Raw genomic sequence first — 56,819 nt, 5'->3', positions numbered from 1 at the left:
AATCCAGCTCTCTAACACAGATTTACTCGAAATATGGTACTTTTTCACCACCGTTCGTACAGAGTATTCACCAGAGCTTACATCTTGAATGGCAGATAGTTTTAGCTCATTGGAGTAAGATTTCCATCCCCTGGATTCTCTTAATCCATCTTCTCCATCTACCTTGTATTTTCTTATCCAATCGGTAACCGTGTTTTTATGGACCCCCAGTTGTTTTGCCTCATGGTTGGGATTGGATTCATGTTGCAGGCAACGCCTTACAACCTGAATCTTGATTTCATATGAAATCGGGCTTCTTTTGGACATTACAAAAACTCCCATCATGGTAGAAGTAGNCTATGATGGGATCATAATAGCAGCTGCCTTTTCTCTTTTATACGGGAGAAAAAAAGGTTTGGTTCTATGGTTGATACGGAGGATCGATAGATGATCTTGCCCTTTACAACAATTCTGCCGAAACGCAGATCCGGGTTGCTGATTTTGCCGAAGAAGGTACAAACGGCATTAAGCAAACTACGAAGAAAGCAGGAAGTTATTACTTTTGCTAAACCCCGATATGGTGGTCTGGATAAATTGTTAATTCCACCCTTATAGTCACTAAAATCGATTATAATTAATTTTATGTTCAAGTCGATTACCTATCCTAAGTTAATAGGATAATCATACGCAAAAGGCATAGTGATGAATTGCCTATGCTATAAGGATTTTAGAGTTTTCGAATACATACTTATGTATAAGAGGAGGCGAATGATTTGACGATAATGCCTGTTATAATCATGATCTTTGTATTTGTACCTACCATTGTACTCATGGTAAGCATGCCTTATTTAACAAGGGAGACGATTAGTTTTGGGGTCACCGTCAGCGCTGCGCAATTCCACAGTGAGCCTCTGCGCCAGATGCGGAAGTCATATGCTAGGATTAGTGCTACCTTGCATTCCATCCTATTCATTGTTTGTATCATCTGCCTGATATATGGTGGTGAACTTTCCAAGCAACAAAGCTGGATCGTTGTCACTTATTCACTCGCCATGGTCGTAATCTCCCTAGTGATAAACATCAGCTATCATTACAAAATGAAAAGTTTACTACCTATGCTGCCTATTGCTCCGGAACCATCGATCATGGCAGTGGACACTGGATTTCGGAGAAGAAACATTGGCTTGTCCAGTTATTGGTTCCTCCTTCATGCTTTAATTATTGTTGTTAGTATTGTAACTGTGCTACGCAACTACGATTTGATTCCTGGTCAGATTCCGATCCATTACAACAGCAGTTGGAACGTAGACCGCTATGCAGCTAAATCTTATAGTTCTGTGTTTATGCCTACGATAATCCAAGTGTTCATAACACTTGTGTTTATATTTGAGAATTGGAGTATTCGCAGAGTGAAGCAGCAGGCTCAACACACTGATCCTAACCGTTCCATCAGACAAGACGTAACTTTCCGGCGTACTTGGTCATGTTTTATGATTACAGCAAGCTTCTTAATAGTTATCCTGATTTCCGTCGTGCAACTAAACATGATATCTCTGCTTAACATCAATTTCGCTATCCCCATTATCCTAATCATAATAGCCTTTATCATGCTATACGCCTTCGCCTTATCGTTCTGGGCTGGTCAGGGCGGAAGCCGATTGGAGCGATCTGCCGATCGCTCCAATGTCAGACCTGTCCATGATGATGATAAATGGCTATTAGGTATGATTTATTTCAATCGCAAGGATCGAAACCTAATCGTCGAGAAAAGGTTCGGAGTCGGCTGGGGATTAAATTTCGGTCACCCAATAAGCTGGCTGATTGGGCTCGGAATTATTGTATTGTTAGTTGTGGTGCGGTAACAAGGCAAACTCTTATCGAGCAATTGAGGACTTCGTAAAGGACTCTTGTTTCATGAATAGGTAGTTTAGTTTAGTCCTAAAATCTATTGAATACAGCTATGTATTGACCCACACGTACCTCTCATTGATGGGATGTACGTGTGAATCAATTGTTACTTTTAATTATTTTCTGTGATCTTCAATCAATATTTAACTGTTGAATGTATTCTAGAATTAATTCCTTAGCAACACCTTGCAAATAATCAACTTGTTCGTCTTTTATAATAGTTGATGTACTACCATGTGCAGCCACAGAACTTCTTAAATCCACCATTTTTTTCATCCGAGGTACATGTTTAGAAAGCTTGAATTTGTTAAGTGTATTTTCTACCTTTAGTTTTATATGAATTAATTCTGTTTTATAGATTGATTTTACGTGTTCTTTTATATTTTCTTTATCACTATTATTATCAATAATTAGTATCTTTAACTCTTCAATTAATTTATCTGTGTTACTTCTATTCTTGATTTCGTTCTTCACGATATATTCCTGAAGGAATTTGTCTGCGATCAATTCTATGCATTTGAAATAATTAATGAAAGCTTCAATATTCCATTCATGGATCTCAACACCACGTGTGTAAAAAAATATGGCAGAGGTTGCTGTCTTATCAAACTTTTCGATCTGAGCTAGCAATTTTCTAATATTATCGGCTTTTTCTAAAGTCAATACTTCTCGTATATTTAATGTAAGTGGGAGAAAGGACGCTCCTTGTTTTGCTGTAGAACTTGATGAAAGTTCATGAACTTCAATTAATTCAAAATCTAATGATTGTTTTAAAGAAAAGATAATCGCAGTACGGACTACTTTAAGTTCGTTAATTCCTTTGACCACAGCTTCATCTATGTTATCTGCTTGTACGCATAATTCGCAAAAGATTGTATTTTCTTTCAAATAAAATTTTACCCCAGCAAAGTGTTCTACTTCCACAACTTTAAATAAGGAATCGACCTTATATTTTAAATTCCACTCAGTCATTTTACTGTAATCCTTTCATTTTATCATTCAGTTAGTTTAGGTACTCTAAGCAAAAGAGTTCAAATAGGTTTTCAACTTCTCCCATCCCTCTGTTTCATCGTTGGAGGCTATACGAAATAGTTGGAATTCCGTATATCTGCACAGCCTGTCTTTCTTTGCGTCATTCTCAATCGTCTTTGCATCTCGTCTATGAAAATCCCCATCATATTCAATAGAACAGAGTGGTTGAAGTGATTCTCTTTCATAGATGACAAAGTCCATATGGCTGGTGAAATAATATAATTTTAGTGTATTGTCAAGCTCGAAGTTGATGGATAATACATCTTTGATGGGCACTTTCGGAAAGACAATCAACGGCATGCCGCCAAGGAAAATTTGCAGCTTGTTAAAAATCATTCGTTCTCCCTGATGCATAAGTGCTTTACGACTCTCTTGCTGAATAATTTGGTTAAATTCAATTGACAATTCGATTGCAGGGCGGTGGAAGTTGCTTGCTTCTATGGTATAAATATAATGGCTTAGCTTGGTCAAATAGCCTTGACCGTTGTCGATCTTAGATAAATCGCCTACAAGAATAAAGTAATCCAATGCTCGAGTCAGGGCAACATTGATTAAACGGTAACTATTTTGCACAAAATCAATTTGAAAAGGAGTCGAGCCATTTGAAATAACCGTACTGAATATAATGGCTTGACATTCCCCGCCTTGAAACGTATGGACCGTCCCCACCTTAATATTAGAATTATTGCGAAAGGCTTGAATCAGTTTTTTTTTCTGAGCAGCAAACGGCGTTACAATGCCGATTTGGGTAACACCATTACTTTCCAGTTCGGCTACAATTGATTTGATTTCGTTTAATTCCTGCGGGTTATATGTTCCATAAACGGTTCCGTACACATTTTTCGAGAAAATTCCAGTATGATAAGGTCTTCTCTCTGGTTCTTGACGTATCATTCGTAAACGTCCACGGTAAAAATTGTTATTGCTAAACGAAGCAATGGATGGGATACAGCGATAGTGGTAGTTTAGTAAATATTTTCCGTATTCGCTGTGTTGACATGCTTGCTCTGCTCTTTCAAATGCTGAGACGTTGCGAAAGCAGTAAGGCGTTAATTCAATGCCAGAAGCATAATTATTGAATAAAGTTTTGCTGAGTCGATCTTCCAACGAAACGATGTGACTCAATTGATGGATATCACCGAAAAAGCAAGCTCTCCTAGCAGATTGCAATAGAGAAAATACACTTGGGATTGAACATTGTGACGATTCATCTATAATGACTAGGTCTAATGAGGTTCCATATGGAATACAACTCCGAGCTGATAAACTACTCACTAAAAGAACAGGAAACAACTTAACAAAGGAAGAGAAAGCAGACGCAGTTTGGCGAATTCTACCGTCTTGATTGAGCTCTTTGAGGAGGTTTTCAATGTTTCTCATTTCTTTTGCATCCTCTAAAATCGTTTTTGCTTTGCGAAGCCACTGTGAACGAATGATTATTAGATCAATTCCGTTCTTCTCTTTATACAGTGTCTGTAAGTTGTAAGGTTGCTCTTTCTTTTGATGTTGCAATTGCAAAAGTTCAACCTTGTATTGTTTAAGTCGATGCTCCAAGTTAATGACTTTAACAATCTCTTCGCAAAGGGCAAGCGAATGTGTCGGACTTGTGATATCGATGTACTCCCACAAATGGGGGGCATCGATTGAGCGTAAATATTTTTTAACACGTCTTTTCATGTAGGCATCAATTTTCCCTGCGACAAAGGAGCGGAACTTACGAAAAATATCACTGCCAAATAGATGTGAAGGCTCGTCTACAAGTTCACGTAATCGCTGTTCAATTTTTTCGTTGGAGATGGAGAGTTCTTCAAAGTCCTTTTTCATGGTCGTCAAGTGGTGTAGGCGTAGACGGTCATTCAAAACACCAATCAACTGTTGAAGGTGATTGATTGTATTTGTCATATCAATCATCTGTTGCTCAGTGCCTTCGGCTTGATTGATTCGCTCCAGTAACGTCTGACTTTTCATTGTATACGCAATATAGGTTTCATCAGGCAATAAGGCTTGGATTTCTTCCTTCATACGTTCAATTGTATTTCGTATTTTAAAAGATTCTTTTTTGTTGTGAGAAAGATTACCCAAGCGAACAAAACCAAAAAAATGTCGATTAATTCCTGCTCCTTCCAACTTTTCGGCAATATTGTCTACCGCTTGATTATTTGTACTGGCCACGGCACATGTTTCTTGCCGGTCGACTTGATTTGCTATTAAATTTATAATAGTTTGAGTTTTTCCCGTACCAGGCGGTCCTTTGATAATGCTCACTGTATTTTGAATATCTGAAATTGCAACGTTTTGAGGATAATTACTTGGAACGATATGTAGTGGAGCTCTCTGGATGTATGGATGTGGCAATGCAAAGCTATGTGTAAGGAAACTGTTAAGTACAGTACTTGGTTGAAACTTACCTTCTAGTATTGCTTGTATTTCATTAACAATAAGGTAGTTGCTTGCACTTTTATTAGCAGCTTGGACAATTACGTAATTTGGAACAATTTTGTTCATATCGTATTCAGTATAGTCCAACAGCTTTTGCAGATTCTGCTTATCTTCCAAAAAGGATTTAGGGGATGCAGCAAATTGTTCCTTTAGCTTATGTATGGTATCAATAGAACTTTTATCAGTGATAGGTTTAATTAATTCTTGATGAAATCCGAGATGATCTACTTTAAATAAATTACAATCCGATAAAAAGGTCGAATTACTCCATAAAAACAATGGCAAATATGTAGTTTTTTCACCTTGTCCTTTTCGCAATAATGGGTAGCCGAACATTAGGGTATGATCATCTTTTAAATGCTTGCTGATCTTTTCATAGTATTCAAGTGCTTTATCTAATTCCTCTGGATTAATCTGAGAAAGAGATAGCTCATTCTGTTTAAGCTCAATTGAAAAATAACTCTCATACTTTAGGCATTCTAAATAATAGTGCAGCAGATTTTTAGTTAGCAAGGTGCCCTCCATTTTAAGTGATAATTAGGATAATGGATGTCAATTAGAAAAATTCAAAACTTAGGAATGCAATTTTTAAAATAGATAAATGACTCAACAACTCATAAGTTGACATGCTAATTACACAGGGAAATAATCACATGACTTAATTTCGTTCATTAATTCTCTAAGTATAGTTTGTTTATTTTTAGCGCATCCAAAATATTTTAAAATGGACTTTCTAACACAATTACGAAGGTAAATTATATCTTTCTCATGTACGTTTATTTTCCCTTCATGAACGAAATCCGATCTTTTTTTGTACAGATTTTTAAGTTCGGAAAATATTATTAATTGTTCTTGTTGATCTTGACTAATGAAGATAGCACAGCGTTTAGATAATTCTACTTTTTTTGAATCGCCTTTTTTCAAGAATAACATTTCTAAGCATGTTATTAATAACAAGAGAGCATTTGAATAAGTAAGCTGATGAAATGACAAGTCATAAAGTAAGTGACAGTGATTTAAATGCTGATCTCTAAATGGCAATTTAATTGTGGCTAAAGTTTCATTAATATACTCTTTATCTTCATTTGTTAGAGAAGAGTTAATTGAACGGGAATAAGCCTCTTGAATTGGTGTTTTTCCTTGCAAATATAATGTTATAGTATTGTCTGATGTCTTTGAATAGATATTATAGACAAATTCTTTAAATCGAATGGCGTACTCTGTTAATAGTCGTATTCCTCTAATTTGATTATCCAAAATAATTAACTCATTTGCAATTAATTGATGAAGCGCTTCAATAGTGTCATTAGGATGTTGGGGTGAAAGATCAACTTGGAGCTTTTTGGTTACACAAGCAACATTAAGAAAATCATCTATAGCAGCAGAATTATAATTTCTTCTCAGCTCTATTGCATTCACATTAAAAAATTTATCTAAATGGGATATGTTTGGGACCAAAGACATTCGTTCTATTTGATAGTCGTTTATAAGAATAATATCAAATATTTTGTCATCAACTCCAAACAAAATAGCATGTATCTCAACTACGAAACAACGACTTAGATTTTCTTTCATTTTATTTTCCTTCCTGTGAGAAATTCAATAGACAATAATTCAAATACAAATCCCGAATCTCCTTCAGAACTACTCATTCTCCGGATGAAATGAATCGCACATTCCATGCCCAAGCAAACCCTCATGAACTGGCTAAGCGTAAAAAAGTCTGTTTTCCTATTTATCATGTAATCCCAATACCCAATAATCTGACAGTGTTCTATGTGAGTTGTAAGGCATATGCTGTTTAGTTTCTTCTCATCATCAAATCATAAGATTAATCGTTATTACATCTTATAACAGGTTTAAAGGAAAATACATACAGAGTCATGACTATAGGACTATCTTTTAGTGTAGCGATAGCGTAACGCTACATTTTGTAAGCAAAACAATTAAACACGTAGCCGTTTATTTAAGAAAATCACGGGGACGATGGTGAGTTTGAAGACGTTCTCTCGAAGCTTAGGGATACTCTTCTGGCCTTGGTAGAGAATCGGAATTGGACCTATAGGCTATACGAAGAAGTGGCCTCTGGGGAAAAGATTGAGTCTCGGGAAAGAAATGCAGAAGTTACATAGAAATGTTGAAGACCAGCTCTATGATGGAGTAGTTGTCATGGACATTGACCGTTTGGGTCGGAGAGAAAACAAGGATTGGGCACTCATAAAAGATACGTTTTTGAACTCAGAGACGGTAATAATTACACCGAACAAGATATACGATCTGGAAATAGACAATGACGATGTATCCTTTGATTTCATGTCCATTTTTGCTCGAATAGAGTACAAAACGATTAAGCGAAGAATGAAGCAGGGCAAAGAGGCTGGAGCGAAGAAAGGCATGTGTACAAACGGAAAGCCACCGTTTCCATACTATTATGATAAGAACACAAGGTCGGTACTGGTCGATGAAACGAAGCGTCCGATTTATCGAGCGATTGTAGAGAAATATCTTAATGGAACAAACCTTGGTCATATTGCCATTTGGTTGACGGATAACAAGATACCCACGCCATACTACATTAAGCCTGATGGAAAGAAACAAGGGCTGGTCAAATATTACGGTTCAACGGTTGCTTGCAAGGCGAGATCCATTTGGGTTACATCACTTATGGTTAAAGCCGTTCCAAACGTGGTCAGTTGGAAAAGGTTCCCGAAGAAGAGCGGATTAAAGTCATGGAAACTCATGAAAAGCTGAAAACACCGGAAGAACATGAAGCGATTATGGAGCGGCTGCTTAAGAATCGCATGTTGAATCCCAATTCAAGACGTAAACATTTTTCTTTTGTCAAGTTTGCTTTATTGTAAAAAATGCGGTCCATGGATGAGGTTCCGGGTGGGAGAGAATAAGAAGCAGGGATAGCACTGGAGTGCATTGTGCTATGACCAGTACAAAAATGGCAGCAAATGTGAACAGCGTGGCAAAGTAATGGATGCCGATTTTTTTAATGCTCTGTATGATCGGATTATTCATGTAGATCCGAACATTCTGCGGGAAATGAGTTGCATCGGAGCCGTTACAATGATACTCAGGTGATAATCGAGGTCAAAGAGCAGGAATTGAAAAAGCAGAAGCGGGCGCTGGACAAGCTGCATGAATCTTATGAAGAGGAGATGATAACGAAGCAAGTGTTTTTAGAGCGAAAGGCTGTTCGATCAAGGCAGATACAGAAGCTGGAGGAAGAGTTGAAGGATTTGCGGAAGGTAGTAGTAGATGAAGGTAATTACCCTACTGTGGAGCAGATCGTTAAGCGGATTGGGCAGTTTAGGAAGTTGTGGAGTGAAGCAGTGAGTAGTGAAGAGAAGAAACGGGCGTTGAAGAAGCTGGTGGAGCGGATTGTGTATAATCGGGAAGGACATCAGGTGGAATTGACGGTTTGTTATAGGTGATTTCAAGACAAATGAAGGGGGGAGCCTCCTGATTTCTTGGGGGCTCATAATTTGAAAAACAAGATTAGTATTAAATAGTAGCAGGAATAAATAGGGATTTTGTCGAATTGAAAAATGTAAAGGATCATTTCTGAATTATTAAGGTGAAGGTGAACTGTAAAAAATGTTAGATGAACTCATAAATTACTACAAGGAAAATCTTACGGTGTATTCTTTAGTCTTTAAATACATGAAATTAACATATTCTTTAAATACATATTTATTAATTGTGTTATTGTCATCAGGATATTTAATGATTTTTACTCTACCGTTACTTATTATTGGTATTGAAGTTGCTAAATACTTTACTATTGTATTTGTAGTAGCGCTTTTTTTATCAATATTAATTGTTGCAAATATTAGTAGGAGAGCGAAGGTTGTTTTACGCAAGCATTATGGTATTGATGTGAAAAAAGGAATATGGCGAACAGCGGATTTTGATACCATGCAGACCCAGATGCTAATAACCTATCTTGAATCAAAGAATGTCTATTCAAAAGAGAAGCTTGAAAAAATGATTATTTTTTTGGAAAAAGAGATCCAGCGTAGCAAAACGCCTTCTTTTTTAGCACCAAGTATATTTATTGCGTTATTTATTCCTGCATGGTCTCAATCTATTATATTCCTATTCAAAGGAATAAAAAATGATGATATTAATCAGGTAATCTTACTTATTGCAGCTTTAATGGGTGTAAGCTTTTTTATTGCGCTAGCAGTGGGTACTTATAAAAAAATTATTCATATGGGTCAAGATTTTTTCATGATTGAAAGTAATATAAAGAAGAAATTCCTTTTGGAAATTGAAGATTTGATATTAAAATTACCCGATGTGGAAGCAAACATGGATGTGAAATCAAATGTAGTATTAATTAGAAGTAGAAGATAGCTCAAGAAGCTGAGAGGCTTATTTATTGATAGGGAAGGTAATAGAACAAGATAAAATTGATGGTTTAATAGTAAAAGCTAATATGGTTGTTGTCCTTTCCACCGACTGAACACATGCAGAGTGATGGATGTTGTGAGTGAGGGATTGGTACCTGAGCTACATTTACTTAATTACTCTTATTAATCAGGCATCTATTGTTTCTATTTCTAAGAACAAATAGGTGCCTTTTACTATTTAGAATGGGGATCATTTAACATTGACTTGTTCCAAAAGCAGGAAATATGTCGTTTAAATTCGAATTGAAATTTGCTGTCTACATAAATATGTAACAGCATTGATCTTTTCTAGAGGGGGTATTAGTTTGTATCAAAACGTTAGCATTAATTGGGATGTTTTTAATTATAAATTTTCAGGAAATACTCGAAACGCATTTGAACAATTGGCATATATTTTGTTTTGTCATGAATTTGATAGACCATTCGGTATTTTTAGATATTTTAATCAAACTGGTATTGAAACAGAAATGATTCAAGTGGATAAAGATATTATTGGGTTTCAAGCAAAATACTATGATGCCAATATAACTTTATCTAATAGAAAAGCTGACCTTATAGCTGCGATAGATAAATCAAGACAGAGTTATCCTAATATTAACCGAATGCTTTTCTATGTTAACAAGGAACTAGCTTCAAGTAAAAAAAAAGGACAGCACAGACCTCAGTATCAAACTGAAATCGAAAATCACGGAAAGCAATTTGGTATAAACATTGAGTGGCGAGTTAAAAGCAACTTCGAAGTAAGTCTTTTCAGTCCTGAAATGACCCATGTAAGGGATTTTTTCTTTAATCCAAATGAAGGTATAAAAGGATACTTAGATCATATACAATTGCATACTAAAACTATTGTAGGTAATATAAATTCCACAATTCAAAATAATGGTGCGTTTACTAAAATTGAACACGATGATTTTGACTTAGACTCATTTATCGGAGATGAATACAGTAAGTACCTAATAATTTTTGGAAATGGTGGATCTGGAAAATCTGGATTAATTAAAGACAGTTTTACTAATGTTCCAAATGAAATTCCGTTTTTTGTATTTAAAGCTACAGATTTTGAAGCTGTAAATATTTCAGAATTCTCCAGGAAGTTTGGAGACTATACTTTTGAAGACTTTCTCAGCATGTTTAACAATGACGACAAGAAAATATTTGTTATTGACTCAGTGGAGAAAGTTTTTACAATGAACAACAAGGATGTTTTAAAAGATATCATATGGTTGCTTGTGAACCATGGGTGGAAAATCATTTTTACTATTAGAACGGTCTATAAAGATAATTTCATAAATTACGTTTTACGTTTATCAGAGTATCAAGAATATGAAGTAAAAGACATTACAATCGGCCAATTGGAACATATCTTTAGTCGACATACTATTTCGTTGCCCATTGATAATAAAATAAAAATACTGTTGTGTAATCTATTCTATTTGCAGGTATATATGAATACCACGCATTCTCAAGGTGAACTTAATGAAACAATTGAAGATTTTAAAGAACGGATATGGAATGAAAAAATCAAAAATATTGTGAATGCAAAAAACAATATTCATTTAAGACGTGAAACTGCTATTTGTAAAATGGTCTTTGTTAATGCGAACAATGGAACGTCATATTATATTCTTTCGAAAGACGATGACCATGAAGCGATTAGTGCACTTGAAAATGATGAGATCATTGCCTTCGACAGTATCTTTGACGGATACTATTTAACTCATGATGTTTATGAAGAATGGGTATTAAAACGTGTAATCCAGAGTGCTTTCACCAAAAATCACAGACTAATAGATTTCTTTTGTAGTATTGGAAACAGCTTGATAATGCGAAAAATGTTTCGGTTATGGATACATGACCAGATCGATATGGATGTTGTGAGGCTATCTACTTTTTTAAACGAGGCATTAGATAACGATAACTTGGATTCAATCTGGAAGGATGAGATATTGATCTCATTAATGAACGATGAAAGACAATTGAATTCTTTGTATTTGGTGGAAAGAATGTTCAATAACGATCAATTTTCTTTGTTAATGCGCGCAGTTTTCTTACTAAATACAACATGTAAAGTTATAAATGTACAGTTTTTAAATGCGTTACTCACTCAAGAGGAGCAAAAAACTTTTAATGTTTATAGATATACAAAACCATCTGGAACAGGCTGGGCTTTTATATTTAAATTTATTAACGATAACTTTGATCGCATTACATGGGATGCGAAAAACATTATGACCGTAACAGATTCTTTATCAACATGGGTAAGTAACCATAAAACTGGTATTGAAACAAAACATGCTGGTCTTATTGCATTGAATTTTTACGATATCATTAAGTCGTCTAACCATCTGGGCTATACTCTTCGAGATAGAAAATTGAAGTCTATTATAAGTGTTATACTTGGAAGTGCACTGGAAACCCACGTAGAGCTAACACATATTCTTCAAGAAGTCATAGACAACCAAGAAAATGATCATAGATCGAAATATTATGACTTGAGTACACAATTATTGGAAGGTGTTGTGGATAGTTACGCGTTATGCGAAGCGAATCCAGATATAGTTATAGGACTGGCGAAATGTTTTTGGAAAAGAAACGATAAGAAGTCTGAATTTCCAAGGTATAATCGCCGTGATAGTATAGAAGATGCTTTTGATGTGAATTCCGATACAGAAAATGATTTTTATCCTACAAGTGCTCACCACACTCCGATATTTCAGTTACTAAGGGTGTCACCTCAAAAAGCAATCGAATTTATAATAGATTTTTTTAATCATGTTACAAAAAGTTATTCCAATTCGTTTCTTGGAAAAGAGTACAACGAATGCAGCACCATATACATCAATTTGCCCAATGGGAAAGTTATTGAGCAGACTGCAAGTAGCAGGCTTTGGCTTATGCACCGAGGTACATCAACGGCCCCTAATTTACTTGAGTCTATGCTTATGGCGTTAGAGAGATGGCTTCTATTTTTCGTGAAACAAGTAGACAGAAATCAAGCTGAAGGTGCATGTTACGAATTATTGTCAAAATCACATACAGCCGCGATTACGTCTGTCGTAGTCAGTGCAGTAATATCATATCCCGAAAAATTATTTGAGATTGCCTGCATACTGCTGAAAACTAAAGAAGTATTTGATTTCGATGTTGAAAGATTCGTACAGGAAAATCATGCAAATCTTTTTCGAGGACTGCCATCTAATAAACTATATGACGACGAAAGGATAGCTTCAAACAATCTAGACTTTAGAAAGAAAAAGTTCGAAGATATCATTTTGGAGTACCAGTTTCAGAAGCACGATCTTGCTGAATTAGAGTTCTCTGAAAGAGTAAAGACCCTTTATCAAAATATCGATATTGCTTTCTCTGATATAACTGATGAAGATACTTTATCTCGTTTTGTTTTGCATCGGATCGATTTAAGAAGAATGAATTTTGATACAGATGCAGCTATCGAGAAGAATGGCGCGACGTACATTCCTCTGGTTTCTGATTTGCCAGATGATCTTAAGGAGATTAGCAGGATAACAAAAGAGCAATCGGATACTTTATATAAGCATACACCATTGGCAATTTGGGCAAAAGCAAGGTTTGAAAATGATGTTCAAAGTTACTATAAATATAGTAACTTTGAAGAGAATCCCTTGATAGCGCTTGAAGAAATGAAAGAGATTCTATCTGAGAAAAATACATCAGATTACAATTATCTCACTAGAAGCGCTCCCATATATGTGTCTGCTGTATTAGTAAGAGACTTTCCTTATGTTCTTACAGTAGATCAACGAGAAAATTGTGAACAACTTTTAACTTTATATTCAAAATCAACAATACAGCAACAACGGAATTATCAAATTGGTGATGGATCTGAAGCCGCGATTGCATCACTTCCCATAATAATTAACGGTTATAAACAATCAGTTCAAGGGACATTGGATGAACCAGCAGTTATTTTGCTCGCTCTTCTTATGGATGTGGGTGATTTAAACAAAGTGGCGGTAAAAAGCTTTTCATCTAAAGCCTGGGAAATATGTCGATCTCATACTGAGCAATTGTTTGCGGCATATATTAGACTAAAACCTGAGTATGATTTAAATGTACTAGTATATAACGGTATTTCACCAATCAAATTTTTAAAGAAGAAGAGGAAAATTATCAAAAATATCTTAAATTCTACACCAAGTATAAATGATCTAGATTTCTCTAAATTGAATGAAAATGCACTCCTTACCGCGTGCATGTTGTTATCTCCTTCAAAAGAATCAACATATGCTATTTTAAAACAGGTGGGGCCAGTAACATGGCAATATCTTTTTCAAGAGGATCATTTAAGGGATCGTAATGTTCATCGATCTTATAAACTGGAAAGTGCCTATATAGACTGGTTGGCAAAATATATCTTTAATGTACCTAATGCTCATATACGTCTGAGTTTAATCAAAGATTTTATCCCCTATATAACATCTTCTGATTATATGGAACAACTTCTTTGTGAAATAACGGTTCTACAAGACAACGTTAAACAGGACGAAGTTTTTTGGGATATATGGGATAAACTATATGAACCGATAGTGAACCTATGCGAAAAACAAATGGAAAATGATAAAAGTACTACTCGAGAACGTTATTATGGACGAGGTTTAGATGAAATTGTTACTACGTATGCTCTTGCATTTCCTTGGTGGAATAAAGATATGAGATCTTGGCATACATTAAAACCACACAATACTATTTTTTTCAAGCGTTTGGCAACAGATATAGGATATAATCCAGTTATCTTATATGCTGTTTCGAGAGTTCTCAATACCATTGGATATAATTATATTGAGGAGGGCCTGAATTGGCTGTTTATAACCATAAAAAATAATCCTCATCTAAAGAAAATAGTTCTACAAGTAAACACCGAATATTATATTGAAGAGTTTATGCGTAGATATACCATGCAATATGAAGCTGATATTAAAAAATACCCTGAAGTACGGGAGAAAGTAATATGTATCCTTAGTTTTCTAGTCGATAGAGGATCAACAAGTGGTTTTATGTTGAGGGAGAGTATTGCATAAAAGTATCTACTTGTTTGCAGTTTCATGTTATCGTAAAGGGTTTCAAAGATATTCGTGAAGAATTTAAAAAGGTGTTAAGTTGGTTTCAGAGAAGCAAAAGTGAAATGCTGAAAATTCTTTGAGTGATCTTGAAACAAGAAATGCAAGTTGATATTAATGATATACGACCATATTGAGACCTCTGGAATTTTTCCCGGAGGTCTGTTCTACTTTATGGAGAAATTTAGTTCTTTTTGGAAGGGAGGGAGAGAACTATGTCGAATATTTGATAAAAGAGTCTCGTTTTATCATATTTTCTAACATAGTGAATTGTTTTCTTGGGATTTTATTGGAGGTAATTATGAAATTTGAAAAAGCCTACTGTGAAGAGATAAATCGATGTATAGATCCATATGAAGCCAGAGATTTATATTTTAGCAATGATTCTAATTACTATATGAGAAAGCTTACTTTTCTTTGTCCTAGCGAACATTGTAGAGTACCATTACTTCAAGTTGCAATTTATAGAAAAGAAAAGACCAAAGCCAAAATTCATTTTAGAACTAAAAGTCTTACTAATCATATTTTTTCGCCAAAAAAGTGTGATTATTATTATGATGTAGACCAAGATTTTACCAATGAAGTAAATGCTAAAAAGTCAAATCATAAGAAAAAAAGCGTGTTACCTTCTGAGTTTTTGCTCATAAAACCAACTCAACTCATGAAAAGTCTTCGAAGTGTTGAGAATACGATGAATACTAATAATAACACTATAAATAAAGTTACACGATCTAAAAGTATTGGTTCAACTACTAAAGGAGTTTCAAATGTAAAAACTCATTATTTTGAACATATAATTGATTGTTATGAAAACAATGATCCAAATACGTTAAAAACTCAGACTCTTACTATAAATGGGAAAGAGAAATCGTATTATTCATTTTTTAAAAAGTGTGAATATTTCTCAGATGAAGAAGGACTTATTTATTGGGGAGAGGTTACGAAATTAAAGAAATACGGAAAAAATTATAGGATTAGATTCAAGAAGAAAGCTTGGATTAATGAAAAGGGCTTAGAGATAACCATATATCTTAACTCTGATTTGATTCAATCATACAACAAGAAAAATCAACTACTTGAAGTGCTCGAAAAACTCACAACATTTAATGGAGAAATAAGATGTTATTTTGTGGGGGTATATCCTAATATTAAAAAAATATCTGACAAAGGTAATGATTTTGAAGCTGTTAGTGTAAAAATTGAAAATTTGGATCATTTAGTTTTTAGGTTTGATAGCGTAGTGGAAGAGTAATTGATTTATAAGTTTTATTATACAAGGAGGTTATTTTATGAGTATTACAATTTTTGATGATGTTATCGATGTTGCAGTTATTGGACTAACTAACTCCGGTAAATCTACATTCATTGCATCAATGATTGATCGAAATAAGTTCGGAGATTTGATTGGGAAATTACATCAGAATGATGGAGGATTAACTAAGGTAACGACATTTTACGAACTTTCGGATTGTAAACAGACTGTAGTAAGTGAGGTGGTCTTTGATTTGGGGCAGATCACTCATGGTATTATCAACAATGATATAGAAGGTATGAACCAAAAATTGAACAGTAATGATTATAAATATTTCAAAATTGAACCAGTTATTGCTTCTGAGGATGGATACTTCAATAAATCTTTAGAAGAAAATTTGAATAAGATTGCTGATAAAATTAAGAATGATATTAAATTTGCTATCTCCATTATAAATCACTCAAAGGCTGATAAATTAGTGAGATATATTAAGCTACGCGTACCTGCATCTGAAAAGGTTCTTGATAGTATGCACAAACATGGTTTTAAATCTGTTGTTTTACGTGATACTCGCGGGTTTTTAGATGCTAAGTTAGATGAAATTGAAAAGAAAACTCCTAGTTTAGCGGAGACAGGTTTAGATGGTATTCAAGCCTGTATTTTGATGAATGGACAGGATTCACCTATGCCTAATTTGGGTAGGGATATTTATGGGGAATTTGTTAAATCGATTTTTGAGGCAGTTCCTACATTTATTATTGAACGAAGCGGAAAACTTGCAGGCAAGTTGGAAGACTGCGAAGATAACGGTATCAATGTTAGTACAGAAGTTTACAATGGTCTTGTTAAGAATAAGAAAGTTTCAAGTCTAAATTTCAATGAGGTACATAAGTTCCTTTATTCACTGGATATTATTAATGAGGAAGGGAATGCTTCGAACCAGCTTATCAAGGCCCATAAAAGAGAACTGCTCCTTCCAGAAGTAAGTGTTTTAAAAGAAAAAGAAGTTGATTATGATAAAGCTGAATATCATATTTATGAGTTTTGTTCTATGGAGGTATTCGACAGATTGTTGAGTAGTCTTTCTGATTTCAGAACTCTCCTCAATAAAATTGTATTGTTTTTCGATGACAAAATTAAGCTGAATGATATTCATGATAAATTTTTTAATTCGTTTTATGAAAGTCTGTTCTCACGTATAATTATGGAATATTATGATTATCATTTAAACCTAGATCGTATTGTACGTCCAGTAACTAAGGGCTTTTCAAAAGATAATCTCTTGAATAATTTAGTACATGGACAACTACTTGGTGCAAAAGATGGCATTACCTCTCGTTCAGAAGATGGGTCATATACTTACGGTGCAACTGGTGTATTTGCAGTTACAGCTTGGAAAACAATTAATACGCTTATAGTTGATCTTTGTGAATCTCAAGACATTATAAATTCAATTAAAAAATATGCTGAAATGCCAGATGATATAGACATACTGAACACATATACACTTGAGATTCAGCAATGTTTAAAGTATGTACTACAGAATTCTTTTACAGATGTATGGGCTAATTTTGGTGGGTATTCAATCATTAATCGTTACTTAGCAGTGAAAGCTATTGAAAATTCAAATGCTAAATGGAAGAACGAATATTCTGTAAAATATGGAGAAGATACTTTAAATAATGTTTATTTAACCAAAGTAAGGGATTATATGAATAAAAAAATATCAAATTATAGATTTGATAATTGGGATTATGTTAGGTTTTCTCAACTTTATCAAATTTTTTATAATACAATTGATGAATTTTTTGGCTGTGTTTCAAATAATCATGATTATGTTGATAAAAATAGCCCAACTGAAATATACAGTTAATGTTCTTAAATTAATTAACTTTTAAAAGGTAACTCCGAGTCAATGGAGTTGCCTTTTTTCTACCTCTGCTACTTTTCCTCTCATTTGAGTAAACTAAGTATCTCATTGATGAAATGATTGAGAGGGAAGCTTTTAGCATGTATAAAGCGTACATCAAGAATTGAACAGTTAAGGAAGTAGCATATTTGAATTTTTTTGATAATAGAACTTTCCAAAAATAATTCCTACTTGACAGGTGGTATTAATTGGTTTAATCTAGCCACAAGCCATCATTCAGTCATTCATTTAATGAACTTTCATTATCTTAACTTTAAACTATAAGTCAGCCGATTGGTCCACCAAAGGCTCCTGTTTACTCCAATTTCGTTGTGACAACGGAAGGGTAGACGGGGGCCTTTTACGTTTATTCGTGGGTTGCCATGAATGGAAATGGACTGACAGACAAGGACGAAGACCATGAGAGAGGAGCGACATGGAAGAGAGGAACTGGGCTTTACTGGAGGAAGCGGATTGGCTTTTCCGCAGAGTAGTACGCAGATTTGTTAGAGAGCGTGACAAAATTTCGGTAGAAGGCATTTCACTGCCCGGCTTACTGATCTTAAACACGATTCATCGCACAGGAGCGCAAAGACTTGGCGAACTTGCGAACCAGCTCGATTTCACATCCGGGGCGGTAACAGCAGTATGTGACAAACTGGAGGCTGCCGGATTTGCGGTCAGAAGGCGAAGCAAGATTGACCGGAGAGCGATCGTTCTGGACATTACGGATACGGGAAGAGAGATGTTGGAGCGCAACGAACACATCGGCGGATACATGATCGATACGTTATTTGGTTCTTTTTCACAGGAGGAGCTTAGAGAATTAATCTGTTTATTTGAACGGCTGAATGAACATCTGGATGGGTTCGCGGAAGCTGTACTTGACCAATCCCAATCCTCTTTAGGGACAGGGGACACAAATGTTCAGACAGCTAATAAAGACAGAACCAAACGCTCGAATAAATATATTTCTTACTAAAAAATCAAATGGGAGAGGGAGTAGGGAAATATGGGACATCCAACGATTTATCCAACCGGTACGACGGTTTACAATCCGCAGAAGGCTTGGAACGGCTACACGATTTATCAGGCTGCAGAAACAGGGGCGCTCTTGATTGATATGAATGGCCGAGAGGTTCGCTTATGGAAAGGTTTGCGAGGATTCCCGAACAAGCTGTTTCCTGGAGGTTATGTTCTTGGCAGTACATCCGAACGCGATCCGAAATACGGATTCCAGGATGAGACTAATCTGGTGCAAGTGGATTGGGACGGCAACATTGTCTGGAAATTTGATCGGTATGAGTACATAGAGGATCCGGGTCACCCGGCTCAATGGATGGCTCGTCAGCATCATGATTATCAGCGGGAAGGCAACCCCGTTGGCTATTATGTTCCAGGGCAAGACCCAAAAGTGGATTCCGGCAATACCTTGATCCTCGCTCACAAAAATGTGAACCGTCCCGAGATATCCGATATTGAACTGCTGGATGACACGATTATCGAAGTCGATTGGGAGGGCAACGTCATCTGGGAATGGGCTGTTAGTGATCATTTTGAGGAGCTGGGCTTCGATGAAGATGCCAAGCTGGCGATATCTCGCGACCCGAACACTCGGGGCTTCGGTGCGCATGCCGGCGACTGGATGCACATCAATTCGGCATCGGTACTCGGACCTAATAAGTTCTATGATGTGGGGGATGAACGCTTCCACCCTGATAATATTATCTGGGATGCACGAGAAAGCAACATTATAGCCATAACCGACAAGAGAACGGACAAAATCGTCTGGAAGCTGGGACCCGACTACTCTACAGAAGAAACGAAGCATATCGGCTGGATTATTGGACAGCATCATGCTCATCTGATTCCGCAGGGTCTGCCGGGTGAAGGCAATATTCTGATCTTTGACAATGGAGGCTGGGGCGGTTATGGACGGCCAAACCCGGAATCGGTGGATGGGCTAAAAATAGCGCGACGTGACCATTCCCGTATCCTGGAGATTAATCCTGTTACGTTGGAGATTGAATGGCAGTACACTCCAACGGAAGCTGGTTTCCAGGCTCCGCTTGATTCCTACCGATTTTACAGCCCCTATATCAGCTCGGCTCAGCGTCTGCCCAATGGAAATACCTTGATCACGGAAGGGGCTGACGGCAGGATCTTCGAGGTCACGCGAGAATTCGAGCTGGTATGGGAATATATCTCACCGTACAAGAACAGTCGCAATTCTAACATGGTTTATCGTGCTTATCGGGTTCCCTATGAATGGGTGCCTCAGCTTGAATTGCCTGTGGAAACGGAAATAACTCCAATCGATGTTGCTGACTTCCGTCTTCCTGGTGCTGCCCCTAGGGGTGCCATAACCACCGTGGAAGTGGAGGGTACGATCTCTTATGGCGAGGGAGCTCTATGCGTAGCCAGAAGTGATGAAACTGCCCAGAAAGAGGGTAGATCACAATGAGCAAACAGCGGAAGACGCAATGGATAGCCATTATACTAAGTTCTATTCTTGCAATCAGCGTTATCAGCGGATGCGGTACTGCTACTGGTAAGGATAAAGAGGGCAAACTTAAGCTGAAAATAGCCGATATTTCTACGAATACCGTTTTTCGCGTAGCGAAGAGTAAAGGGTTCTTCAACAAGCATGGGATTGATGCCGAGCTTGTAAATTTTGCTACGCCGGCTGAAGGCGTTAATTCATTGTTTATCAAGCAGGTGGACGTTGCCTTTGGTGCGGACTTTCCGCTTCTGAATGCTGTCAGTAAAGGCGACTATACCATCTTCGCTTCATCTGGAACAGCCACGGATCTAAGTGCCAGCGAATGGAAGCTGTTCGTCCGTAAAGAAATCGGAAGTGCCGCGGATCTTAAAGGCAAGAAGCTGAGTTTCTCCAGAGGGACTTTCATTCCTTATTTATGGGATGTTTATCTAGCCGAGAATGGGGTTGCACTGTCGGATGTGGAGCTCATCGGACAGGGGGGGTTCGATGAGGCTTACGTGGCGCTCAAGAAAGGTGAAATCGATGCAGCATGGGTATACGGTGCTGTGCTGAACGAGAAGTTTGGCGCGCTATCCGAAGCCAAAGAGTTATCGGATATGTCCAAGACGCCTGTTCGTCTTGGCACAGGATTGATTGCATCGAATGATATCATCAGCAGCAATCAGAAAGGCTTTGTAAACCTTTTGAAAGCACTGGATGAAGCGTCTGCTTATGCACAGACCCATCCCGAGGAGACGGCTGACTTGATGTATGAAGAAGTGAAGCAGCCAAGAGAGGCGACTTTGAAGGATTTGCCGAAGAATCCATGGAACCTCGGTTTTACGGAGCAAGCATACGCTGGCTTGCAAGGGCAGAAGGAGTATATGGTCGCAAACGGCATTATCGAGAAAGACTTCGAATTGAACGACAAATTGAACCTCGATTTGGTACGGGAGGCTTTTCCTGATCGCGTAATAAACCTGAAGTAAGGAGATGATCGTCATGAGAGCAGCATCAAGACAGAATGAAATCCATATCGAACGGTTGGATAAAAGCTATGCACAGCACGCTGCAGCGGGTGATTTGCATTATATTATTCAGGACGTCAACCTGGTTGTGAAAGGCGGGGAGTTCTTTGTTCTGCTGGGCCCAAGCGGTTGCGGGAAGTCGACGCTGCTTAGTATGATTGCTGGCTTCGTCTCCAAAACATCGGGTCAGGTTAAAGTGGGAGAGAAGGAGGTGGAACGGCCGGGTCAAGACCGCGCTGTCGTTTTTCAGCAGGCTGACTCCTCCTTGTTTCCTTGGCTCACCGTTAGGGAGAACGTGGAGTTTGGTCTCCGCATGAAACGCGTACCCGCCGCACAGAGAAAGGAAATCTCCGACCAATATATTGCGCTTGTAAGTCTGGCGGGACATGAAAGCAAATATCCTCGCGAGCTGTCAGGCGGCATGAAACAACGGGTGCAGCTGGCACGGGTATTATCTAATGATCCGGCAATTTTGCTCATGGATGAACCGTTTGGCGCACTAGATGCTATGACGAGAAGGACAATGCAGCGGGAGTTAGTGCGCATATGGCAGAATACAGACAAGACGATCATCTTCGTCACGCACGATATTCAAGAGGCGCTTCTGCTCGGAGGACGCATTGGCATTATGTCAGCGGGACCTTCCTCGAAGATTACGGATATTTACGAAGTGCCGCTGGCTTACCCTCGGGATCTAGCCGATCCAAGCTTTCATGCGCTGTATAATGTAATCCAATCCCATTTTGGTGAGTAGAAAGGAGGGAGGCCCATTGAACATTCCACTTAAAAAATGGTCGCTTCACTTGCTGTTATGGATCGCAGGGTTTGGCCTCTGGCAAGTTTTATCGCTTGCCTATGGCCCCGAAATCCTTCCAGGACCCATCTATACCGCAAGGGGCGGTTACGAATTGTTGATGGACGGTACCCTGCTCCAATACATAGGGATCAGTTCGTACCGGGTGCTGCTCGGCTGGACGCTTGGCAGCTTGATCGCGATCCCCGTTGGAATCGTTATCGGAAAGGTAGGGCCCATCCGTTCCTTTGCAGAACCGTTCCTAAATTTCATTAGATTCATTCCCCCCATTGCGTTCATCACCCTGTTTCTGGTTTGGTTTGGCATCGGAGAAACGTCAAAGATTATGCTGATTCTTTATGCAACCTTCTTCATCGTGGTGCTGAATACATTGACTGGCATCATGTCCGTGGAAGAGGATAAAATCCGTTCCGCTCGCAGCATGGGTGCATCGGAGTGGCAGATCGTCATCCATGTCATGATCCCTGCAACCGTGCCCTACATCTTTACCGGCATCCGGCTTGCTATGGGAACCTCGTTCATGGCGATTATTGGAGCAGAGATGATTGCATCCAATGAAGGCGTAGGGTACCTGATCTGGAATTCTCGTCTGTTCTTCCGCACTGATTGGATTTTTATCGGATTAATCTGCCTCGGGTTAATGGGATTCCTAACGGACCGTGCGGTTGGACTGCTCGGACGCAAGCTGTTGTCCCGGTATGGTGTGGTCAGCACGAATTCACTGCGTCGTTGAGTATGTTACATGTGAATACGAAGCAGCACCCTTCCTAATAGGGTGCTGCTTCTCATATTTACATGCCTCACTCGTTAATTGGAATAATGAATCACCATACTTAACCGATTCATGGATTTACCCATATTGCGATAACTGTGAGGCTTATCCGCCTTAAACCGAATGGATTTACCCTCATTTACCAAATATTCCTCGCTATCAATACAAATGGTGATCTCTCCTTCAAAGACGGTAATAAACTCCTCCGTCCCCTCGATATGCGACTCTGCACTGATATAACCATCATGGTCCATCTCTAATGTGTACATCTCGAAACGTCGCCCGTCCTCGAATGGGAAATAAGGATAGATTCTTACCTTTCCATTATCCTCAATCAAGGCTTGTACCTCTTCACGAGAAACAACGATGGTATCAGAATGAGGTTCTTGGATCAATGAAGTAAATGAAAGCTTCAACCCATTCGCGATTTTCCATACGGTCGTTATGGAAGGACTTGATTCTCCGCGTTCAATCTGCCCCAGCATCGTCTTGCTGATGCCAGTCATTTCCGCCAATTTATCCAAGCTCAGTTTTCTTTGCTCCCGCAGCTTCTTCAGATTATCTGCTAATATTTCATTAATGGACTTCATAAGAATTCACTTCCTATTTTTATATTGTGCGTTATAACGCACATGATGTATAATTAAAATGTACAGACGCTATAGCGTACATTTATATTCACTATAACATACATTAATGAAGGGAGTCATATCGTGTTTATCATTCCGTTGTTGACCTATGCAATCGTCTCTTCCTTTACGCCGGGTCCCAACAATATAATTTCAATGACCAATGCACGAAGCCAAGGTGTAAGAAAAACGATGCGCTTTATTGGAGGTGTGGCAGCCGGCTGTATGGTCATCATGTTGCTGTGGAGTTATTTCAATCTGGTACTTAAACCTTTCATCCCCAAGATCAACTTTATGATGAATATCCTCGGATGCCTGTATATGATCTATCTTGCCATAAAAATAATGCGAAGCAAGCCGCAAGACGCAGAGAGAAGAGATGTTGCGCTATGTACTTTTACCTTCGGATTTATCTTTCAGTTCATGAATCCGAAGGTGATATTATACGGGATTACGGCGATCTCATCCTTTGTCATGCCGATTTCCACATCCCCTATACAGTTGCTGTTTTACTCGCTGGGGCTCACGATCATTGGTATTTGCGCCAATATGACCTGGGCGTTATTCGGTTCATTATTCAAAAATTGGTTATCTCGGTATGAGCGCCCGTTTAATCTGGTCATGGGTTTACTTCTGATCTACAGTGCAGTTTCTATTTTTACCGCGAACTGATATTCTCGCTTTATCATCGTCATTATGAAGCTTCGCTTAATAAACAAGGCTTCCCAGGGTGTTTGCCCGGAAAGCCTTGTTTGTGTTACTCAAATATGCTTGCGATTTGCTCTTTGAGCTTATTGGCCGATGCGTGGAAACGCGTCAATTCCTCATCATTCAGCTCCAAGTTAAGAACTTCCCTCACCCCTGTACGATCAACCACACAAGGCACGCCCAAGTATACGTCGGACACACCATGGTAGTCAGTTAACAGCGTAGATACGTTCAGTACAGAGCTTTCATTCAGCAGGATGGAAGCGATGATCCGGTCAAGGGCTAACGCAATGGCATAGGAAGTTGCACCTTTGGCGTTAATAATCTCATAGGCTGCATTCTTTGTGCGGTCAAAAATATCCGTTCGCTCGTCATCTGTAAGATCGATTCCGATTCCCGCGATGTTGGCAACACTCCACAACGGCAGCTCGGAATCGCCGTGCTCCCCAATGATATGGGCGTGGATGCTGCGAGGGTTAATGCCTTTGTTCTGACCGATCAAATATCGGAAACGAGCGCTGTCCAGCAGTGTGCCTGATCCGATAACCCGATTTACAGGGAAGCCGCTTTTCTTCAAAGTGACATAGGATAAAATATCCACCGGGTTCGTTGCCACCAGAATAATGCCATGATCGTTATACTTTACGATGTTTTGAATAATGTCTTCAAAAATAGCTGTATTCCGTTTCAATAAATCAATTCGCGTTTCACCGGGTCTTTGGTTGGAGCCTGCGGCAATGACAATGATATCGGCATCTTTGCAATCGCTGTAATCTCCAGCCCACAGCTTGACACCTCCAGCAAAGGGAAGTCCATGATTCATATCCAGAGCTTCGCCCAGAGCTTTATCATGGTTGGTGTCGATTAATACGAGTTCTGATACTCTCTCACGCAAAAATAAGGTATAGGCTGTTGTTGTTCCGACTGCTCCAGCTCCGATGATGACTGCACGGGTCGGCCGCTGCGTTTCATTCTTGATCATACAATGATTCTCTCCCTTGTCGATATGTATTAAAGCTTCTAAATGACTTGCATACCTTATAGAGAAGCTGTCTTTACAGCGTCTTTTGTAAGGTTACATTCATAGCAATGATAACATATCAGGAATATTTAGGCAGTAGATGTGTGAGGATTATCACGGTTTAAATATTTCAGTATAAAACGGACTAAGCCATTTTGACTCTTGCTCACACGTCGACTCGGTTGATATGATGAATCATAAACTTGGTTCGTTGTTCGAATTTTAAGTTTATCGTGATGACCTACTTGAAAAGGAGATATACAATGGCAACCATCGAAGACTTTAGCAAACTGGATATTCGGATCGGGACAGTAGTGGAAGCAGAACCATTTCCGGAAGCACGCGTACCCGCTATCAAGATGAAGATAGATTTTGGACCCCTTGGAATCAAGCGGACGAGCGCTCAGATCACAAAACGTTATGATGCCAAATCCCTTGTGGGAAGCCAAGTAACGGCCATCGTCAACTTTCCTCCCAGACGAATTGCCGGCTATGTATCCGAAGTTCTCGTGCTCGGCGGAGTTCCGGAACAGGGGGATGTTGTACTACTGAAACCGGAGTTCGACCTGCCTGATGGAACACCTATCGCATAATCTGTTCCCTTGAACTGATAGCCACATGCCTATTACATTTACTATTAATTTTTATAATAGATAAACTTCTATGTTGTGCTTGAAAGGTTCTTGTTATGTGAACTGAATGGTTGTAATATGAAGTAAAAAAATAGACAGGTGATGTGATGAGCAGGATTCAATTCTCAGTTCAAGTCCGATTGGTATCTGATCTTACCCGTTCCAAACGATTTTATGAAGAAGTGCTGGGTTGTGAAGTAAATGACGTCTGGGCAGTCCGGGATGATTTTGCGCTCGGATTCAAGCTGATGCAAGCTGCATCGAGCAGTGATATTTAGCCGAATCCCCCAGCCAAGGGTCAAGTTACGCCATGGGATACATACGCCTACGTGGATACACACCAAGAGTTGGATGAATGGTATGAGGAACTGCTCTTCAGAGGAGCTGAGGTCGTACAAGAACCCGAATTAACAGAAGCTGATTGGGGAGTATGGAAGGATTTTGCGATTAAAGATCCGGACAACTATGTCATTGCGTTTGGTAGCGGAAAAAAGGAATAGTGGAAGTGATGGTGACATGGATATAACTCGAATACTTATCAGCAGTGACCCTTCCCTGTTGGATAGGGATGCAATTATCCGTTTTTTGCGACAAAGCTATTGGGCTAACAAGCGATCCGATGGTCTCATTTTGAAATCCCTTGATGGTTCCGTTTGCTTTGGTGCATATTACGATAACCATCAGATCGGCTTTGCCCGTGTCGTTTCTGATGGAGCGACAGTCTATTGGTTATGTGATGTATTCGTGGATGAGGCTTATCGAGCACAAGGAGTTGGCAAGAAACTGATCGAAACGATTACCACCCACAATGATTATCGTAATCTGTTCGGTATATTGGCTACGCGGGATGCCCATGGTTTATACGAGCAATTCGGTTTCGTCCGTGATCATGGCAAAACCTTGACCCGGATGCCTGACTTTCTTCGAAAGGATTAGTTTCCCTATCACCCTGTATATATAAGTCTGATCTGTTAACGAAAGGGGTCAGAAATGATTATATGGATTAACGGCGCGTTCGGTTCCGGTAAGACCCAGGCAGCGTTTGAGCTTCAGCGAAGAATACCGAACTCCTACGTATATGATCCCGAGAATGCAGGTTACTTCATTCGCGATAATGTGCCGCTGGATTCAAAGCGTGATGATTTTCAGCATTATCCGATGTGGAGGGAGTTCAATTACTCCATGTTTAAGTATTTGGATCAGGAATCCGATCAATTGATTCTGGCACCGATGACCATCACGGACGTGGATTATTTCGATGAAATCGTGGGGAACTTAAGACGTGATGGCGTGGTCATACAGCATTTTACGCTATGCGCTTCCAAGGAAGTACTCCTCAGACGTCTGCGCAGCCGAGGAGAAAGTTCCAATTCATGGGGTGCACATCAGATTGACCGCTGTATTCACGGACTCACGAACGAAGTATTCCGGCATCATATCGACACCGATCAACTATCCATTGACCAAGTCGTAGAGACTATCGCGGCTTTGGCACAAGTGGAACTATTGCCGGATCATCGCGGTTCAGCCAAGAAAAAACTGGATCGGATCAAAACCAAATTTTCGCATATTAGATTTTTTAGATAACAATGTAGAGTATTAGCGATAGCTGAATATATGAAAGTAAGACGATTTCTCTTAAAGGGAAGTCGTCTTTTCTTTGTTTTGAGTTAGAAAAATCCAGATTGTAAATATTTTTAGCTACAGCTAAGAATTTTGTGTTAATGAAAAATTAGTATTTTTATTCGTATAAACCCCATATTGACAGGGTTTCGTGAAAAAGAAGTATAGAGTGAAATATAGGAAATTCCAAATAACATGTTGACAAAACCCTTAAGATGGATTATTTTTTGTACATGGCAATTAAAGTTGCACTGATGCAAATTTATTGGTTTTAGGCAGGACGAGGCTTTCAAGCGTACATAAAAAAAGCAAACCAAATTGAGGAGTGGAGGAGGAAGAGAGATGAAACATCGGAGGATTAGAAGAAGCAGGAAATTCATTGGAGCGGCCATGCTAAGTTTGATGCTGGTATTATCAGCTTGCGCTTCGGGCGAAGCCAAGCAGGAGGGTGCAGCAGGAAAGCAGGCAGGAGATAAGATTCGTGTAGTCACCACGATTGGCCAGATTGCCGAGCCCATCTCCGTGATCGGCGGAGATCGGGTAGAGGTGCTGAGCTTGATGGGACCGGGTGTTGATCCGCACTTATATAATGCTACGCAAGGCGATATTAAGAAATTGGATAGCGGGGATGTCATCTTCTATAGCGGTCTACTATTGGAAGGCAACATGACGGAAATCTTTGAACAGATCGGCAAGAACAAGCCTGTATTAGCCATTGCCGATGCGATCCCGAAGGATCAGCTGCTTCAGGATGACGCGCAGGCCACTGATCCGCATGTGTGGTTTGACATTGATATGTGGAAATTATCGCTGGATTCGGCTGTAGAGAAGCTGAAGACACTATCCCCGAAGGACGCTGATTATTTCGAGAAGAATAAACAGCAATATTTTGCCCAATTAGATGAATTGAAGGCGGAGGCCAAGGATAAGCTGAGCCAGATTCCTGAAGAGCAGCGAGTTATGGTAACTGCGCATGATGCGTTCGGATATTTCGGCCGCATGCACGGCCTGGAAGTCGTTGGTCTGCAGGGCCTGAGCACAGAGGCTGAAATCGGACTCTCGGATATTAATGGAACGATTGATATTCTGTTGCAGCACAAGGTCCCTGCCGTCTTCGTTGAGAGCAGCGTGAATCCTGCTTCGATCAATGCCGTTATTGAAGGTGCGTCTAAGAAAGGGCTGGACTTAAAGCTTGGAGGGGAGCTCTTCTCGGATGCCATGGGCGAGGAAGGCACAACAGAAGGGACGTATATTGGAATGTATCGTCATAATGTCGAAACGATTTATCATGCTTTAAGCGGAGGTGGTGAATAAAATGTCCGTACTTCAAGTTCAAGATCTAAATGCCTCTTATCGTAAAAACAAAGTTCTGCACGATGTCACTTTTGAAGTGGAGCAAGGCTCCCTGACCAGCATCGTAGGGCCAAACGGCGCCGGTAAATCCACACTGTTAAAGGTCATGCTGGAGCTCCATCCCAAATTGTCCGGAGATGTTTCATTCTTCGGCTCAAGCTTAAGCCGTATGAAAACCCGGGTCGGCTATGTTCCGCAGAGGGGGTCCGTAGATTGGGATTTTCCGACCGATGCTCTGGATGTTGTCATGATGGGTCTATATGGTCAGGTGGGTTGGTTTAAACGGCCAAACAAGCATCACAAGGAAAAAGCGATGGCTTCGCTTGACCAAATGGGCATGGCAGACTATGCCGATCGGCAAATCAGTCAGCTTTCAGGCGGACAGCAGCAGCGTGTATTCCTGGCGAGGGCGCTCGTCCAGAATGCTGATCTATATTTCATGGATGAGCCGCTGGCCGGGGTGGACGCCGCAACCGAACGAGCAATCATGACTACGCTCAACGATTTGAAGATGGCGGGTAAAACTGTCATGGTGGTCCATCATGATCTGCAAACCGTAGAGGACTATTTTGACCATGTGCTGCTCCTGAACCGTACGGTCATTGCACACGGAAAGACAGAAGATGTCTTCACGAAGGAGCAGGTGTACCGCGCCTACGGTGGTTCGCTTCGCTGGATGAAGGAGGCGTAATCATGATGAATTCCTTATTATCACCGAATACGCAATGGGTGCTGTTAAGCACGTTAATACTGGGAATGGCTGCAGGGATGATCGGCTGTCTCGCTTATTGGAAACGCCAAAGCTTGATGAGTGATGCGCTGTCCCACGCAGCGCTGCCAGGAGTCGTAGTTGCTTTTGCGCTGACCGGGAGCAAGAACTTGCTCGTCATGATTCTAGGAGCAGCTGTTAGCGCTCTGATCGGCGCGTGGATGATCCAGTGGATTCGCTCCTCAAGCCGCATTAAGGAGGATACTGCCATGGGCATGATCCTATCTGTGTTTTTTGGATTAGGCATCATGCTGCTTACGATCGTCAATCGAACAGCGGGCGGAAATCAGAGTGGGCTCGATAACTTTATATTCGGTCAAGCTGCATCCATGGTCCGCAAGGATGTGGTTACGATGTTAATCTTGGCTGTTCTGGTCATGCTGGTCGTCTTCATTGGTTTTAAGGAGTGGAAGCTGTTTCTCTTCGATCCCGATTTTGCCAAAGGGTTAGGGTTGAACAGTCGACTTATGAATAGCTTATACATGGGAGTCCTCGTGCTCGTTATCGTGATTGGCATCCAGGCGGTCGGTGTCATACTTATGGCGGCTATGCTGATCATACCTGCCGTGAGCGCAAGGTATTGGACGCAATCCTTCAGGATGATGGTCATTCTGTCGGCCATATTCGGAGGTGGATCGGGTTTTGTCGGTACGCTGGTCAGCACCATGGGTAAGGGATGGCCTACAGGACCATTCATCGTGGTGGCATCCTCCGTATTGTTCACGATATCCTTGGTCTTCGGGGCGGAGAAAGGCTTGTTAACCCAAGCATTGCTGCTTCGCTCGCAGAAAAAAGAACATATGGAAGCTGCTAATCCGAATCCATCGGTTCTAAGCCCCCGTTTGTCGGAGAGGGGGAGCAATCAATGACCTATACAGGATGGATATTACTCACGGCTTCGCTCGTTGGTTTGTCTTGCGGGATCGTCGGCGGGTTCCTGATTCTGCGCAGAATGGCGATGATGGCCGATGCCATCAGCCATACCGTGCTGCTGGGTATCGTTACAGCCTATTTAGTCACGAGAGAATTAAGCGGGCCGCATATGCTGATCGGCGCCATTATCGCAGGGCTGCTGACAGCGGTGCTTGTTCAATGGTTTCATTCCCGCGGCGTTCAGCAGGATGCATCGATCGGCGTGGTGTTTACGACCTTGTTTGCCATCGGCGTTATCCTGATCGCTACCCACGTTGGTAATGCACATCTGGATACCAAGCATGCCCTCATGGGTGAGATTACGTTTGTTCCTTGGGATGTCATGCATGTTCCCCTATTGGGTGAAGTGCCAAAGGCTACCTTCATGCTGGCAGCTGTTCTACTCGTCGTTGTCATCGTGATCCTGGCATTCTATAAGGAATGGAAAATAACCTCCTTTGATCCGGCTCTTGCGGCCAGTATCGGCATTCCAGTCGTACTCTTGCACTATGTATTTATGTCACTGGTCTCCATCACAACGGTTGCATCATTCGATGCAGTCGGCGCGATTATGGTGGTAGCCATGCTTATAACACCTGCCGCTGCCGCATACTTGTGGACGGATAAGCTCTCCATCATGCTGGTACTCAGTGGTGCTTTCGGCGTGATGTCTGCATTTATGGGCTACTACATTGCCGTATGGCTGGACACCTCCATCTCCGGATCTATGGCCTTTGCTACCGGAATTGTATTTGTTGTCAGCTTTCTGTGTTCTCCGAAACACGGTATGCTTTCCCGCCATGTCCATAGATTCGGTGCACGTCGCAGCAAGGAGAACATAAAGGGTATATCCTGATAAGAAACGCTTGATGAAGCTTGAGTGGTAAACGCTCAGGCTTCATTTTTTGTTCCAATCTTATCCTTGACGTTGTGGTATAATTGGGAAAATTTTTGTGATTGGCTGTGAGTATTGACGTAATCATGAAGGGGAGATGGCGATGCAGTTGGAGTCAACTAGGCTGATAATCCGGGAATTCGAAGAAGAGGACTTTGCAAGTGTCCATGCTTATGCAGCGGATCTCATCGTTACGGAGTTTACGATGTGGGGGCCGAATACAGAAGAGGATACTGTAAATTATTTAGAAGAGATAAGCCGGATGAAGGAGCAGGATCCTCGAGACAGCTATGAACTGGCACTTGTCCTCAAAGATAGCGGCCGCTTAATCGGGGGTGTTGGTATTCACCGTTCGAAGACGAATGCAGAGCTTGGGTATTGCTTGAATTCCGCTTATTGGGGTCAAGGTTACGCTTCGGAAGCCGCTCTTGCCATGTGCCGCTTCGGATTTAAGGAGCTGGGGGTAAACCGCATCTATGCTACTTGCCGACCAGGCAACGTCAGATCGGCAAGTGTCATGCGCAAGATTGGCATGAAGCAGGAAGGACATCTCCGGCAGCATCTGTGGTTCAAAGGTCGTTTTCATGACTCTTATTTGTTCTCGGTTCTGCGGGAAGATTTCGAAATCTAATACAAATTGTTTGATGTTGAGAAGGAGCAGGTGTCGATCATGAGAGATACAAAATTGTTGACACGCCATAATGGTATATCGATTTACGAGGAAGCGTCAGGCAAAGTGTATTATACCAAGGAGAATTTAAGTGTCGGTTGTCGTACTGGCTAAGCAGAATGATCAGTTGTTGTTGATCCGCCAGTACCGCGCTCCTGTGGATGACTACGTCATTCAGCTTCCTGGAGGGGGCGTAGACCATGGAGAAGACCTGGAATCAGCAGCCCGTCGCGAGATGCTGGAGGAAACAGGCTGCAGCTGTGGTAAGCTTCATTATCTCGGGAAGTTATACCCGGCATCCTGGAGATGTAATGAGATCGCTCATGTTTATTACACAGATGAGGTCATCAGCCAAGCGGAACAACAACTGGAAGGCTACGAGAACATTGACGTCATTAGAATGAGTGTGAAGGATTGCCTGCGTCAAATTAGAGATAACGAGCTTCAGGATTCTGAGCTGATCTTTGCGATGATGCAAGGCTTGCTCAAGGGATTCATTCAGCAATAAACTCGGAGGTTACATACGAACTGGAAATTATCGGATTATTCATGGCTGTTTTCAGTATAATCGCTGCCATCATTGTCATTCGTTATGCTATCAATTCATCTAAAGTCATCATTAGGATGGATGCTATGCTCCAAGAGATGCGATTGCTTCGCAAAGACATGAAAGAGCTCAAAGAGAACAAGCATATTGTGGATAAAAAAGTATAGGCAGGGCACCCCTACAAGATATCCATACAAAGAGTCGTACCTATGCAGAATGCTGTAAAGGTTCGGCTCTTTTTTACGTGGAATTTAGACCAATTCATCATTTATGCTACGGTGACAAACTTGGCGGCCTCCCAAGGAATATAATTCATTATGCATTTAAAGGGGGATTGGAGCATGGGAAGGCATCTGCTGATCTATGATGTGGACTGGTGGATCTTAGGAAAAGATGCAAAGGTAATTAGGCAGCATCATCCCGCTCTGGATCTGATGTCCATCCGGGAATTGGATCGATATTTAGAACTGCACAGCAGCGAGGATATCAATCAGGCTTATGATCGAATAGGTGCGATGTGTCTGGGAATCGCAGCGTATTGTATCTTTAAGCATATCCGAATCGATGCCTCGGCCGCGGTCTCCTATTATTATTTTAGTCAGAACTACGAGACGTTTCGCGAATGGATTAATGATGAACTGATACCCGATCCCGAGTTTCTCAGGCTTGTCATCCCCAGAATCGGTGTGATTGGCGCGATAAACGAAAGACTGAGTCAAATGCTTCGACAGATTGCCCCGGAGGCTAACGTGAAATATATCGGGCATTTTGTGGACCATCAAGTATTCCGGCCATCCGCTGTATTGCGTAGGGAAAGCACGCCTTTTGTAGTAGGTTGGGCTGGTGATCCTGCCAAACGATCCAAGAATTACGCTACATTATATAAGCATATTAGAGACCACTTTCGAGATGATGAACGGATCCGATTTATTGAAACGACTGGAGCATATCCCCATGAAGAGATGCCACAATTTTATCATCAGCTGGATCTGCTGCTCGTCACTTCGGCGAATGAAGGCAGCGCAGCTACAGCGCTGGAAGCCTATGCCTGCGGTGTACCTGTGTTGAGCACCCACGTGGGCAACGTCAAGGCTGCGTCCCACCCGGATGCACATGGCTTAATCCTGGACAGCGATAATCCGGCTGATTTTATCAATGTAATCCATCAATGGATGGGGCAGCAGTGCAAGCTCAGTGACATTGGACAGCAATGCAGGCGTCATATAGAAGCATTTTGGACAATTGAGCAAGTGATTGAAGATTGGCTCACTGTGCTATTCCAGTGGGAGAAGGAGCGACGGTAAGAGGAGGGAAGGCATGTTTGATCAAATATCAGTCCTGATTCCTTATCAATCAGACGGTAACGGACCCAGAGATGCAGCTTTGGAATGGGTGCTGGGTTATTATGCACGGAGTATGCCAGAAGCCCAGATATGTATAGGAGAAATATCAGGTTCTGGGGAACGCTTCAGCAGATCCAAAGCCATCAACTTAGCCTATCGCCAGGCTTCCAAGGACATCCTCGTCATTGCCGATAGCGATATCGTATATGACCCGGATCTGCTGAGGGCGTCCGCTGCCCACGTCACCAGCGGGCAGTGGGTGATTCCCTTCAGCCGAATCCTTCGTCTAGCTGAACACACATCACAATTATTGCTTCGACAGACAAGCGGGTGGCCGCTGGCCGTTAAGCCTGAGATACTTGCCGAGGCGGCCACTGGCTTTGTAGGCGGTTTCAATATGCTCGACCGAAATGCTTATGAAACGGTTGGAGGTTATGATGAACGATTTATCGGATGGGGCGGGGAGGATGAGGCATTTGCCTACGCCCTGGATACTTTGGTCAGCCCCCATATTCGACTGGATGGGGAAATGGTTCATTTTTGGCATCCATTCGTCGGGCCCGATGGCAATCCCCATTACGAATCCAATTATGCGCTGTATCAGCGATATCAGCTCGCACGCGGTGATGAGAAAGAAATGCGACGCTTGATTCAGGAATCAATCTCTCAATAAGGAGGAACGAGTGGCCTATGAAGCTTTCCGTCATTGTACCGGTACTAAATGAAATAACGTTCATTCCATTGTATATAGAAAGCGCAAGCCGTTATGCAGATGAAATCATCATTGCCGACGGTGGGAGCACCGATGGAACCATCGAGCAGATTGAGCGGCTTCAGAAACGGTACCCGATCCGTTTGTTCCATGTTCAGCAGAACGGATTGCCATACACCGAGGACTGGAACGAATCTGAGGTTCGTAATTTTTTGATCGATCAGGCTCAAGGAGACTGGATTATGAATCTGGATATCGATGAGCTGATGGATGACCGATTCGCTGACGTTTTGCCTGAGCTTATGAATCGAAATGACATCGACATCTATCAATTTCCCTTCATTAATTTCTGGGGGGATCCATGGACGGTTCGGATCAATAGTCCTGGCGATGAACGCTGGTCCAATGACATCACCAGAATGTGGCGGGCTATGAAAGGGATACGCTATCGTGATGAGAAGCATCATTGCACACTAGAAGCAGCCGAAGGCAGGAGCATATGGAGTATTCCACGTGGACGGAGCGATGTGAACGTATATCACTACCACTATGCACTCGGTAACAAAATCAAGTTCAATGATAACCGTCGAGGTGATGTTAATGTGCACATGAATCTCGGGCAGCCGGATTGGGATTACAAGCCCGAGACGTATGAGATCGTCACAAGGCCTTATGAAGGCCATCATCCTGAGGTCATTATGAACTATCTAAGTGGCCAGGATGCTTATGAATCAACAGAATAAACGAATAACAGCCCCTCCATGACTGATCTTACATCAATCATAGCGGAGGGGCTGCTTGTTTATTCGACTGCGAACTCCCTTACTCTGCGCTGGCAGAGCGGACCTGTTGAACCGCTTGGGATACACCGATAGAATCCCATACTTGCAGGTTGTCGTTCTGAGCAAGCAAGGATTTCAGTTGTTGTTCATGATAGCTAAGAGAGTCTGCCCAATAATGATCAGCTTGGAGCTGCGGGTGGGTATCCGTTGAGCCGCAATATACTACCTGATCAAATCTCACCTCTGAAAATAGATCAATTCGGTTTGTAAAATACAGCCGCGGACCTATTTTTCGGGTTCCTACGATGAGATCACCAAGATATACATGGGTATATACCACCACTAGTAGATTCTCATCCTCGCATAGTCCCTTCACGATCTGCTGCCAGCGCCGGGTATTAGTTTCCCATACGGTAAGTCCGAGCACCAGCACGACCTTCTTTCCGGCTTGGTTGACTCTGGTCGCGATATCTTCCGGACGATCCACCATATGGAAAATGCTATCCGGTCCTTTTGGCATTCTCCACGGTTTGCGCCACTTTTGCTCATAGAACGCTTTGTTTTTGTTCCATAATGCGTCATAGACATGATCTTTCAGTTTCTTGATCGTTACGCTTCCGTGATGATAAACAAAGGCGTCTTCAACGATGGCCAAGCGGTACCCTGTACTCCGGACTCGCTCGCAATAATCATCGTCCTCAAACATCCCAATGCCATAAGCGGGATCCAGTGCGCCCACATGTTCCCACACACTTCGTCTAAGGGCAACGCAGAAAAATCCAAGCAAGTCGGTATAGCGGTATCTTCGCCGGTAATGCTCATAGAATTCGCTAAGCCATCGAGGATGGGCGCCTTGAACGGCATCCCCTATAAAATGATCCAGCGCCTGATCATTCCCCACATGATTGGACATCGGTCCCGTCATAGCCAGCATATCATCTTCCTGAAAAGGTCTAAGCAAACGGGAGATCCAGCTTCCATCGGGGACAAGCGTATCATTGTTAAGCAGAATTATATATTCTCCCGTAGATTGCCCGCATCCCAGCGTGTTGCCGGCAGCAAAGCCGAGATTTGTAGACGAGGTGATCACTTTGATCAACGGATGATTCAGAATCCTAAGGCAAGAAGAAGTCTGATCCGTCGAAGCATTATCCACGATGATCACTTCCAGGTTCGGATAATGCCCTGGTTGAAGGAGCCGATGAAGACATTGCTGCGTATAGGACCAATTATTATGAACGACCAGGATGATACTGACCTTGGGATATAGATACTTCATTATATCTGCGTGAAGGGCTTCATAGCGCCGATTCCAATTGTTAAGCTTCGCAAACTGTTGTCTCTGTTCAATAATGTGATCATCGGACTCAAGAAGAGCAGCTTCGATGGCCTCTTCAAATTGTACGGGAGTACCCGCAATTTTGACCAGATTAGGCGCAACTGCCTTTACTTCAGGTAGTTCCGTAGAGACGACCGGTTTTCCGGCTGCCAAATATTCATATAATTTGACCGGGTTGGTAGCTTGGGTTAATTCGTTCTTTACGAACGGAATTAATGCCACATGGAACCGATGTAAATACGCAGGGAGCTCATGATATGGCTTTTCTCCTAGCAACCATACGTTATTCAGCTTCTCGACCGAGGAGGTATCGCAGCCAAAGGTGTGTCCAATGAGGACGAAAGCCCAATCCGGTCGATTCTTGGCCAGTGTCTCGATGAGTTGAATATCAAACCAGTCGGAAATTGCTCCGTAATAACCAATAATGGGCTGATGGATGTCTGCCAGTTCCGGGGGGGCATCATTAGGCGGATTAGAGAAATGGAGAGTATCAGCCGCATTGCGGATTAGAACTGTGGAAGGGTTATATGGTGCAGCCCAGTCGAATAAATGCTGAGAGGTCGTAACCACAAGTCCTGCTCTTTGAAGGAGCTGTTCCTCTTCCAGGAGCATCGTTTTGTCGTTCGTAGTGAAGCCGGCATGGTGGTCCATGCAGTCGTAGATGATTTGATGCTGATCCATTGCGTCAACGAGTGGCGTCCAGAACGGAAGGTCGACGATGGAGACCAGCTGGGTCAAGCCAAACTTCTCTCGGACATGCTCAACCGACCACAGTAAATACTGGATATCCCAATGATCCATTTGATCTTGATATAGATTCAACGGCCGCTTGGCGCATAAGGTGACCATCCATATATTGCGGTCGATATTGGTAACCTTGATTTGGCGGCTGATTTGTTCTCGTGATGCTTCTTCTACACCTATTCCAATGATCACCGGAGACACGTAGAACACCCGATGGCCCTGCAGTGCAAACTGCTCCGACAACTGCTGAGGACGCTGCCAGCGAAACTGCCAATCGATCACGGGAAAGCGCATGATGTCGTACCGTGACAATGCTGGAGATTCGGGATTATCTATGGTTTGCACAATGGGTATCGCGGATTGGGCGGGTTCCGGATTCACATGATGAACGGACCGAGCTTGATTAGATGAGCAAACGGATGAGGAAATGGGAGGCGACTGCCTCCTTCTGCCGTAGTTCAGCCCCGAGCGGCGCTGCTTCCTTAAGCGCAAAGCCGATGGACGGGACGCCGATTTGCGGCCGCGGTGCTGCTTGATTTGTTTCAAGACTAGCCTCCTCTCTGGTACATGGGTCTATTTAACAAAATATGTATCAATCAAAAAATCTGTATGGGTAGAACACCAGATGAAGCGGAAATACCACAAAAGATTGGAATGAAGCAATTGATTCAGGGCTTTAGATGATTACGGGCTTAGGCCCTTTCCTTAACATAGTCAATCCCGGTTGCCATTGTCCCGGTAATTACATAAAGTACCAATGACTATCCATAAGGAGGGACACTTGTGAGGAGATATTGGAACAGGAGTCATGTCGGACAATGCAATGAAATCACAGGCCATAAAAAGAAGAAGCGGAGAACTTCCCCGCATCCGGTGTGGAAGAAGCTTCTATTGCTGCGTCGAAAGCTCATGCGCAGCTTGACACAGATTCGGTTAATGATTGCACGACTGAATTCACGGATCAATGCACTGCAGGAACAGGTTAATGATTTACAAGGGACACCTAGCAGCAGTGTTATGGCTTTGTTAAGAGGAAAGCTAAACACCCGAATTACGGTTGAAACAACGGCTGGATCTGTATTCGGGACGCTTATCGCGATCGGAGAGGATTATGTCCAGATTGCCGAGCCGAATGGCAGCATAGCCATTATTCCGCTCCGTAGTTTCTTGTCTGTCGCATGAACAAAGACGGGAGGAAGAAAAGAAAATGAATTATTCAGAAATTCTGGCTACATTCATAGGCAGGTCGGTAGAAGTTATTCAGACTAATCAGTTTCTGCTAGGTCAGTTGCGTTCTGCAGCTGATGGATTCATTACGGTGGAGGTAGTGAGCTCGAATTATATTCCCACCTCACAAGTGGTCACCGTATTCACTGATGGTATTTCATTCGTGCGCATTCTGCCCGCTTGATTGGTTTCCTGCTTCGGGTGTGGAAATCTTGTCTTTCATGGAGTTCTTCCATATTGCATATTGATGGGGGTGGCGATGAGTCATACTGGACATTCTTAATCGTCGGTGGTAAAGCGCCTCTGGCACATGAAGAAGCTCATGGCTTCTGGATAGCTTCATCAATAGTGCGATATCCTCATACAATCTCCCGCCGTATACGTGATGATGATCCCAGCCGCCCAGCTGTTTGAGTACCGAGACATCATACATGCGGGGAGCAACTGCTGGGGCTTCGTCCAGGAGCTTTGAAGGTGACATGGAGGCGGGTGCAGCTCTAACTCCTTGATAGATCAGCTGTTTACTTGCACGTTCGACCCACTCGATATGATCAGCATAGATGAGGGCAACACCCTGTTCCATGTCTGCTCTTAGCAGCAGGCGCTCCAGCGCGAAGGGAGAAAGCCAGTCATCGGCATCCAGCTCCAGCAACCACGCGGCCTTCGCCACATTTAAAATGCGGTTTAGCGCCTGCGCTTTTCCTGAATTCTGCTTCTGGCGAATCAGATTTATGCGCGGATCCGGGGGCAGTCTCATTAAATAATGGGATGTCCTCTCTTCGGTAGAACCATCATCGAGAATGACCAGTTCCCAAGCTTCGCAGGTCTGTGCCATTACGGATCGGACAGCCCAAGGAAGATAGGCGCCATCGTTATAAGTGCATAGAGCTATGGTCACTAGCGGGGAGCAGCCAGTGAGCGGAGCCTGCTTGTATCCTTGGGCTGTTGCTTGGAGAAGAGGCCATAATGCATGCCATTCCTCGGATTCCTTCATCCAAGCAGGAGCTTTCCGCTCGTGACGAAAGATGGAGTTGGAAACCACTTCCGTCCATTCGTATCGGGTCGATAGCTCAAGCATTTTATCTGTTAATACGTATTTTTGGAAAGGGAACTTCTCTATAGCCGTAAAGCCCGGTGAGGGATCATTTAGGACAAGCTCCGTACGCCATAACAAGGGAACCTGGGGAGCCTGAGCGGGAGAGCTTGGCGTCTTCTTGGATATTTCAGCTGAACCCTGGGTACGTGCGGTATTTAAGATATAACCAGCGGAATTATCAGGGGATGTTTCGAGCCATCCTTCTATTTCTTTCTTTGCATGTGGAAGCAACACGTCTCCCGCGTGGAGGGTCATGAACCATGGATACGATTCTTCGCAGAGAGTCTGATTCACCATTGCTGCGGACTCCTCTTCGTTATGTATCAAGATGACGCGCGCATCGGAAAAAGCATGTTTCACGGAAGCTGCAGTCTTCCCGGATAAGTGAGGAGATACACCTGGAAGAATAAATACCAGCATGGCCATCCAGCTCCTTTTTCGCATCCTCATAGTGCATCCAAGCGGATCAACTCGGTTCTGTCTATCGTATGCCCATATCCTTGGGAGAGATACAACATTGTTTGTTGCGATGCTGAAGTTTATCAGGAATAATAAAGTTTAGAACAAAAATTCGGAGAGGGGGCTTAAATCACATGAATTCGAATCAACGTGAGATCATTCAACAAGCTCAAGATTTTGCACGCGCCGTGCATGGAGAGGATTCCAGCGGCCATGATTGGTGGCATATCCAGCGTGTTACAAGGATTGCCAGGATTCTGGCTTATCTTGAAGGTGCAAATTCATACCTGTGTGAACTGTCCGCGTATCTCCATGACATCGCTGATGAGAAACTGAATGAATCGAAGGAAGCGGGTTACAAACGGGTTCAGAAATGGCTGATGCAGACCGGAGTCGAAGCCTCTGACCAGGAGCTTGTGCTGGAGATCATCAGTACAATGTCATTCTCAGGCGGTTCAGGGCGGCCGATGCGCACTTTGGAAGGTCAGATCGTACAGGATGCTGATCGTCTGGATGCAATTGGCGCCATCGGGGTTGCCCGTTCATTTGCATATTCGGGATGGAAGGGACAGAGCATGTATGATCCTGCTATCCCGCTTCGTACACAAATGACACGTGAAGAGTATCGTAAGGGCCAGAGCACAGTCATTAACCATTTTTACGAGAAGCTTCTAAAGCTGAAAAACCTGTTGAATACAGAATCGGCAAAGCTCCTTGCGAATGGCAAGCACCAGGAAGTCGAACTGTTTCTCAGGGCGTTCGATAAAGAGTGGGCGATGGGAAATGAAGCATATCTACACGAATCCCCGATTCATCGCGGGCATGTGTCACGTATCCATATTGCCTTCGATGATTCGACGGCAGGCTCGTTAAGAATCATGCTGCGATCAAAACCCGGGGAGATGGTAGTCACGCTGGGTGATAACCTGATGGTTGGACCGCTTGTGAAGGATCAAGACTTCTCCCGTTCGTTTGCTGCCCGGAATGATTGGTTTCAAGCGCGGTACAGCGCTTCGGATGCGGATGAGAAAAAGTCAATGCTGCTGGAGTCGGCCGTGGATTGGTTGATATGGCCGCAGCAGTTAATGGAATGGCCTTGTGTCATATGGACAGGGAATGCTGCTTCGGAACAGTTAGGCCTGCGCAGGCTGTTATCGCTAATACCGGACCATCCTAACGCTGTGCTGTTGAATGCGACAAGTATTCTTCATAGGCTAAATCCGAATGTTTCCTATAGAGGAACGTTTGAGATGGGACCGGATTCACTTCAGAACGTGCTGGACAACACCGAGCATGTTAGGCTATCTCTGCAAGAACAGGCCAGTTACCGCGAAGATTGGCAGCGACTCCTGAACGAAGATGGGACCTTTCGGGTGCTGCAACGTGACGTATTAGTTACGGTTCCTGAGTCTTACTATGATGACGAAATATTGAAGGCAGCATATCGCATTGAAGCCAGGAACGGATTCTATAAGAAGTCAGCCCGCATTGTAGGAGAAGTGATTGGTCATGGTGAATTGGCTGTTTCCGATTCTTTCATCGAATATCGGGTTCGCCACTTGATCCAGCAAGGAGCATTTAACTATACCGGCGAGCTGGATGCCATGCGAAATTACAGTGTTTCTCTTGTTGATCCTTCAACACCCGAGGAGCAGTGGAGCAATGAACAGCGATTAGCCAAGAGCATGAAGGTGAAGATGCTGCTTGAAGAGATGATGGAGATTCATCTAGCAGAGCGAGGAATCATGGAACAACTAAGTCAGATGGATGTTGCCGAGCTTAATCTGCCTGTTTCCAAGACAGAAACCGAATCACCTGTGAGCGACATACAATCCCATATCGATGGGTTAATGATTACATACAAGACTCATATAGAACAACGGGGCTCCATGATGGATTCATTGGTGAAGATACTGAGCCGACTGGATAATGCAGATCCTAACGAGTAAGGGAGCACGATGTACCTAGGATCAATGATAACAACACAGAGAATATACACAGAAAGCGGTGGGGATATGTTATTTACGACTGAGGAAATACAGATTATTAGAGAACAGGCACTTGAGATGGACAAGCATAGACGAGTATCTCCAGAGATGCTGAGGACGATTTATGATCATCGATTGTTTCATCTGTTTGTTCCCGATGAGCTTGAGGGAAGAATGACTACGCTTCCGGAGGCTACGCGTATTTTTCAGGAAAGCGCCAGAATCGATGGCAATTTAGGATGGTTGGTTACGATAGGTGCAGGTGGAGGCTTTTTTGCTGCATACATGTCTGCCGAGATCAGCCGGCGGTTATTTGCACATCGCGAAGCAGTGATAGCAGGCAGCGGCATGCCGACAGGCACGGCAAGGAAGGTGGACGGAGGATATATCGTTAATGGAAGCTGGAAATATTGCAGTGGATCAACTTATGCAACGACCTTTACAGCCAATGCTGTCATAGATTCGGGTTCTACGGATCATGATGCTGGAAATGATGGAGCCTCATTGACTCGTGTTGAGCCCGAGATTCGTTCCTTCATTCTGCATCCGGATCAGGTCAAGATCGTGGAGGATTGGAATGCCTTTGGACTTCGGGCAACAGCCAGTCATACGATTTCGGCTGCAGATTCCTTCGTCTCCTCTGAGATGACATTCTCCCTTGCAGAATCCATAGAGTATGAGGAAGAAGCAATCTACCAGTATCCCTTTCTACCTTTTGCGCAGGTATCATTTGCCGCTGTTGCAGCTGGAATCGCGGATCATTTTCTTGAGGCAGCCGAGTCGCTTGCGATGCAGCGGAATCGTTCGGCCCTAGTGTTCGACAAGTTGAACAAATGCAAGGCTGCACTTGAGCAAGCCCTTTCTACTTTTTATGAAACGGTCGAAGACTCGTGGAGGGAACTTAAGCGGGATGGCAGGCTGGCGGAGGACACCGAAGCTGGTGTGACAGCAGCTAGTCTAGCAGCAGTCCAAGCCGCGCTATCCTGTGGCCAACACGTTTTTCCGCTGCTAGGACTGTCTGCCGCCATGGAGGATACCGAAGTCAACCGCTGCTGGAGGGATCTTCAAACGGCATGCTCGCATGCCCTATTAAGAAACGACTGAACGACACAAAAACCATGAACTGCTACAAAGCGGTTCATGGTTTTTTGCTCATAACGAGATCCCTTGCTGTCTTTATCGGAACTTACCATAATCTTTGATCTTCACTTCAAATGAGCATTCAACCGGCAGCTTCTCCAGCTCTTCTCGCCAGTTCATTTGTTTCCACTGTTTATAACCGACCGAATTGCGGACGTATTTGCCGATCCCGATATTATCTAATTGGTGCTGTTTCATAAGCGAGATCATGGCATTGGCTTTTTTGGTTAACTCCTTACTGATCCTTTGCTCCAGCTCATGCCGCTCCCGGTCATTACTTAATCTGGCATCGCCGATGTATTCCAGTACAGAGCCGGTAACTTTAACGTGATATGTTACTTTTTCAATACCTTCAGTGCCATGGACAACTTTGACTTTCCGTGAACTGATTAACGAGCTGAACATGACGATTTCTTTGTCGCCACCGGTATCCGCCAGTTCCAAACTGATTTGGCCTTCTCTGAAGCTGCCCTTCAGAAAGGCGAAGACCAATGCGTTCTGAGGTTCGATCTTCGTTACATAACGATCATCTTTAAATAACGCGATTCCGTTTGTCGTTATATAATTGTCTGCATGCTTCTTCAGAATCGGCGCAACGGGGTCTGTGCCCTCATCAAAGTAGTCTCTGGCAAATATAAACAGAGTTACCTTTGGAATGGTCTGTCCCAGTGCTTCCTTCTCAAGCAGCATATCAATATACCGGCCTGTACGCGGATGCTGCTTGTAATCTTCAATTAACAGTTCGCCTGCATTGCCTTCAACCACGCTGACTTTCACTTGGGAAGAGATGGACGGATCTCGAAATAAGGTATCCAGATGTCCATGCAGTCCATGTTCAGCCATGGATTGACCGAACAATACGTTGCGCAGCTGGCCGCTCACCACCATCATACCTGTCTCGCGGGAGACTTTCATTGTCGCTTCCTTACTGCTTGCTGCTACTGCTGACAACACTTCTCGATTAGCAGTCGTTTCCGGATCTGCCTGCGGGATCGAAAATGAAATGGATAGCTTTCCATCCGGAAGAATATCGTAACTGACAGTTTGAATGAATCCCAAACTTTCCAGGATGCGCTGATCTCCGCAGCCTGATAGAGGGATGATGCATACCAGAAGGAGCCAACTTATGAATTTCTTTAACATAAGCAACTCACACTGCCTTTTTTCGCCGCTGCCACAGCAGCAGCAGAATTAAGATCAATGGCATAATATAAGAGAATCCAATCTGGAAATAACCCAGGATCAGTATCCACTCTCGAATTGTATCCAAGACGGTTGGTATGTAGGATATCAGCAATGCTGCCAGAATGATCACAAAGTATTGAACATTCAATTTGATTTTCGGGAAGATTCTCCGAGTACTTTCACCGGCTGCCCAGAAATAAAGCACAAGGGTAATGAGGGTTGTGAACAAGAAAAAGCCGTAGAAGAGATTCTCGATTCGTTCCATGAATGGAAGCTTGATATATGCCAGCAGATCCAAAGACGGGAACATCATGACCTTCAGCATGTCGTAGCCAACAACGCCAAACGAAACGAGTCCCAGGATAATGTAGGATACTGAACGCAATAGATGACCATGTATAACCGCTCTGAACAATCGGGTCTTCTTATCAGTATAGGGAAACAGAAGCAAGCAGAGCTCATACCCCATATATGCCAGATAAATTTGGAAGAAACCTTCTGTCATGTTATAGCTTTCTTTAAAAATATAAGGCGTCAATCTCTCGGTTCTGAAATCTCCAACAAAGTAAAGGAGAAGAAAACTGAGCCAAATGGTGCACCAGAAGAAAATGGTTGATGCTTTGGAGATATTATATAACCCCTTAGTCAGCAGAATAAAAGCAAGGATATCAATCGCAATCTTGAACACCATCGGATTGGTTGTCGGAAACGCGAACATCTGGAATATAAGCACATATTGCTTGGCGACCAGGCAGCCGATCAATGCCCATATTGTGCTGAGAATCATATAGAAGGGGGCTAAAATGAACTTCGGTATGCTTTTCTCCAATATATCGAAGATTGACTGCCCATTCCCAAGCCGATATACCCAATACATTTCATAGATGTTCAAACTCACCAGGATGGAAACGGGAATCATAACAAGCCAGCCGTTCGTGCCAAAATACTTGGCTTCGATTTGCGTAAAGCTGAAAACATAGACACCCGTTTGAATCATATAGATGAGGATCGCTGTATGAAATTGAGATAATTTTTCGTTCATATGTCCTCACCTTTTCATTTTTAATTTGACCTTATTATTCGCTTTAACTTGGGTTGGCCGCTTGACGAGCTTGGAAAAAGGGAGCCTCAGAAATACATCCTTCCAGTCATAGGGCTCAAATGGGGCAACGGGTGTCAGATAGGAGGAGCCAAGACTCGTCAAACCGCTTAAGTGAATGACAATATACGCCAAACCCATGGCTAATCCCAAATTTCCCCATAAACCGGCCATAATTATAAGCCCAAAGCGGAACAAACGGAAGGCAGCACTCATGACATAATTGGGAATGACAAAGGAAGCGATAGCTGAAGATGCAACAGAGATGATCAGAATGTTGCTGGTTAGTCCTGCTTGTACTGCCGCCTGTCCGATGACGATACCACCAACGATGCCAATGGTCTGACCGATTTTAGTAGGCAGCCGTGCCCCCGCTTCACGCAGCAGCTCAATGGTCATCTCCATTAGCAGCGCCTCAATGATTGGGGGAAAAGGCACCTTGCTTCTCGACTCCGTTAAAGTCAAGAGCAGATTCTGGGGAACCATCTCATAATGAAACGATGTAACCGCGACGTAAAGGGCCGTCAAGGTCACGGTTATGATCAAAGCCGCAAATCTCAAGAACAATGTTGCCGTACCTATACTCCACCTCTGGTAATAATCATCCGAAGAGGAGAAGAATTCAAAAAAGTTGACTGGTGCACTGAAGGCTGTTGGACTCCCATCCATAATACCCACAATTCGACCTGACACCAGCTTGGAGGCTATCGTATCCGGCCGCTCTGTAGTTAGAAACTGAGCAAAAATCGAATAGGGGTCATCGTCGATGCATTGAATCAGCATATTGGTATCATGGACGGCGTCAATCTCAATATTCTTGATTCGATTAATGACTTCTTTTATATATTTTTCGTTGGCGATGTCCTCTACGTAAAGAATATAGACACTAGTTTTTGTCACCTCGCCTACGGATAATTGTATGACTTTGAGATGAGAGCTCTGGACTCTTTTTCTGATTAAGGACAGATTGGTGTATGCCTGTTCCGTAAAAGCCTCGTGCGGTCCAACGATGATGGATTCTGTTTCGGATTCAGCCACCGTCCGGGATACCGGAAATATGACATCGATGAGGTATGCTTGTTCTTGACAAAAGATAGCGGCCATACCGCTTAGAATGCCTTCCACACATTTCTTTGCATTCGTTACTCGAACATATTTTGATTGTTCCGATAGAATGTCCACCGGCGACTCGGCATTTAGCAAAGGAGGGAGAACATCACGTTCCAATCGATCCTCATTCACTAAATGACTGAAATATAGAACATCCAGATGTTCACTCTGATACGTTTTGTGAATAAAGTCAGCCGAATCATCGAATTGATCTAGAATATGCTGCAGCGTGACCGGTTCTCCTCCTGTTAAATTCGCCTCCTGTTGATTGTCTGGAAGGGTTGGGGGGGTATCCGATTGCTCATCGTTAACTAAAAAGATAGATTGTAACTTTTGTTTGATCCCCACGAGTCCTTCACCTCCGATTGCTGGATAGTCTGTCACAGTGTGTGTATTTTCTCCGATAATTATCCAACCTCTCCCAAGCGCTCGCGAATAGGAAGTGTTGGTGCGGGAATGTTAGGCACAGGGATCAGACTGTCCTGATAGACAAGCCAATAAGAGGAGGAGTCACATGCTGGGCTGCGTTTTTTTAGCGGGATTATTAACGATCGGATGGAATCCGGGACCTTCCCCCACATTTCATGTGCTGTTATTCGGTCAGCAGGAACTTGAGGACAATGCGAATTCCTTAATTGACGTTGTCAATCAGAAAGAACCGGCTTACGCCACATGGGGAGGTTTAGCTATAGAGCAGACAAAGAGACAGTACAATGCGGATGTGATTGATTATCTATTTATGGGGCGGAGTACCATATCTAGCGTATTGGCTGAGGAAAAATTCAAATTATGGCTGAAGAAGGGATCACAAGAGTTCGGTGTTTATGCGACTGTTGCCTACCATCCCATAAAGAATCAATTTCTATCGATACGTTTCGAGGAGTTCTAACTGAATATGAGCTTTTTACCAGGAAAAACAAGATAATCGGAAAAAAATACCATTATTTTTGCCCGAAGTCTTGTTTTCCTGCTGTTCAGACGCTTGCATATGGTGTACCATATTTGGTGAAACTTGCCTCCGATATTCAACATTATGCGCTAGTACTTCGCGTTCAGGAGTGATTTTTGTGCCATTTATCGTGCTTAAGCTCCTATTTGTTCCGTTGATATTGATATTCATCATGATATCTTCGATGATTCTGGGATACCATACATCGGTTTTGGCCTTGCTGGTCAGCGCGATTTTATTATGTTTGTCCGTCATCTTTGATCGAAAGTATGAGTGGCTGCGGTATGTTCAGATTTTTTTACTTGGTGTATTTCACTATGTCAGCCAATTGAATTGGTGTATTTTGTTGTATTACTTTCTGATTATTAATCTCATACATAAGAAAAAGCGGTTCAGGGAAATGCTGCCACTCTGTCTCCTTATCATCCTTCAGTATTCTCTTATCCGCTTAACTTACATGCCCTTTACCAAGTATCAAATTATGGTCGTTGCTTTTGATTTCTTATCAACTCTTGTGATTGTAATCTCATTTTACTTTGTGAGTTTTCTTGAATCCGAGAAGAAGAAGCTATATAAACAAAATGATTATCTAACATTTCATGACCCTTTAACGGGATTGCTGAATTACGACGGCTATTTGCATAAAATGCAGCAACTCATTGAAGCGAACCAACCCTTTCAGTTGGTGCTCATGGATATCAACAACTTCAAATCATTAAACGCCATGAATATTACGACCGCCAATGAAATTCTCATCAGCTTTTCTCGTGCCTTGCGCGAGTTGTTCCTGAAGGATATGCTGGCTGCATCCCGGTACGCAGGAGATCGCTTCGCCGTATTGCTGCCTGTGGATGTGGAGGTCGACAGCAGCAAGTTCAATTTTGATCATATTGGTATACAGCTAACTTACAGCATTACATGCTATCCACAGGAAGCGATGACATATCAAGAGATGATCACCACCGCAGAAGAGCGAATCTTTCAGATGCGCCGGAATTCCTGGATGAAGGGTCAGGAAGAAATGCTCCGCACGGAGAAAATGAAGATGGTCGGGGAATTGGCTGCCGGCATGGCCCATGAGATACGAAATCCTCTTACATCCATTAAAGGTTTCATTCAGCTTTCGAAGAATCAGGGCTATAACATTAAGCCGTGGTATGAGGTCATTATGGGGGAAATCACAAGGGTCGGTGAGCTGACAGCAGAATTTTTGCATTTCTCCAAGCCCCATGCCAGCAATATGAAGAAGGAATCCTTAACGGATTGCGTGGTAAGCGTCTATTCTTTGTGTAAATCGGAGGCAGCCTCTTATGGTCATTTGTTTAAAATTGAGTTAAGTGATATGCCGGTGGATATTTTTATGGATCGCGACAAAATTATCCAGGTCCTAATCAATCTTATACGTAATTCCTTCCAAGCCATGGAATCTACCGGCACAGTACAAATCACCTTAAGCATGGAAGAACATATGGCAGTAATACAAGTTGCGGATACCGGAAAAGGGATTGCTGATGAAGACTTGACCAAAATTTTTGATCCTTTTTATACAACCAAAGAAGAAGGAACGGGGCTTGGACTTTCCTTATGCCAGAAAATCGTGGAGGATCATGAAGGGAAGATATCCGTCCACAGCGAGCTTGGTATCGGGACGACGTTTACCTTGCGATTTCCACTTGCTTAGAAATTATGGATGGCATTATCGCCGTTTTTATCCTATGATAGGATAGTTATTGAGCAGTCCGGGCAGGATTGCTCCTATCTTATATGCATGCATCTTGGTGTTGCAAAAGGAAAGGAAGTAGCAAATAGTATGTCAATTTCCACTAATGAAGCAGGCTCAACCTTAGTGTTAACACGTAGTAAAAGGATGCGATTTGCCTTGATTCTCGGCTCGCTATCGGCTTTTGGCCCACTATCGGTTGATATGTATTTACCTGCGCTTCCCAAACTTTCCGAAAGTTTGGGCTCGACAGCGTCACTCGCCCAGTTGAGTTTGACCGCTTTCTTATTGGGTCTTGCATTGGGTCAGCTTGTAGCAGGACCGCTGAGCGATATTCGAGGAAGAAAGGGACCTCTTATCATATCATTGATGATCTATTCGATCACTTCTTTGCTCTGTGCATTTGCTCCCAGCATTTGGATCTTGATTACACTCCGATTTATTCAGGGAGCGAGCGGTGCAGCCGGTATTGTCATTTCCAGGGCGGTTGTTCGGGATTTATACACCGGTACGGAATTGACCAAATTCTTCACATTGCTCATGCTAATCAATGGTTTAGCACCGATTATCGCGCCCGTATTTGGCGCTTTTATTCTGAACTTCGTATCTTGGCGGGGCGTGTTTGTTGTACTGTTTGTGATTGGGCTGCTTATGCTGCTCGCGGTATGGTTTGGTCTCCCTGAAACTCTAAACCGGGAGAAGCGAGCCAGCGGAGGCATCCAGCAAACCTTCCGTACCTTCGGTACGCTGGTTCGAGATCGCGTATTCATCGGTTATGCTCTCTCCCAAGCATTCGTATCAGCCGGCATGTTCGCGTATATCTCGGGTTCGCCATTCGTATTACAGGATATTTATGGTGTCTCTCCTCAGATGTACAGTCTGTTCTTTGCTGTGAACGGCATTGGTATCGTACTCTTTTCGCAAATTACAGGAAGACTGGCCTCACGCACTGGTGAAACCCAGCTGCTGAAGGCCGGTCTCCTCATTGCTGTATTTGGCGGAACCTCGCTGTTCGCCATTACTTGGCTCGGGGGCGGATTAATGCTTATTGCACCGATGTTATTCCTGATAGTTTCCGCTGTCGGTATGGTTAGTGCAACAACGACCTCTCTGGCGATGCAGAAGCAGGCAGCGCATACTTCAGGCAGTGCGTCTGCGCTTCTGGGATTGCTGCCCTTATTGCTGGGGGCAGCGGCAAGTCCTCTTGTAGGGCTTGGAGATGGAACTACCGCAACGCCGATGGGAACGGTTATCGGGATTGCTGAATGGCTTGCAGTGTGTGCCTTCTTGTTCCTCGTTGTGCCTCGCAGCCGTAATACAAAGTCGAATATATCGATGTAATCGGTAAATCTGATTCATGGTCTTAAATAGAAGTCCGCGCCATCTTGACGCGGGCTTCTTTTTTTCTTGTGAATGATCAGATTTGAATGAATTGAGGTCATTGCAATCATAATACCAAAGAGAAGAACAGCTGCATCGAAGCATTCGAGCAGATTAAAAGCAGGATAAACACAGAGATAAGCAGGTGAGGCAACTTGAAATGGATGTCAGTTATAGCACTATCGCTTCTGCTCCTGAGAGGGAATGAACCAGAGAATCATGATTTAACGATTACGCAGGACGGGAAGGTTATGGGAAGTATCAATCGAAGCGAGCATGCACTTGTAGTTTTTCCATTGCTGGATATGGAGAAATATGATCAGTGGGTGGACATACTTGATCGGAAAACTTACCGGGAAGCCCAAAACGCTAAAATTGGCAGCAGCAATCAAATTGTTTCAGGACAGAATGGCAGCCGGCTAGATCGACGCAAGCTGATGGAGCAATACTATTCGTATTGGTTTAGTGCTGGCGCGAGGTCCATCGAAGTACCAAGTTATCCTATTTATCCGAAAGTAGATGCCGAGCTTCTTGCCTCCCTGCGAGTGAAACCGATCGGTTACTATGTCACCTATTTTAATTCGAACAATAGCAATCGTTCCCACAATATTGCATTAGCCGCCAAAGCCATTGACAGTGCTGTTGTTTTCCCGGGAGAAACATTCTCGTTTAATCAAGTGGTTGGCATGAGAACAATGGACAGAGGATATAAACGGGCAGGCGTGATTGTGAGAGGTGAGTTGTCTGAGGGTGTAGGCGGAGGGATCTGTCAGGTGTCTTCTACGTTGTATAATGCCATTGATCGGGCTGGACTGAAGATTGTAAAGCGGTATTCCCATAGTCGAAACGTGCCTTATGTACTGCCAGGACGAGATGCCACCGTGAGCTGGGGGGGACCTGATTTTGTATTTGAAAATATTTATAACCAACCTGTTCTCATCCGGGCCTTCGGGAGTGGGGGAAGAATGACCGTTTCCATATATTCGTCGGAGCTCATCGAGTATAAACCGCGGAATGTACCAAGCATTTCCAACCATTTGCCAGAGGAAATCCGTGATGACACCAAGCATAATCCGGTTAATGGGCATTAGTCTCTGCTGTGAATAGTTGTTGCGAATACCAGTGGACGAGCCGACTTATACCACTGCATGCAGAGCCAGAATACCAGAATTAAATCGATGGCATCGCCTCCATAATACATTAGCATGCTGCCAAGTCTTCCTTGTTCAGCAGGGACGCTTACTGGCGGATAGGCGTAGATATGTTTAGACAGCATTCCATGCCCGGCCATGGCAAAAATCAGGATAACCGCCCGAACCCGATAACTGTAGCGGTGCGGGGTCACATCAACGTAGATTAGTGATACGGTAAAAAAATATCCGGCTGCAAATATATGAATGTGAATCAATATATGCCATAAAGGATTGTGATGCATTAACATATATAACCCGGTTGTATAGAGGACCCATAAGCCTCCGATATTCAACACAGATGCTGTCGCTGGATGCATGAGGGTACGGATCGCCTGGTTCTTCAGCCCATTCGTGATTCGTCTGGAGACAGCCACAGGAAGCGTTCTGAGCAGCAGGGTCATAGGAGCAGAGAACGCAATAAGCAGCGGGCCCAGCATCCCAAGCAGCAAATGTCCTACCATATGAGCGGTGAAATTCGTGTGAGCTAGCCGTGCTAATGGTCCTGATAGAGACAAACCAATACATGCTGCTCCTGCTAACCAGCAAATATAACGATGGGTTGGCCATGTTCGATAATTACGATTGGATAGTAAAGCAGCTGCTATATAGATAAAGATCATTATAAAAATGAATAGACCAACGATCCAATCGATAAGGAGCCAATCCACCGAATAATTAGGCATCTCTGACACGAAACTCATCGTCTGTTTACTCATTATGACTTACTGCCTTTGGTCATAGATACGTGTGTTTGAGTGCGGACTATGAGAATAATGCCAACGATAATCATGATTGCGGCGATCACATTCCAGATCCAATCATAGGGACGAATATCCACGTTATAACGAATCTGATGCAATCGCATCCATTTATGCTGGATAATGCCGTCATACAATTGGAATACACCGCCTCCTAGTAGAACCCCACCGACCCACCGCTTTGGCCAAAATGCATGCCTGCGGTGCACATCAGCGAGCATAAAAGATGAGCCGATGGTCGCGAACCAACTTAAAGCATGAAATAAGCCATCGGAGACAAGACCGATATCGCTTGTGGCTTTGTCATAGAAATGGTGCCAGTGCAGCAATTGGTGAAACACCGCCTCGTCGATAAAACCGACCAGTCCCAAACCGAATAAAACGCCGGATCCCAGATTACGAGCTGAGAATCTCGCACGCTGCATGGCATGATCCGCTCTTTTTTCTTTCTTCATACACTTCATTCCTCTTCACAGTTATAGTGTTTAGCTTGCCCATTTTTTCCATAACCATAACGGCTATATAAAGTGTAAACATATTAAATATTATGTTAACCAACAGAAAAATATATGAAAATGGAAATCAAGCTTTGGGAAAAGATAAAGGCGAATCCATCGAGTGGATTCGCCTCAAGAATATGGTATAGGGTAATAGGATAGGATTCTTAAGTCATCCGTTCCGGATGAAGGCGCAGGGGAATTTCCTTTACGCCCCTCACAATCATACCAGGTCTCCATTCAAGCTGATCGATATCCGACTGAAGCTCGAAATGCGGATAACGTCTGAGTAATGTATTGATTGCGATCTCACCCTCCAGCCTGGCGAGCGGTGCCCCAAGGCAGAGATGAATCCCTTTGCCGAAGGCTAAATGTTGGCTCTTCTCTCGAGAGATATCGAATATCTCCGGATTCTCGAATTGGGCGGCATCCCGATTGGCAGAATTCAAGGCAATGACAACCAGGTCCCCTTTTTTCATGTCAACGCCATGGAATTCCATGTCTTCCGCTGCCCAGCGGGACGTGCTGAATTCCACGGGTCCGTTATATCGCAGCATTTCCTCGATAGCACCGTGAATGAGTTCGGGCTGCTCCTGCAATAGCTTGCGCTGATCTGGATGCTCCAAAAGCGTGATGACACCATTGCCGATCAGATTCACGGTCGTTTCATGACCTGCGATGATCATTAATGTAACGACGCCGTATAGTTCTTGCTCGGATAATCGATCACCTTGATCCTCGGCAATGACCAGTTGACTGATCATATCGTCGCCGGGATTCTCGCGAACCTTGGCAAACCAATTCTTCAAATAAGCTATAAACTCATTCATATGACGGCCAACTTGCTCATCCATTACCCGATTAGAAGCGCCGATGATGGAGTTTGACCATACTCGGAACATATCCTGATCCTCCGTCGGTACACCAAGAATTTCACTAATGACGATAATGGGCAGCTTGAAGGCATACTCGTCAATAAGATTAATGGTGTCCTTGGATGAGGCCGCGTCCAGAAGACTGTCAGCAATTTCCTGAATATGATCCCGCATATCCGCAATTCTCTGCGGTGTAAAGCCCCTCTGTACCAAACCGCGCAGACGTTTATGATCCGGAGGATCGGAGAACAGCATATTGGTACTGAATACGCTGGTGTGTTCCTCACCGAAAGCCTTTGCGACATTTTTAATAAAACGACCATCTTTAAGAGCAGCCATGGCATCGTCGTAGTTACTTATCAGCCAGCCGAATCGCCCATCCGGAAACTGCAGGTTGAGAATGGGCTCGCTTTGCCTTAGTTTCTCGTAAACAGGGTATGGATTATGTGTAAATTCCTTCGTAAACAACTTGTTTTTCAGAGATTCGTTCGCATGCATTGGATATGGTCTCCTCTCGAAAAAGATAGGTTCTTATCCAGTATAAGGGATCAAGAGGAGCATGACCAAATCTCGGTGTTTCCCAATTTCGACTACCAGACGCTGGCGGTTGGGTTTGCTATTGAAGTGTTTACTGTTTAAAATAAGATATAACGTGGATAATCATTATCCGCTTTTATAGAATAGAATGAAACTGATTTGGGATTCCTTATGTCTCTCTATTATTGAGGTGTTAATCGTGCACATGAAAACCGGCGTGGAGCAGTCGGTGTATGCTCTGCTGCTGCTGAATATGCTTCCGGGTAAAGCAGTGCTGCCTGGTGAAGCCATAAGCCAGCAGCTCGGAACATCGGCAACTTATTTTCAAAAATTGTTGAGGAAACTGGTAACCGCCAACCTGATTACGTCTGTTCCCGGTATGAAGGGTGGGTTCAGGTTAAAACAGAAGGCTGAGCATATCCGAGTATATGATGTGTATCTCGCAGTGGAAGGACAGCAATCCCTATACTCATCCCACGGTATCCTCACGGACATGCTGGAATTGGAGAGAGAGGAGAGCTGCTGCCTGCTAACCGATTTGATGGAAGAGGCTGAGTCCTCCTGGAAAGAGGTATTGAAGCGAGAGACTATTGCTTCGTTATCAGAAGAAATGCGCAGCGAACCATTTAAGGACAAAATAGTCGCTTTAGAGGAATGGATCAGCAAGAGAATGGTCATCTGACCGAAGAAGGGATGGAATTGCATGAGATTAAGCGTATTGGATCAGGCACCTGTAACTAGCGGTAACACGGCGGAAGGCGCCTTGCATAAAGCCGAAGAGCTGGCGATTCTCGCAGATGAACTGGGTTATAGCAGAATGTGGATGGCCGAGCATCATGGTGGTCATACGTTTGCCAGCTCCGCCCCCGAAGTGACAGCTGCACGGCTTGCCGCAAGAACTCAGCGAATTCGTATCGGCACCGGCGGAGTTATGATGATGCATTATTCTCCTCTTAAACTGGCGGAAGTGTTTAAAACCTTAAGTGCGTTTACTCCTGGTAGGATTGATTTCGGCGTAGGCCGAGCACCCGGCGGTGATACAAGCGCCATGTATGCATTGTCGGAAGGTCGGCAGCTGATGCTTCATAACATGTATGATAAGCTTGCGGTTACCATGCAGCTTCTGTGCGATGAGATACCGGATGATGAACTGTATGCCAAGAACGCTGCTGCTCCAACGGGTGTCCCCCTGCCTGAAGTATGGCTGCTTGGGTCCAGCGGCAACAGTGCGCTGCAAGCGGCTCAGATGGGCGTCGGCTATTCCTTTGCACAATTCTTTAATGGGGCGATGAGCAATGACATATTGGATCAATACCGTAATAACTTCAAGCCATCCAAATTCATGGAGAAGCCGGAGATTAATGTATCCTATATGGTAACGACAGCCGAAACGAAGGAAGAGGCCGAGTATGAAGCGCTCCCGCAGGATATTTTTCGGTTGATGATGAGCAAGGGCCGCATTACGCAAGTGCTGACACCAGAAGAAGCACAGGCTGTATCCCTAAATGAGATCGATCGGATGGCCATTCAGGAAGGTCGCAAGATCCATCTTGTCGGCGCGGTTAAAGATATTGCGTCACGTTTGCAAGAAGAGCAAGCACATTATGGATTCCACGAGGCGATGATATGCAGTATTCCGCATTCACAAGAGAAAAGACTGGAGGTCTACCGTCTGCTCGCTCGCGAACTGCTGTAATAGAAGGACATGAAAGGACTGAAATGTACCCCGTGTAAAGAACAATTGAAAAAAGGTTAGGCACTCTGAAGAAGATGGTTTCTGTACTGTACAGGA

General features: G+C 42.9%; 53 protein-coding genes. 39 read left to right on the top strand and 14 right to left on the bottom strand.

Going from position 1 to position 56,819, the window contains the following annotated elements:
* Window positions 1–306: helix-turn-helix domain-containing protein (locus tag AM231_RS11185; RefSeq protein WP_165593389.1), on the bottom strand; the 306-nt coding region annotated here is incomplete at its 3' end.
* Window positions 307–761: 455 nt separating this feature from the next.
* Here AM231_RS11185 and AM231_RS11180 point away from each other — a divergent pair.
* Window positions 762–1,841, top strand: a complete 1,080-nt coding sequence (locus AM231_RS11180; RefSeq protein ID WP_242615194.1) for a DUF1648 domain-containing protein — start codon at window positions 762–764, stop codon at window positions 1,839–1,841.
* 178 nt (window positions 1,842–2,019) lie between these two features.
* Here the strand turns inward: AM231_RS11180 and AM231_RS11175 are convergent, their stop codons facing one another.
* The 3 genes from AM231_RS11175 to AM231_RS11165 all read right to left on the bottom strand — a co-directional run bounded on the left by AM231_RS11175 (window position 2,020) and on the right by AM231_RS11165 (window position 6,933).
* Entirely contained in the window at window positions 2,020–2,859 is an 840-nt protein-coding gene (locus AM231_RS11175; protein ID WP_054402674.1) for a hypothetical protein, read from the bottom strand.
* A 45-nt stretch (window positions 2,860–2,904) separates the two neighbouring features.
* Window positions 2,905–5,871 carry an AAA domain-containing protein gene (locus AM231_RS11170; protein ID WP_054402673.1) on the bottom strand — a complete coding sequence of 989 codons (2,967 nt, stop codon included), beginning with the start codon at window positions 5,869–5,871 and terminating at the stop codon, window positions 2,905–2,907.
* Between the two features lie 120 nt (window positions 5,872–5,991).
* The gene (locus AM231_RS11165) at window positions 5,992–6,933 is read right to left on the bottom strand and encodes a HEPN domain-containing protein (RefSeq protein WP_054402672.1); all 942 of its coding nucleotides are present in this window, start codon (window positions 6,931–6,933) and stop codon (window positions 5,992–5,994) included.
* Between the two features lie 540 nt (window positions 6,934–7,473).
* Between AM231_RS11165 and AM231_RS11160 the strand changes: the two genes are divergently transcribed.
* The 12 genes from AM231_RS11160 to AM231_RS11110 all read left to right on the top strand — a co-directional run bounded on the left by AM231_RS11160 (window position 7,474) and on the right by AM231_RS11110 (window position 23,096).
* A complete protein-coding gene (locus AM231_RS11160) occupies window positions 7,474–8,109 on the top strand; it encodes a recombinase family protein (RefSeq protein WP_131724738.1) in 636 nt (211 codons plus the stop codon).
* The gene (locus AM231_RS30215) at window positions 8,088–8,219 is read left to right on the top strand and encodes a hypothetical protein (RefSeq protein ID WP_278044620.1); all 132 of its coding nucleotides are present in this window, start codon (window positions 8,088–8,090) and stop codon (window positions 8,217–8,219) included. The genes AM231_RS11160 and AM231_RS30215 overlap by 22 nt, the downstream gene beginning before the upstream one ends.
* Before the next feature lie 225 nt (window positions 8,220–8,444).
* On the top strand, window positions 8,445–8,801 hold the full coding sequence (locus AM231_RS11155) for a hypothetical protein (RefSeq protein WP_054402670.1): 357 nt from the start codon (window positions 8,445–8,447) through the stop codon (window positions 8,799–8,801).
* A gap of 229 nt (window positions 8,802–9,030) precedes the next feature.
* Window positions 9,031–9,726, top strand: a complete 696-nt coding sequence (locus AM231_RS11150) for a hypothetical protein (RefSeq protein ID WP_131724737.1) — start codon at window positions 9,031–9,033, stop codon at window positions 9,724–9,726.
* A 361-nt stretch (window positions 9,727–10,087) separates the two neighbouring features.
* A complete protein-coding gene (gene avs4 / locus AM231_RS11145; protein WP_054402668.1) occupies window positions 10,088–14,839 on the top strand; it encodes an AVAST type 4 anti-phage nuclease Avs4 in 4,752 nt (1,583 codons plus the stop codon).
* Between the two features lie 340 nt (window positions 14,840–15,179).
* On the top strand, window positions 15,180–16,130 hold the full coding sequence (locus AM231_RS11140) for a hypothetical protein (protein WP_054402667.1): 951 nt from the start codon (window positions 15,180–15,182) through the stop codon (window positions 16,128–16,130).
* A gap of 37 nt (window positions 16,131–16,167) precedes the next feature.
* On the top strand, window positions 16,168–18,003 hold the full coding sequence (locus AM231_RS11135) for a hypothetical protein (RefSeq protein ID WP_054402666.1): 1,836 nt from the start codon (window positions 16,168–16,170) through the stop codon (window positions 18,001–18,003).
* A 472-nt stretch (window positions 18,004–18,475) separates the two neighbouring features.
* Window positions 18,476–19,021 carry a MarR family winged helix-turn-helix transcriptional regulator gene (locus AM231_RS11130; RefSeq protein WP_054402665.1) on the top strand — a complete coding sequence of 182 codons (546 nt, stop codon included), beginning with the start codon at window positions 18,476–18,478 and terminating at the stop codon, window positions 19,019–19,021.
* Window positions 19,022–19,051: 30 nt separating this feature from the next.
* A complete protein-coding gene (locus tag AM231_RS11125) occupies window positions 19,052–20,503 on the top strand; it encodes an aryl-sulfate sulfotransferase (protein ID WP_054402664.1) in 1,452 nt (483 codons plus the stop codon).
* A complete protein-coding gene (locus tag AM231_RS11120; protein ID WP_054402663.1) occupies window positions 20,500–21,510 on the top strand; it encodes an ABC transporter substrate-binding protein in 1,011 nt (336 codons plus the stop codon). Before AM231_RS11125 ends, AM231_RS11120 begins: the two co-directional genes overlap by 4 nt.
* Before the next feature lie 13 nt (window positions 21,511–21,523).
* The gene (locus AM231_RS11115; RefSeq protein WP_082341603.1) at window positions 21,524–22,303 is read left to right on the top strand and encodes an ABC transporter ATP-binding protein; all 780 of its coding nucleotides are present in this window, start codon (window positions 21,524–21,526) and stop codon (window positions 22,301–22,303) included.
* Window positions 22,304–22,319: 16 nt separating this feature from the next.
* Window positions 22,320–23,096, top strand: coding sequence for an ABC transporter permease (locus AM231_RS11110; RefSeq protein ID WP_106406064.1), 777 nt, complete (start codon window positions 22,320–22,322; stop codon window positions 23,094–23,096).
* A gap of 74 nt (window positions 23,097–23,170) precedes the next feature.
* Here AM231_RS11110 and AM231_RS11105 read toward each other — a convergent pair whose 3' ends face one another.
* Complete coding sequence (locus tag AM231_RS11105; protein ID WP_054402661.1) at window positions 23,171–23,725, bottom strand: helix-turn-helix domain-containing protein; 555 nt, start codon at window positions 23,723–23,725, stop codon at window positions 23,171–23,173.
* A gap of 123 nt (window positions 23,726–23,848) precedes the next feature.
* Here AM231_RS11105 and AM231_RS11100 point away from each other — a divergent pair, with 123 nt between their 5' ends.
* Entirely contained in the window at window positions 23,849–24,436 is a 588-nt protein-coding gene (locus AM231_RS11100; RefSeq protein ID WP_054402660.1) for a LysE family transporter, read from the top strand.
* A gap of 85 nt (window positions 24,437–24,521) precedes the next feature.
* Here the strand turns inward: AM231_RS11100 and AM231_RS11095 are convergent, their stop codons facing one another.
* Window positions 24,522–25,454 (bottom strand): L-lactate dehydrogenase, encoded by a 933-nt coding sequence (locus AM231_RS11095; RefSeq protein WP_054402659.1) that lies wholly within the window; start codon window positions 25,452–25,454, stop codon window positions 24,522–24,524.
* Window positions 25,455–25,756: 302 nt separating this feature from the next.
* On the opposite strand from AM231_RS11095, the gene csaA reads away from it, so the two are divergent.
* From csaA to AM231_RS11030, 15 genes are all read left to right on the top strand, one after another.
* Window positions 25,757–26,086 carry a chaperone CsaA gene (gene csaA / locus AM231_RS11090; protein WP_054402658.1) on the top strand — a complete coding sequence of 110 codons (330 nt, stop codon included), beginning with the start codon at window positions 25,757–25,759 and terminating at the stop codon, window positions 26,084–26,086.
* A gap of 146 nt (window positions 26,087–26,232) precedes the next feature.
* Complete coding sequence (locus tag AM231_RS29935) at window positions 26,233–26,403, top strand: VOC family protein (RefSeq protein WP_242615124.1); 171 nt, start codon at window positions 26,233–26,235, stop codon at window positions 26,401–26,403.
* Between the two features lie 51 nt (window positions 26,404–26,454).
* Complete coding sequence (locus AM231_RS29930; protein ID WP_242615123.1) at window positions 26,455–26,625, top strand: VOC family protein; 171 nt, start codon at window positions 26,455–26,457, stop codon at window positions 26,623–26,625.
* A 16-nt stretch (window positions 26,626–26,641) separates the two neighbouring features.
* Window positions 26,642–27,061 carry a GNAT family N-acetyltransferase gene (locus AM231_RS11080; protein WP_054402657.1) on the top strand — a complete coding sequence of 140 codons (420 nt, stop codon included), beginning with the start codon at window positions 26,642–26,644 and terminating at the stop codon, window positions 27,059–27,061.
* A gap of 54 nt (window positions 27,062–27,115) precedes the next feature.
* Window positions 27,116–27,712 carry an AAA family ATPase gene (locus tag AM231_RS11075; RefSeq protein WP_054402656.1) on the top strand — a complete coding sequence of 199 codons (597 nt, stop codon included), beginning with the start codon at window positions 27,116–27,118 and terminating at the stop codon, window positions 27,710–27,712.
* 378 nt (window positions 27,713–28,090) lie between these two features.
* Window positions 28,091–29,062, top strand: coding sequence for a metal ABC transporter solute-binding protein, Zn/Mn family (locus AM231_RS11070; protein ID WP_054402655.1), 972 nt, complete (start codon window positions 28,091–28,093; stop codon window positions 29,060–29,062).
* Between the two features lies 1 nt (window position 29,063).
* On the top strand, window positions 29,064–29,792 hold the full coding sequence (locus AM231_RS11065) for a metal ABC transporter ATP-binding protein (RefSeq protein ID WP_054402654.1): 729 nt from the start codon (window positions 29,064–29,066) through the stop codon (window positions 29,790–29,792).
* Between the two features lie 2 nt (window positions 29,793–29,794).
* The gene (locus AM231_RS11060) at window positions 29,795–30,739 is read left to right on the top strand and encodes a metal ABC transporter permease (protein WP_054402653.1); all 945 of its coding nucleotides are present in this window, start codon (window positions 29,795–29,797) and stop codon (window positions 30,737–30,739) included.
* The gene (locus AM231_RS11055; protein ID WP_054402652.1) at window positions 30,736–31,638 is read left to right on the top strand and encodes a metal ABC transporter permease; all 903 of its coding nucleotides are present in this window, start codon (window positions 30,736–30,738) and stop codon (window positions 31,636–31,638) included. Before AM231_RS11060 ends, AM231_RS11055 begins: the two co-directional genes overlap by 4 nt.
* Before the next feature lie 142 nt (window positions 31,639–31,780).
* Window positions 31,781–32,308, top strand: a complete 528-nt coding sequence (locus AM231_RS11050) for a GNAT family N-acetyltransferase (RefSeq protein WP_054402651.1) — start codon at window positions 31,781–31,783, stop codon at window positions 32,306–32,308.
* 130 nt (window positions 32,309–32,438) lie between these two features.
* Complete coding sequence (locus AM231_RS11045) at window positions 32,439–32,855, top strand: NUDIX hydrolase (protein ID WP_242615122.1); 417 nt, start codon at window positions 32,439–32,441, stop codon at window positions 32,853–32,855.
* Window positions 32,856–32,896: 41 nt separating this feature from the next.
* Complete coding sequence (locus tag AM231_RS29030) at window positions 32,897–33,061, top strand: hypothetical protein (RefSeq protein WP_165593387.1); 165 nt, start codon at window positions 32,897–32,899, stop codon at window positions 33,059–33,061.
* A 174-nt stretch (window positions 33,062–33,235) separates the two neighbouring features.
* Window positions 33,236–34,198 carry a glycosyltransferase family 4 protein gene (locus AM231_RS11040; RefSeq protein ID WP_054402650.1) on the top strand — a complete coding sequence of 321 codons (963 nt, stop codon included), beginning with the start codon at window positions 33,236–33,238 and terminating at the stop codon, window positions 34,196–34,198.
* Between the two features lie 13 nt (window positions 34,199–34,211).
* Complete coding sequence (locus tag AM231_RS11035) at window positions 34,212–34,910, top strand: galactosyltransferase-related protein (RefSeq protein WP_054402649.1); 699 nt, start codon at window positions 34,212–34,214, stop codon at window positions 34,908–34,910.
* Window positions 34,911–34,927: 17 nt separating this feature from the next.
* Window positions 34,928–35,692, top strand: a complete 765-nt coding sequence (locus AM231_RS11030; RefSeq protein WP_053493052.1) for a glycosyltransferase — start codon at window positions 34,928–34,930, stop codon at window positions 35,690–35,692.
* A gap of 79 nt (window positions 35,693–35,771) precedes the next feature.
* Here the strand turns inward: AM231_RS11030 and AM231_RS11025 are convergent, their stop codons facing one another.
* Entirely contained in the window at window positions 35,772–38,360 is a 2,589-nt protein-coding gene (locus tag AM231_RS11025; RefSeq protein WP_054402648.1) for a glycosyltransferase, read from the bottom strand.
* Between the two features lie 237 nt (window positions 38,361–38,597).
* Here AM231_RS11025 and AM231_RS11020 point away from each other — a divergent pair, with 237 nt between their 5' ends.
* Window positions 38,598–38,996 carry a DUF2642 domain-containing protein gene (locus AM231_RS11020; protein ID WP_242615121.1) on the top strand — a complete coding sequence of 133 codons (399 nt, stop codon included), beginning with the start codon at window positions 38,598–38,600 and terminating at the stop codon, window positions 38,994–38,996.
* 25 nt (window positions 38,997–39,021) lie between these two features.
* Entirely contained in the window at window positions 39,022–39,225 is a 204-nt protein-coding gene (locus AM231_RS11015) for a hypothetical protein (RefSeq protein WP_053493054.1), read from the top strand.
* On the opposite strand, the gene AM231_RS11010 is transcribed toward AM231_RS11015, so the two are convergent.
* Window positions 39,199–40,557 (bottom strand): glycosyltransferase family 2 protein, encoded by a 1,359-nt coding sequence (locus AM231_RS11010; protein WP_082341601.1) that lies wholly within the window; start codon window positions 40,555–40,557, stop codon window positions 39,199–39,201. The two genes, AM231_RS11015 and AM231_RS11010, sit on opposite strands and share 27 nt — an antisense overlap.
* A gap of 173 nt (window positions 40,558–40,730) precedes the next feature.
* Between AM231_RS11010 and AM231_RS11005 the strand changes: the two genes are divergently transcribed.
* Both AM231_RS11005 and AM231_RS11000 read left to right on the top strand, forming a co-directional pair.
* Window positions 40,731–42,545 (top strand): DUF3658 domain-containing protein, encoded by a 1,815-nt coding sequence (locus AM231_RS11005; RefSeq protein WP_054402647.1) that lies wholly within the window; start codon window positions 40,731–40,733, stop codon window positions 42,543–42,545.
* 66 nt (window positions 42,546–42,611) lie between these two features.
* Entirely contained in the window at window positions 42,612–43,688 is a 1,077-nt protein-coding gene (locus AM231_RS11000; protein ID WP_054402646.1) for an acyl-CoA dehydrogenase family protein, read from the top strand.
* 72 nt (window positions 43,689–43,760) lie between these two features.
* Here AM231_RS11000 and AM231_RS10995 read toward each other — a convergent pair whose 3' ends face one another.
* Genes AM231_RS10995 through AM231_RS10985 form a run of 3 tightly spaced genes read right to left on the bottom strand, consistent with a single transcriptional unit; the run spans window position 43,761 to window position 47,502 of the window.
* On the bottom strand, window positions 43,761–44,867 hold the full coding sequence (locus AM231_RS10995; protein WP_054403622.1) for a Ger(x)C family spore germination protein: 1,107 nt from the start codon (window positions 44,865–44,867) through the stop codon (window positions 43,761–43,763).
* A 7-nt stretch (window positions 44,868–44,874) separates the two neighbouring features.
* A complete protein-coding gene (locus AM231_RS10990) occupies window positions 44,875–45,951 on the bottom strand; it encodes a GerAB/ArcD/ProY family transporter (RefSeq protein WP_054402645.1) in 1,077 nt (358 codons plus the stop codon).
* A 6-nt stretch (window positions 45,952–45,957) separates the two neighbouring features.
* Window positions 45,958–47,502, bottom strand: a complete 1,545-nt coding sequence (locus AM231_RS10985; RefSeq protein ID WP_242615120.1) for a spore germination protein — start codon at window positions 47,500–47,502, stop codon at window positions 45,958–45,960.
* Between the two features lie 130 nt (window positions 47,503–47,632).
* Here AM231_RS10985 and AM231_RS10980 point away from each other — a divergent pair, with 130 nt between their 5' ends.
* The 4 genes from AM231_RS10980 to AM231_RS10965 all read left to right on the top strand — a co-directional run bounded on the left by AM231_RS10980 (window position 47,633) and on the right by AM231_RS10965 (window position 52,258).
* Window positions 47,633–48,007 (top strand): DUF3889 domain-containing protein, encoded by a 375-nt coding sequence (locus tag AM231_RS10980; protein ID WP_054402644.1) that lies wholly within the window; start codon window positions 47,633–47,635, stop codon window positions 48,005–48,007.
* Between the two features lie 178 nt (window positions 48,008–48,185).
* Complete coding sequence (locus AM231_RS10975) at window positions 48,186–49,748, top strand: ATP-binding protein (protein ID WP_054402643.1); 1,563 nt, start codon at window positions 48,186–48,188, stop codon at window positions 49,746–49,748.
* A gap of 129 nt (window positions 49,749–49,877) precedes the next feature.
* Entirely contained in the window at window positions 49,878–51,128 is a 1,251-nt protein-coding gene (locus AM231_RS10970; protein WP_054402642.1) for a multidrug effflux MFS transporter, read from the top strand.
* 194 nt (window positions 51,129–51,322) lie between these two features.
* The gene (locus AM231_RS10965) at window positions 51,323–52,258 is read left to right on the top strand and encodes a VanW family protein (RefSeq protein ID WP_054402641.1); all 936 of its coding nucleotides are present in this window, start codon (window positions 51,323–51,325) and stop codon (window positions 52,256–52,258) included.
* On the opposite strand, the gene AM231_RS10960 is transcribed toward AM231_RS10965, so the two are convergent.
* The 3 genes from AM231_RS10960 to AM231_RS10950 all read right to left on the bottom strand — a co-directional run bounded on the left by AM231_RS10960 (window position 52,255) and on the right by AM231_RS10950 (window position 54,988).
* Window positions 52,255–53,061, bottom strand: coding sequence for a cytochrome c oxidase assembly protein (locus tag AM231_RS10960; protein ID WP_242615119.1), 807 nt, complete (start codon window positions 53,059–53,061; stop codon window positions 52,255–52,257). The two genes, AM231_RS10965 and AM231_RS10960, sit on opposite strands and share 4 nt — an antisense overlap.
* A 14-nt stretch (window positions 53,062–53,075) precedes the next feature.
* Window positions 53,076–53,573: a DUF2243 domain-containing protein gene (locus AM231_RS10955; RefSeq protein ID WP_082341600.1), complete on the bottom strand. Its 498-nt coding sequence runs from the start codon at window positions 53,571–53,573 to the stop codon at window positions 53,076–53,078.
* A gap of 209 nt (window positions 53,574–53,782) precedes the next feature.
* The gene (locus AM231_RS10950) at window positions 53,783–54,988 is read right to left on the bottom strand and encodes a cytochrome P450 family protein (RefSeq protein ID WP_054402639.1); all 1,206 of its coding nucleotides are present in this window, start codon (window positions 54,986–54,988) and stop codon (window positions 53,783–53,785) included.
* A 238-nt stretch (window positions 54,989–55,226) separates the two neighbouring features.
* Between AM231_RS10950 and AM231_RS10945 the strand changes: the two genes are divergently transcribed.
* Together AM231_RS10945 and AM231_RS10940 are read left to right on the top strand one after the other, a co-directional pair.
* Window positions 55,227–55,709, top strand: a complete 483-nt coding sequence (locus AM231_RS10945; RefSeq protein ID WP_054402638.1) for an RrF2 family transcriptional regulator — start codon at window positions 55,227–55,229, stop codon at window positions 55,707–55,709.
* 21 nt (window positions 55,710–55,730) lie between these two features.
* Window positions 55,731–56,723 (top strand): MsnO8 family LLM class oxidoreductase, encoded by a 993-nt coding sequence (locus tag AM231_RS10940; protein WP_054402637.1) that lies wholly within the window; start codon window positions 55,731–55,733, stop codon window positions 56,721–56,723.
* Window positions 56,724–56,819: the final 96 nt, after the last annotated feature.

Origin of the sequence: Paenibacillus solani (assembly GCF_001277345.1) — a bacterium.
Lineage (GTDB): Bacteria > Bacillota > Bacilli > Paenibacillales > Paenibacillaceae > Paenibacillus_AQ > Paenibacillus_AQ solani.
Note: the sequence above shows the minus strand (reverse complement) of the source record. Positions and strands in the feature narration are given on the sequence as shown.

Excerpts from the sequence above, each read along its gene's own strand:
- AM231_RS11180 (WP_242615194.1), top strand. The coding sequence starts at position 762 with ATGCCTGTTATAATCATGATCTTTGTATTTGTACCTACCATTGTACTC.
- AM231_RS11175 (WP_054402674.1), bottom strand. The coding sequence starts at position 2,859 with ATGACTGAGTGGAATTTAAAATATAAGGTCGATTCCTTATTTAAAGTT.
- AM231_RS11165 (WP_054402672.1), bottom strand. The coding sequence starts at position 6,933 with ATGAAAGAAAATCTAAGTCGTTGTTTCGTAGTTGAGATACATGCTATT.
- AM231_RS11160 (WP_131724738.1), top strand. The coding sequence starts at position 7,474 with ATGCAGAAGTTACATAGAAATGTTGAAGACCAGCTCTATGATGGAGTA.
- AM231_RS30215 (WP_278044620.1), top strand. The coding sequence starts at position 8,088 with ATGGAAACTCATGAAAAGCTGAAAACACCGGAAGAACATGAAGCGATT.
- AM231_RS11150 (WP_131724737.1), top strand. The coding sequence starts at position 9,031 with ATGAAATTAACATATTCTTTAAATACATATTTATTAATTGTGTTATTG.
- AM231_RS11140 (WP_054402667.1), top strand. The coding sequence starts at position 15,180 with ATGAAATTTGAAAAAGCCTACTGTGAAGAGATAAATCGATGTATAGAT.
- AM231_RS11135 (WP_054402666.1), top strand. The coding sequence starts at position 16,168 with ATGAGTATTACAATTTTTGATGATGTTATCGATGTTGCAGTTATTGGA.
- AM231_RS11130 (WP_054402665.1), top strand. The coding sequence starts at position 18,476 with ATGGAAGAGAGGAACTGGGCTTTACTGGAGGAAGCGGATTGGCTTTTC.
- AM231_RS11125 (WP_054402664.1), top strand. The coding sequence starts at position 19,052 with ATGGGACATCCAACGATTTATCCAACCGGTACGACGGTTTACAATCCG.
- AM231_RS11120 (WP_054402663.1), top strand. The coding sequence starts at position 20,500 with ATGAGCAAACAGCGGAAGACGCAATGGATAGCCATTATACTAAGTTCT.
- AM231_RS11115 (WP_082341603.1), top strand. The coding sequence starts at position 21,524 with ATGAGAGCAGCATCAAGACAGAATGAAATCCATATCGAACGGTTGGAT.
- AM231_RS11105 (WP_054402661.1), bottom strand. The coding sequence starts at position 23,725 with ATGAAGTCCATTAATGAAATATTAGCAGATAATCTGAAGAAGCTGCGG.
- AM231_RS11095 (WP_054402659.1), bottom strand. The coding sequence starts at position 25,454 with ATGATCAAGAATGAAACGCAGCGGCCGACCCGTGCAGTCATCATCGGA.
- csaA (WP_054402658.1), top strand. The coding sequence starts at position 25,757 with ATGGCAACCATCGAAGACTTTAGCAAACTGGATATTCGGATCGGGACA.
- AM231_RS29935 (WP_242615124.1), top strand. The coding sequence starts at position 26,233 with ATGAGCAGGATTCAATTCTCAGTTCAAGTCCGATTGGTATCTGATCTT.
- AM231_RS11080 (WP_054402657.1), top strand. The coding sequence starts at position 26,642 with ATGGATATAACTCGAATACTTATCAGCAGTGACCCTTCCCTGTTGGAT.
- AM231_RS11075 (WP_054402656.1), top strand. The coding sequence starts at position 27,116 with ATGATTATATGGATTAACGGCGCGTTCGGTTCCGGTAAGACCCAGGCA.
- AM231_RS11070 (WP_054402655.1), top strand. The coding sequence starts at position 28,091 with ATGAAACATCGGAGGATTAGAAGAAGCAGGAAATTCATTGGAGCGGCC.
- AM231_RS11065 (WP_054402654.1), top strand. The coding sequence starts at position 29,064 with ATGTCCGTACTTCAAGTTCAAGATCTAAATGCCTCTTATCGTAAAAAC.
- AM231_RS11060 (WP_054402653.1), top strand. The coding sequence starts at position 29,795 with ATGATGAATTCCTTATTATCACCGAATACGCAATGGGTGCTGTTAAGC.
- AM231_RS11055 (WP_054402652.1), top strand. The coding sequence starts at position 30,736 with ATGACCTATACAGGATGGATATTACTCACGGCTTCGCTCGTTGGTTTG.
- AM231_RS11050 (WP_054402651.1), top strand. The coding sequence starts at position 31,781 with ATGCAGTTGGAGTCAACTAGGCTGATAATCCGGGAATTCGAAGAAGAG.
- AM231_RS29030 (WP_165593387.1), top strand. The coding sequence starts at position 32,897 with ATGGCTGTTTTCAGTATAATCGCTGCCATCATTGTCATTCGTTATGCT.
- AM231_RS11040 (WP_054402650.1), top strand. The coding sequence starts at position 33,236 with ATGGGAAGGCATCTGCTGATCTATGATGTGGACTGGTGGATCTTAGGA.
- AM231_RS11035 (WP_054402649.1), top strand. The coding sequence starts at position 34,212 with ATGTTTGATCAAATATCAGTCCTGATTCCTTATCAATCAGACGGTAAC.
- AM231_RS11030 (WP_053493052.1), top strand. The coding sequence starts at position 34,928 with ATGAAGCTTTCCGTCATTGTACCGGTACTAAATGAAATAACGTTCATT.
- AM231_RS11015 (WP_053493054.1), top strand. The coding sequence starts at position 39,022 with ATGAATTATTCAGAAATTCTGGCTACATTCATAGGCAGGTCGGTAGAA.
- AM231_RS11010 (WP_082341601.1), bottom strand. The coding sequence starts at position 40,557 with ATGCTGGTATTTATTCTTCCAGGTGTATCTCCTCACTTATCCGGGAAG.
- AM231_RS11005 (WP_054402647.1), top strand. The coding sequence starts at position 40,731 with ATGAATTCGAATCAACGTGAGATCATTCAACAAGCTCAAGATTTTGCA.
- AM231_RS11000 (WP_054402646.1), top strand. The coding sequence starts at position 42,612 with ATGTTATTTACGACTGAGGAAATACAGATTATTAGAGAACAGGCACTT.
- AM231_RS10995 (WP_054403622.1), bottom strand. The coding sequence starts at position 44,867 with ATGTTAAAGAAATTCATAAGTTGGCTCCTTCTGGTATGCATCATCCCT.
- AM231_RS10990 (WP_054402645.1), bottom strand. The coding sequence starts at position 45,951 with ATGAACGAAAAATTATCTCAATTTCATACAGCGATCCTCATCTATATG.
- AM231_RS10980 (WP_054402644.1), top strand. The coding sequence starts at position 47,633 with ATGCTGGGCTGCGTTTTTTTAGCGGGATTATTAACGATCGGATGGAAT.
- AM231_RS10970 (WP_054402642.1), top strand. The coding sequence starts at position 49,878 with ATGTCAATTTCCACTAATGAAGCAGGCTCAACCTTAGTGTTAACACGT.
- AM231_RS10960 (WP_242615119.1), bottom strand. The coding sequence starts at position 53,061 with ATGAGTTTCGTGTCAGAGATGCCTAATTATTCGGTGGATTGGCTCCTT.
- AM231_RS10955 (WP_082341600.1), bottom strand. The coding sequence starts at position 53,573 with ATGAAGAAAGAAAAAAGAGCGGATCATGCCATGCAGCGTGCGAGATTC.
- AM231_RS10950 (WP_054402639.1), bottom strand. The coding sequence starts at position 54,988 with ATGCATGCGAACGAATCTCTGAAAAACAAGTTGTTTACGAAGGAATTT.
- AM231_RS10940 (WP_054402637.1), top strand. The coding sequence starts at position 55,731 with ATGAGATTAAGCGTATTGGATCAGGCACCTGTAACTAGCGGTAACACG.